This window comes from bacterium, from assembly GCA_020444325.1.
GTDB lineage: Bacteria > Bacteroidota > Ignavibacteria > SZUA-365 > SZUA-365 > BM516.
Genome location: JAHLLD010000017.1, coordinates 1 through 57671 on the forward strand (window position 1 = coordinate 1; position 57671 = coordinate 57671).

47 protein-coding genes (1 of these 47 running past the window's edge) are annotated in these 57671 nt (G+C 56.6%); 18 read left to right on the forward strand and 29 right to left on the reverse strand.

What is annotated here, in order from left to right; translation table 11 throughout:
• Positions 1-61 precede the first annotated feature (61 nt).
• The 8 genes from KQI65_16965 to KQI65_17000 all read right to left on the reverse strand — a co-directional run bounded on the left by KQI65_16965 (position 62) and on the right by KQI65_17000 (position 11309).
• Entirely contained in the window at positions 62-1138 is a 1077-nt protein-coding gene (locus tag KQI65_16965; protein ID MCB2206438.1) for a M20/M25/M40 family metallo-hydrolase, read from the reverse strand.
• Positions 1139-1230: 92 nt separating this feature from the next.
• Positions 1231-2139, reverse strand: a complete 909-nt coding sequence (locus tag KQI65_16970) for a hypothetical protein (GenBank protein MCB2206439.1) — start codon at positions 2137-2139, stop codon at positions 1231-1233.
• Positions 2140-2230: 91 nt separating this feature from the next.
• A complete protein-coding gene (zupT, locus tag KQI65_16975) occupies positions 2231-3043 on the reverse strand; it encodes a zinc transporter ZupT (protein ID MCB2206440.1) in 813 nt (270 codons plus the stop codon).
• Positions 3044-3045: 2 nt separating this feature from the next.
• A complete protein-coding gene (locus tag KQI65_16980; GenBank protein ID MCB2206441.1) occupies positions 3046-4005 on the reverse strand; it encodes a cation diffusion facilitator family transporter in 960 nt (319 codons plus the stop codon).
• Positions 4006-4108: 103 nt separating this feature from the next.
• Complete coding sequence (locus tag KQI65_16985; GenBank protein ID MCB2206442.1) at positions 4109-4990, reverse strand: EamA family transporter; 882 nt, start codon at positions 4988-4990, stop codon at positions 4109-4111.
• Between the two features lie 45 nt (positions 4991-5035).
• Positions 5036-7342: a TonB-dependent receptor gene (locus KQI65_16990; GenBank protein MCB2206443.1), complete on the reverse strand. Its 2307-nt coding sequence runs from the start codon at positions 7340-7342 to the stop codon at positions 5036-5038.
• Positions 7343-7614: 272 nt separating this feature from the next.
• A complete protein-coding gene (locus tag KQI65_16995; GenBank protein ID MCB2206444.1) occupies positions 7615-9384 on the reverse strand; it encodes a M28 family peptidase in 1770 nt (589 codons plus the stop codon).
• Positions 9385-9512: 128 nt separating this feature from the next.
• Positions 9513-11309 carry a M28 family peptidase gene (locus tag KQI65_17000; GenBank protein ID MCB2206445.1) on the reverse strand — a complete coding sequence of 599 codons (1797 nt, stop codon included), beginning with the start codon at positions 11307-11309 and terminating at the stop codon, positions 9513-9515.
• A 189-nt stretch (positions 11310-11498) separates the two neighbouring features.
• Between KQI65_17000 and KQI65_17005 the strand changes: the two genes are divergently transcribed.
• The 5 genes from KQI65_17005 to KQI65_17025 all read left to right on the forward strand — a co-directional run bounded on the left by KQI65_17005 (position 11499) and on the right by KQI65_17025 (position 14418).
• Positions 11499-12167, forward strand: coding sequence for a PspA/IM30 family protein (locus tag KQI65_17005; GenBank protein MCB2206446.1), 669 nt, complete (start codon positions 11499-11501; stop codon positions 12165-12167).
• A gap of 33 nt (positions 12168-12200) precedes the next feature.
• Entirely contained in the window at positions 12201-12818 is a 618-nt protein-coding gene (locus KQI65_17010; GenBank protein MCB2206447.1) for a YbjN domain-containing protein, read from the forward strand.
• A gap of 102 nt (positions 12819-12920) precedes the next feature.
• Positions 12921-13406, forward strand: a complete 486-nt coding sequence (locus KQI65_17015; protein MCB2206448.1) for a hypothetical protein — start codon at positions 12921-12923, stop codon at positions 13404-13406.
• A 135-nt stretch (positions 13407-13541) separates the two neighbouring features.
• On the forward strand, positions 13542-13796 hold the full coding sequence (locus KQI65_17020) for a hypothetical protein (protein ID MCB2206449.1): 255 nt from the start codon (positions 13542-13544) through the stop codon (positions 13794-13796).
• 247 nt (positions 13797-14043) lie between these two features.
• Entirely contained in the window at positions 14044-14418 is a 375-nt protein-coding gene (locus KQI65_17025; protein MCB2206450.1) for an STAS domain-containing protein, read from the forward strand.
• 38 nt (positions 14419-14456) lie between these two features.
• Here KQI65_17025 and KQI65_17030 read toward each other — a convergent pair whose 3' ends face one another.
• From KQI65_17030 to aspS, 6 genes are all read right to left on the reverse strand, one after another.
• On the reverse strand, positions 14457-16397 hold the full coding sequence (locus KQI65_17030; GenBank protein ID MCB2206451.1) for a DUF2723 domain-containing protein: 1941 nt from the start codon (positions 16395-16397) through the stop codon (positions 14457-14459).
• Positions 16394-17323 (reverse strand): ABC transporter ATP-binding protein, encoded by a 930-nt coding sequence (locus tag KQI65_17035; GenBank protein MCB2206452.1) that lies wholly within the window; start codon positions 17321-17323, stop codon positions 16394-16396. Before KQI65_17035 ends, KQI65_17030 begins: the two co-directional genes overlap by 4 nt.
• 4 nt (positions 17324-17327) lie before the next feature.
• Positions 17328-17894, reverse strand: a complete 567-nt coding sequence (locus KQI65_17040; GenBank protein ID MCB2206453.1) for a PepSY-associated TM helix domain-containing protein — start codon at positions 17892-17894, stop codon at positions 17328-17330.
• Positions 17895-17986: 92 nt separating this feature from the next.
• The gene (locus tag KQI65_17045) at positions 17987-18652 is read right to left on the reverse strand and encodes a hypothetical protein (GenBank protein MCB2206454.1); all 666 of its coding nucleotides are present in this window, start codon (positions 18650-18652) and stop codon (positions 17987-17989) included.
• Between the two features lie 117 nt (positions 18653-18769).
• Positions 18770-20026, reverse strand: a complete 1257-nt coding sequence (hutI, locus tag KQI65_17050; protein ID MCB2206455.1) for an imidazolonepropionase — start codon at positions 20024-20026, stop codon at positions 18770-18772.
• A 4-nt stretch (positions 20027-20030) separates the two neighbouring features.
• The gene (gene aspS / locus KQI65_17055; protein MCB2206456.1) at positions 20031-21803 is read right to left on the reverse strand and encodes an aspartate--tRNA ligase; all 1773 of its coding nucleotides are present in this window, start codon (positions 21801-21803) and stop codon (positions 20031-20033) included.
• 671 nt (positions 21804-22474) lie between these two features.
• On the opposite strand from aspS, the gene nifJ reads away from it, so the two are divergent.
• Together nifJ and KQI65_17065 are read left to right on the forward strand one after the other, a co-directional pair.
• Positions 22475-26077, forward strand: coding sequence for a pyruvate:ferredoxin (flavodoxin) oxidoreductase (gene nifJ / locus KQI65_17060; GenBank protein ID MCB2206457.1), 3603 nt, complete (start codon positions 22475-22477; stop codon positions 26075-26077).
• A gap of 83 nt (positions 26078-26160) precedes the next feature.
• Positions 26161-27159, forward strand: a complete 999-nt coding sequence (locus KQI65_17065) for a dihydroorotate dehydrogenase-like protein (GenBank protein MCB2206458.1) — start codon at positions 26161-26163, stop codon at positions 27157-27159.
• A 113-nt stretch (positions 27160-27272) separates the two neighbouring features.
• On the opposite strand, the gene KQI65_17070 is transcribed toward KQI65_17065, so the two are convergent.
• Positions 27273-27779, reverse strand: a complete 507-nt coding sequence (locus KQI65_17070; GenBank protein MCB2206459.1) for an SET domain-containing protein-lysine N-methyltransferase — start codon at positions 27777-27779, stop codon at positions 27273-27275.
• Positions 27780-28013: 234 nt separating this feature from the next.
• On the opposite strand from KQI65_17070, the gene KQI65_17075 reads away from it, so the two are divergent.
• Entirely contained in the window at positions 28014-32288 is a 4275-nt protein-coding gene (locus KQI65_17075) for a T9SS type A sorting domain-containing protein (GenBank protein MCB2206460.1), read from the forward strand.
• A gap of 270 nt (positions 32289-32558) precedes the next feature.
• Here the strand turns inward: KQI65_17075 and KQI65_17080 are convergent, their stop codons facing one another.
• Together KQI65_17080 and mtgA are read right to left on the reverse strand one after the other, a co-directional pair.
• Positions 32559-33128, reverse strand: coding sequence for a manganese efflux pump MntP family protein (locus KQI65_17080; GenBank protein MCB2206461.1), 570 nt, complete (start codon positions 33126-33128; stop codon positions 32559-32561).
• A 195-nt stretch (positions 33129-33323) separates the two neighbouring features.
• A complete protein-coding gene (mtgA, locus tag KQI65_17085; GenBank protein MCB2206462.1) occupies positions 33324-34022 on the reverse strand; it encodes a monofunctional biosynthetic peptidoglycan transglycosylase in 699 nt (232 codons plus the stop codon).
• A 338-nt stretch (positions 34023-34360) separates the two neighbouring features.
• Between mtgA and KQI65_17090 the strand changes: the two genes are divergently transcribed.
• The 4 genes from KQI65_17090 to KQI65_17105 all read left to right on the forward strand — a co-directional run bounded on the left by KQI65_17090 (position 34361) and on the right by KQI65_17105 (position 38620).
• A complete protein-coding gene (locus KQI65_17090) occupies positions 34361-35476 on the forward strand; it encodes a hypothetical protein (protein ID MCB2206463.1) in 1116 nt (371 codons plus the stop codon).
• 291 nt (positions 35477-35767) lie between these two features.
• Positions 35768-37012, forward strand: a complete 1245-nt coding sequence (icd, locus tag KQI65_17095) for an NADP-dependent isocitrate dehydrogenase (protein ID MCB2206464.1) — start codon at positions 35768-35770, stop codon at positions 37010-37012.
• Between the two features lie 65 nt (positions 37013-37077).
• Positions 37078-37446, forward strand: coding sequence for a cytochrome c (locus KQI65_17100; protein ID MCB2206465.1), 369 nt, complete (start codon positions 37078-37080; stop codon positions 37444-37446).
• 58 nt (positions 37447-37504) lie between these two features.
• Positions 37505-38620, forward strand: a complete 1116-nt coding sequence (locus KQI65_17105) for a homogentisate 1,2-dioxygenase (GenBank protein MCB2206466.1) — start codon at positions 37505-37507, stop codon at positions 38618-38620.
• Between the two features lie 36 nt (positions 38621-38656).
• On the opposite strand, the gene KQI65_17110 is transcribed toward KQI65_17105, so the two are convergent.
• The 10 genes from KQI65_17110 to KQI65_17155 form a co-directional block, all read right to left on the reverse strand.
• Entirely contained in the window at positions 38657-39727 is a 1071-nt protein-coding gene (locus KQI65_17110) for a hypothetical protein (protein ID MCB2206467.1), read from the reverse strand.
• 26 nt (positions 39728-39753) lie between these two features.
• Positions 39754-40866 (reverse strand): DNA polymerase III subunit delta', encoded by a 1113-nt coding sequence (gene holB / locus KQI65_17115; protein MCB2206468.1) that lies wholly within the window; start codon positions 40864-40866, stop codon positions 39754-39756.
• An 18-nt stretch (positions 40867-40884) separates the two neighbouring features.
• Positions 40885-42954 carry a BamA/TamA family outer membrane protein gene (locus KQI65_17120; protein ID MCB2206469.1) on the reverse strand — a complete coding sequence of 690 codons (2070 nt, stop codon included), beginning with the start codon at positions 42952-42954 and terminating at the stop codon, positions 40885-40887.
• 77 nt (positions 42955-43031) lie between these two features.
• The gene (locus KQI65_17125) at positions 43032-43259 is read right to left on the reverse strand and encodes a DUF2795 domain-containing protein (protein MCB2206470.1); all 228 of its coding nucleotides are present in this window, start codon (positions 43257-43259) and stop codon (positions 43032-43034) included.
• 124 nt (positions 43260-43383) lie between these two features.
• Positions 43384-43608: a hypothetical protein gene (locus KQI65_17130; GenBank protein MCB2206471.1), complete on the reverse strand. Its 225-nt coding sequence runs from the start codon at positions 43606-43608 to the stop codon at positions 43384-43386.
• 1 nt (position 43609) lies between these two features.
• On the reverse strand, positions 43610-44815 hold the full coding sequence (locus KQI65_17135) for a hypothetical protein (GenBank protein ID MCB2206472.1): 1206 nt from the start codon (positions 44813-44815) through the stop codon (positions 43610-43612).
• Positions 44812-46635 (reverse strand): ABC transporter ATP-binding protein/permease, encoded by a 1824-nt coding sequence (locus tag KQI65_17140; protein MCB2206473.1) that lies wholly within the window; start codon positions 46633-46635, stop codon positions 44812-44814. The genes KQI65_17135 and KQI65_17140 overlap by 4 nt, the downstream gene beginning before the upstream one ends.
• A complete protein-coding gene (locus tag KQI65_17145; GenBank protein MCB2206474.1) occupies positions 46632-47468 on the reverse strand; it encodes a glycosyltransferase in 837 nt (278 codons plus the stop codon). Before KQI65_17145 ends, KQI65_17140 begins: the two co-directional genes overlap by 4 nt.
• 2 nt (positions 47469-47470) lie before the next feature.
• Positions 47471-48499 (reverse strand): glycosyltransferase family 9 protein, encoded by a 1029-nt coding sequence (locus KQI65_17150; GenBank protein ID MCB2206475.1) that lies wholly within the window; start codon positions 48497-48499, stop codon positions 47471-47473.
• Positions 48500-48602: 103 nt separating this feature from the next.
• Positions 48603-50564, reverse strand: coding sequence for a T9SS type A sorting domain-containing protein (locus tag KQI65_17155; GenBank protein ID MCB2206476.1), 1962 nt, complete (start codon positions 50562-50564; stop codon positions 48603-48605).
• Positions 50565-50759: 195 nt separating this feature from the next.
• Here KQI65_17155 and KQI65_17160 point away from each other — a divergent pair, with 195 nt between their 5' ends.
• The 5 genes from KQI65_17160 (at position 50760) to KQI65_17180 (ending at position 55923) form a co-directional block, all read left to right on the forward strand.
• A complete protein-coding gene (locus KQI65_17160; GenBank protein ID MCB2206477.1) occupies positions 50760-51677 on the forward strand; it encodes a fibronectin type III domain-containing protein in 918 nt (305 codons plus the stop codon).
• A gap of 162 nt (positions 51678-51839) precedes the next feature.
• Positions 51840-52739 (forward strand): fibronectin type III domain-containing protein, encoded by a 900-nt coding sequence (locus tag KQI65_17165; protein MCB2206478.1) that lies wholly within the window; start codon positions 51840-51842, stop codon positions 52737-52739.
• A gap of 25 nt (positions 52740-52764) precedes the next feature.
• Positions 52765-53544, forward strand: coding sequence for an alpha/beta hydrolase (locus KQI65_17170; protein MCB2206479.1), 780 nt, complete (start codon positions 52765-52767; stop codon positions 53542-53544).
• Between the two features lie 20 nt (positions 53545-53564).
• Positions 53565-55094 carry a DASS family sodium-coupled anion symporter gene (locus KQI65_17175; protein MCB2206480.1) on the forward strand — a complete coding sequence of 510 codons (1530 nt, stop codon included), beginning with the start codon at positions 53565-53567 and terminating at the stop codon, positions 55092-55094.
• Positions 55095-55242: 148 nt separating this feature from the next.
• Entirely contained in the window at positions 55243-55923 is a 681-nt protein-coding gene (locus tag KQI65_17180) for a hypothetical protein (GenBank protein ID MCB2206481.1), read from the forward strand.
• 23 nt (positions 55924-55946) lie between these two features.
• Here the strand turns inward: KQI65_17180 and KQI65_17185 are convergent, their stop codons facing one another.
• Together KQI65_17185 and KQI65_17190 are read right to left on the reverse strand one after the other, a co-directional pair.
• A complete protein-coding gene (locus tag KQI65_17185) occupies positions 55947-56531 on the reverse strand; it encodes a DUF3365 domain-containing protein (protein MCB2206482.1) in 585 nt (194 codons plus the stop codon).
• 4 nt (positions 56532-56535) lie between these two features.
• Positions 56536-57048, reverse strand: coding sequence for a putative molybdenum carrier protein (locus tag KQI65_17190; protein ID MCB2206483.1), 513 nt, complete (start codon positions 57046-57048; stop codon positions 56536-56538).
• 120 nt (positions 57049-57168) lie between these two features.
• Here KQI65_17190 and KQI65_17195 point away from each other — a divergent pair, with 120 nt between their 5' ends.
• On the forward strand, positions 57169-57671 hold the 5' end (the start) of the coding sequence (locus KQI65_17195; protein ID MCB2206484.1) for a NapC/NirT family cytochrome c. It continues 988 nt past the right edge of the window; the window shows 503 of its 1491 coding nt (coding positions 1-503); it begins with the start codon at positions 57169-57171; its stop codon lies beyond the right edge, outside the window.

The following is a 57671-nucleotide window of genomic DNA, read 5'->3' on the forward strand; positions in this document are numbered from 1 at the left end:
TCGTCCGTTTTGTCCGTGTTCCCACTGATCAGTGTCGTCCGTTTTGTCCGTGTTCGCCTTGCTACTGTGCGGAAAGCCTGAGCAGTTCTACGGTCATTTGCAGGGCTTTTTCCATGTCTGCAACGTAGATGTGTTCTTCAGTACTGTGTTCGAGCTGTGCGCCGATGCCGACCACGGCCATTTCTATGCCCTGATTGTTGTAGATCGACGCATCGGTGAAGCCCGTGATGAAGGTTGTCGTCGCGTCGACGCCAGCGGTTTTGAGAGCCTTCTTTGCCATCTCAACAGTCCAGGAATCCTCTGGAATGTCGACGGCTTTGCAGAGGTTGTTCACCTCAATACTTACCTGGGCACCGACGGCCTGCACTTCCCGCTCGATAATCTCGACCATCTCTTTTGCGAGCGCATCGGCTTTCTCGTGCGTGAGCGAACGGCATTCGGCGAGGAAACTGGCTTTATCAGGAACACCATTGCGAATCATTCCGCCTTCAATCACCCCGACGTTGGCTGTCGTCTCTTCGTCGAGTCGGCCGAGACGCAGCGCACTGATGGCCTTCGCTGCGGCAACGATGGCTGAGATACCCTTTTCCGGTTCCATGCCTGCGTGGGCAGCGCGTCCGGTAATGGCGACATCAATGGCGAAGTAAGAGGGACCACCGATGACAATGGTATCAAGAGTGTCGTTGTCGAGCAGGAAGCCTTTTTTCGCAGTGAGTTTGCTGTAGTCGAGGTTCTTCACCCCGAGCAGACCGACTTCCTCCTGCCGACTGATCGCGACTTCCACCGGGGGCCGCACCTCGGCGATGCGCAGGGCTTCGAGCATTTCCGCGATGCCCGCCTTGTCGTCAGCCGCAAGAATGGTGTCGCCTTTGGAACGGATGACACCATCGGAAAGCACGGGCTCGATTCCCACTCCGGGTTTCACCGTATCGGCGTGGCAGGAGAGAAGAATCGGATCCTTACCTTCGCAGCCCTTCGCCGGGAAACGGGCGATGAGATTTCCGTACGCATCCGTTTCCGCCTCGCCGCCCAGGGATTCGAATTCCTTCTTCAGGTATGTGATCATTTCGGCTTCGTTACCGGACTCGCTTGGGATGCGAACCATATCCATGAATTGCTGAATCATGCGCTCCGACATGAATGACCTCTGTTCTAGTATTCCACAATATTGTCGTGAATCGCAGCGATACAGCTCGATTCAAGTATCTCCCCTCCCTGTTTCCATAGCAATTAGTCGAACGTAACGTTGACAGTGTTTTCGGTTTCGACCCTGACACCCGGGATGGTGGAAAGCAGGTCTCGCGCATCCGCGGGATTCATGCTGTTCGATTTCTGCAATTCCTCAAAGGCACCCTCCTGCGCGATGACTTTATCGAGATCAACATCCATCAACGTGATGATATTGCCATCGACGAAATGTGCATTGGTTTCCTGGATGCTGCCTTCGAACTCGATTCCAATATAAATGCGCATCCCACGGAAGAACTGCTTCATATCAATATTTTCCATCATGTCCTGTCCGCCGTCCTCGCCTTCGCCACCATCCGCATCTTCGCCGTCTGCGACTTCTACATCGATTGTTTCCTTTTCCTCTTTCTCAGGAATAATGATTTCGAGCTCGGCAGGAGAGCCGGGCGCAAGATGGAACTGAAGGAAATCGTCCTTTCCCTGCTCCTCGCTCATCTCCATCTCGGCGATTTCATCTTCATCGGATGCGGGCATGGAGCTTTCGGGGTCTTCGCTCACACGGAGTTCATTGATGTCGGGGAAAGAATACGTGGCGGTATATCCGATGGACCCGCCTTCGTCGATGTCCTCATAGGCCAGCAGCTCAACACCCGGACCCATGTTTTCCATCTTCTCCCGCACCTCCTCCTCACTGAACATGGGCTCGGGAGGCTCGGGCGATTCGGCCGGTTCCATGTCCTCGCCATCGTCCGCACCCTGATCCTCGAACGCGTTTTTCATCGATTCTCCCATCCCCTGAAGCATACCGGCAACGGCCTTGTTCATTTTGACGGTTTCCTTCATCGTGCCGCTGCCGTCCTTTTTCAGCTGGATGAGGGTGTGTGTTTCAATACATCCCGTGGTGAAAAGAATGGTAACAATAAATGCGAGTATCGGAATAGTGCGTTTCATGCGTGCTCCTTGTATGACTGTGCGTTTGAATGAAGGCAACATACGGAATTCCTTCCATCTCCGGTAGGGAGTCTGGAAGCGTGAAAAACGCCTAGATAAACAGGAGGAGTGACAGCGCCATGACGACCATGCCTGCTATCAGGCCGTAGATGGATAGATGGTGCTCGCCGTATTCGCGTGCGCCGGGCAGCAGTTCATCGAGAGAGATGAACACCATGATGCCTGCGACGGACGCAAATACCACGCCGAACAGCACATCACTGAAGAAGCTGCGAAGCAGAAAGTAACCCAGCAGCGCACCCACGGGCTCAGAAAGACCGGACAGAAAACTCAGGCCAAATGCCTTCTTCCTGTTATTCGTCGCGTAGAAAATGGGGATGGAAACTGCGATCCCTTCCGGGATATTGTGTATGGCGATAGCGACGGCGATCGCCACGCCAAGCGCGGGGTCCTGTATGGCCGAGAGGAATGTTGCGAGTCCCTCCGGGAAATTGTGAATGGCAATGGCCAGGGCGGAGAACATTCCCGTGCGATACAGCCGGCTGTAGTCCGTCGGCTTTTCATCCTTCGACATCTCCTCCACCATGTGCATTTCATGGGGGTTTTCAGCCGAGGGCACGAGCTTATCGATGATGCCGATGAGTGCGATCCCGCCGAAGAAGCCGCCGACGGTCGCCCAGTTGCCATCGACCACACCCATTGAGGAAACGAGTGCATCCTTGGCCTTCACAAAAATTTCCACCATGGAGACATAAATCATCACGCCGGCGGAAAAGCCCATGGAGATGGAAAGGAATTTTGTATTGGTCCGCCTGGCGAAAAATGCCAGCGCACTACCGATGCCCGTGGAGAGTCCGGCAAATACTGTCAGGCCAAAGGCGAAGAGCAGAGGGGAATCCTGCATGATTATTCCAGGCTGTTGTCGGTAGTGTCCCTTTCCCGCGAGGCTGTGCCGGGGGCGGAATGCCATTCGTCGCCCATCACGCACTGCTCATCTTCAAACTCTATTTCAATGGTGAGATGTTCGATATCGTTGCGCAGGATGATGCGCTTTACTTCCATCTTGATCTGCAGCGATTCATCGAGGGATATGCCCGCATCGACCACCACGTGCGCAGAGAGGACATGTCGCTCGCCATCCAGCGACCAGACGTGCATGTGGTGTACGGACTGCACATGCGGGACGCTGAGAATCGCCTTCTCCATCGTCGTGGTATCGATTTCATCAGGCACCGCCTGCAGGAACAGCTTGATGGTCTTGTTGAAATTCACAAAGACGTTGTAGTACAGGATGTACGATGCGATCATCAGTGAGAGGATGGGATCGAGAATGGGAACGTCCCAGTACTGCATCACGATGCTGACGATGAGGACGGCAATCCAACCGAGAACGTCTTCGAGCAGATGCCATGCGACCACACGGGCGTTCATCGACTTCCCCTTGCTGCGCAAACGCAGCATCGCGATGCCATTGAGCAGCACACCGCCGATGGCAAACCACATCATGCCCTGCGCGTTCGGGTTTTCCGGATTGGCGAGTCTGGGCAGGGCCTCAACGATGATGAACACGGAACCCGCTATCAGAACAACCGCATTGAGCAATGCGCCGAGCAGAGAAAATCGGCGATACCCGTAGCTGTAGCGGAGAGTGCGTCCTTTCCCGGAATAGCGTTCCAGAAACCAGCTCAGACCGAGAATGAGACTGTCGCCGAGATCATGCAGCGCATCCGAAAGAATTGCAAGGGAGTTCGTCCACAATCCCCCGAAGATTTCGGCGACTGCGAAAAACAGGTTGAGGAAGAAGGCAAAACCTATTGCCCCGCTGCTCCCATGATCATGATGGCCGTGGTCGTGGCCGTGTCCCATCGGACCGAGTTCCTGTTTGTGAACGAATACTGTCTGTCCTGTTCAACATACGAATTCAGCCGCCACACCCAAAAACGCTGGGGCGTCCGCCACTGAAACGCGGTCACCACCAGTGCACGATGAGCGCAGCGCCCGCCAGCAGCAGCAGGATGGCAACCGCCTTGCGCCCCAGATCGGTTTCACGGAACAGTTTGCCTCCGGTCATTGCGGCCAGAAACACCGAGAGCCGCTTGACGGCAAGGACGAGAGCGACCGGTGCCAGGCTCACTGCCGCGATCTGTGAGAAGCGGTAACCCAGCGTACAGAGTGCGACGAGAAGAATCAACAGCAAATCCTTTTGTGTATCATCACCGCGCCATGGCAGCGCGGAGCGCCGCATGATCAGCGCGATGAGGCTCAGATGCAGTGCGAGAAAGAGATTCTGGAACAGCAGCATCGGAAGTATCGGCATCTGCAGATCGGTGAGCAGATAACGGTCGAGCACCGATGTCGTCGTAAACAGCAGCAAGGCAGCCACGATGGGGAAATATTGACGCGAGGAAAAGAAAACGCGGAAAGGATGCAGCGGTGAACTCCCCGCGCGCATTTCCAGCAGGTAGGTACCACCGAGCAGAAGCAACATCCCTGCGATCTGCGCAACATCCAGCGCCTCTCCCAGTGCCAAGAATGCCGTGAGCGCAACGAGTCCCGGCGTCAGCACCATCAGCGGCAGTGCCTCGCTGAGTTCGTGCGTCTTGATCGCCTGCATGACACTCAGAAATGCGAGGGCGCCGAGCAGGGTTTTGCCAAAAAGAAGGAGTACCGCTGTCCCCTGCACGGCATCGAAACTGATAAAGGGAAGCACCGGCAGCGTGAGCAGCAGTGTCAGCTGTGAGAGGCGTACGGAAAAATCGAGCGCTCCGCGGGAGAAGAGAATTTTCTTCTGCGTGATCGCGGCACCCGCGGAGAGTGCGGCGGAAAGGAATGCGAGACTGAACCAGAGCACCTGTTTTCCTCGAAGGTGATATCTCGTGGGATGAAAAAGACGCTGTTACCAGTGCAGGCGCAGCCGCAATATGAAATTCCGGCCGGGTTCGCTGACGATGATTCCACGCAGTGTGGAGAGATGTCTGCGCCAACTCTGATCAAGTAGATTGTCGACTCCGGCGAGGAGCTGCAATCGCAGCCCGCCGAGGCTAATCGGCAGACTGCGCAGCCGCAGATGAAGCAATACATAGCCGGGTGTTGCCAGCTCGCCTGGAGCGACGTCACGCTGATCGGCTGCGAAACTCGTGAAGACATCGGCTTCGACTGCATCGGCAATATTGCCACGCAGTCCGAGCCGTCCGCCGAACGGCGCCATCTGCGGGAGATCCTCATCAAGGCCTGTATCACGTCCCCGCAGATATTCAATCGATGCGTAGGCGGTAGCGCGGCCGAACAGCCGGTACTCCCCTGCCAGTTCAAAGCCGTAAATCACAGCTTCACCGACATTTTCCTTTCTGTACAGTGTATCGCTCAGCTTGGCATCCACGACAAGATCACGCATGCTGCGCAGATAGCCATTGACGCGCAGGGCTGCGTCCGGCAGTTCCAGGCGGAGTCCGAGATCAACCATGCTGCCTTTTTCCGCCGCCAGGTCAGGGTCGCCCACATACGTGGCCGCGCCGAGCTCGATATACTGATAGCGTTCTTCGAGAGATGGTGCGCGAAATGCGTGGGAGAGATTGAGTGTCAGTGCAGTCGCATCCGTCGCCTGCCACAGCAGCCCGGCATGCGCACTCCATGACAGCTCATCCGACGTTGCAGCCGGCCAGCGCAGCGATCGTGAGGGAGGATCAGCCGTTCGTACTCCATCCCGGATAATATACTGCAGATCGTATGCTTCGTCGTTTTCGACATGGATGGCGTCGAGACGTCCCCCGGCTGAGAGCCGCAGCCGTTCACTGACCAGCGGCACATCGTCCTGCACAAACAGTCCGACTGATCGGAAACGCGCTACCGGCAGAGGCAGATCGGCGATCGTTGTGTTGTTTGCCGCGATCTCCCGCAGCCGAATTCCCTCATACCTTCGCTGCCAGGCATCAACGCCGCTTCGCACAGTGTGTGATCCCATTTGCAAATGTGCCGTGGCCTGTGTACTCCACATGTCGTGTTCGGCTGAGGGACGAAGGGTGACCGCCGGATTTGGGATAATCTCCACGTTTCGGTCGATGCGCTGCCGGGCGACGGCCAGGGACAGCCGCTGCATGACACTGCCAAGGGGATCAATAACGTACTCCGCGGAGAACATTTCGCGCTCCTCATCGGGGTAACGGGCAGATGCAAACTCCGGGAAAGACGCGCCACCGGGAATACCGACATCCTCCGCTCGCATGCGCTGCCAGCGAACCCGGAACTGCTGCGCTTCGGTGATGCGCATTCCTCCCGCGACAGCGATGCTGTTGTCGTGAAAACGTGAATCCCGGAGTACGCCATCCGGTGTCTGCGTATCCTCCGCTGCGCGCAGCCTGCCATGCGCATGGAGATACCACCGTTCGGCCATCGCATCGACCGACAGTGCAGCATCCGCAGCGTTATTGACCGTGGCGATTCCGCTTTCCACGGTTCCCGCGAACTGCAGAACGGGCGAGAATCCGCCGCTCCTGGTCTGTATCTGCACCACTCCCCCCGTCGCTCCGCTGCCGTACATGCTGGAGGAGCCGCCACGCAGTACTTCAATGCGGCGGACATCGGAGACATCGACGAGCGACATCCCCGCTGCGTGCGCGGTAGCTGTTTCGATGCGCACACCATCGATGAGCGTAACCACGTTCGCACGCTGCAGTCCGCGAATGGCGATGTCCGTTCCCCACACACCGTCCCGCACAAGCTGAAGGCCCGCTTCGGCATCCAGCGCATCCGGAACGCTTACCGGCTGCCGTTCGAACAGCGTCCGCGCCGCGATCACGGAAACAGGCTGGGGGATATTCCTCAGCAGGTCATGCATACGTGTAGCCGTTACCGTCACGGCACCGAGCTCCACGCTGCGCGGCTGCAACCGGACTTCCACCTGCGCGCGGCTGCCGGAAGAAAGGGTGACCTGCCTCTGCAAGGGAGCATATCCGACATGTGAAATACGAAGGATGACGCGACCCGGTTGGAGTCCGGTCAGAAGAAAGCTTCCGTCCGGATTGGTGATTGTTCCGCTCGTACAGCCTTCGACACGTACATGCGTGCCTTCAAGGGGATTTCCCTGTGCGTCGAGGACATGGCCTTCGAGCCCGGCGGCAGACTGCGCCGAAAGTGGAACTGTGGCTGAGTACTGGGAAAAAAGGAGAATCAGGATGGGGAGAATTCGTGAGGAAATGCGGTGCATGAGAGAACCTTTGCGACAACTGTGTGACAACCTTCATGACCGCATCCATCGCAGCGTCCTCCTGGGTGCAGGATCCTGCGCAATACAATGCCACGTGGGGACGGCACTGCAGCCGCAGCCATGGTGTTGACATCCTCTGTATCTCTCACCGGCGTCCTCACACCGGCGTACATCACAAAAATACAATGACTTTTACTTCCCGCCAACGGCTTTCTCCCGAAATGGGAATCCGGCCGCCACGGGGTGTGTATGACGAACGTTACCCTGGTGGATTACAGCTCGACGATAAGCACCACTTTCTTTCCGTCACGCATGACATCCACGCTGATGCGCTGGCCGGACTTGAATTCCGACAGGCGATCCATGTACTGGTAGATGTCTTTCACCGGTTTGCCTTCCATGGCGACGATGACGTCACCCTTTTTCATACCTGCGCGCGAGGCGGGACGACCGTCGATTACAGCATCGGCGCGGAGTCCCTCGGTCCCGCTTCCCGAAACGTCGGGCATGATGCCGAGCGTGACTTTGAAGCGCTTGGATGCAGGGGGACGACTTTTCGGTCCCGCTTCCGCATAGACCAGTGCATCACTGCGGGTGGCAACAGCAGTGATGATATCTGTCACGAGATCGGCGACGAGTTTCTCGCCCGGGAAATTGCAGAGTTCCGTATCATCCGATGGCAGATGGTAGTCTTCATGAATACCTGTGAAAAAGAAGAGAACCGGAATATTCTCCGTGTAAAAGGATGCGTGGTCAGAGGGACCATAGCCCTCAGGCGACATCGTGGCGGTAAATCCGTCTTTCTCTACCACGCTTTTCACCATGTCTTCGAGTCCCGTTGCCGTCCCCGTTCCACCGATACTCAGCGTTTTCTCCCCTTCCTTCATGTGTCCCACCATGTCAAGATTGCACATGAGCACGGTCTTCCCGAGATCAACCGGGGGATTGGCGACGAAGTATTTCGACCCGAGCAGCCCCATTTCCTCGGCGGTGAAGCATACCACGAGCACGGGACGCGGAAGCGGATGCGCGGCGATGCGCTCAGAGATCTCGATCACCGCGGCTGTACCGGATGCATTATCGTCCGCCCCATTGTGCACAGCGACAGTATCGGGAGCGCGCGAGCCGGAACCGGGGCCTCCCATTCCGAGATGATCATAGTGCGCTCCCACAATAACGTACTCACCGGCGAGTTCCGCATCGCTCCCGTCGATCACACCGACGACGTTAACGCCGTCCACACTGTGTCGCTTCAGCTGCGCATTCCCGGCAACCATACCGGTGGTTTCGCATGAAACCGGTGCTCGTTCCGTATTCAGTTTCGCTTCCAGCTCCGCCACGCTCATCCCACTGAGCAGCTGATCCGCCAACGCACGCGAAATGCTGAGTACGGGAATATCCATCGAAGCTTCCTGCTTCTGGTAGTTCAGCTCGACGAGCGCATCCTCTTTCTGGAAAGCCGGACCGGAGGCGAACAGTACGCCGGCGGCGCCGTGATCCATGGCAACAAGAGCCTTTTTCCGCAATGAGGAAAAGGGGTCGAAGTCGCCGCTGTCTTCGTCGGGACTGCCACGCAGTATCAGCACCCAGTGCCCGTCGACTTCACGTCCGTGATAGTCATGCCATGCACTCGAGTCCAGCTCATAATCAAAGCCGTATCCCACACACACGACACCGGCACGCAGCGACTTCTCTGCTGAAAACGACAGAGGGATGAAATCCTTCTGCAGCACCGCTTTCGTCTCACCTATCTGCAGCGACGATTGTGTCCCAGCGGAAATATCGATGATGATGGGGAAATGCTGGAAGCCATCGTCGGCCAGCAGGCGAACACCGGCATCGCGAAACTGACTGCGGATGTATTCAGCAGCCTTGAGCGCGCCCGGGTCCGAGGGATGGCGTCCTTTGAGCGCATCGGAAGCGAGGTAGCTGACATGCGCATGCAGTTCGTCCGCAGTGATCTCCTGCGATACCTGGGCGACAAGAATGCCAGGGAAAACGATGCAGGCGGCGAAAAAGGCGAGAAAACGTGTAGGAGACATACCGAATCCGGAATCGAAATAAAAAAACCTTTAGACTGCACAACAGTGCAGCCTAAAGGTACACAAGAAATCCGATATGGAGCACGGATAATCCCGAATTCGGGCCTTCGTCAAATCCCGCGCGGCAGTTACTTGCTGACCAGATCCACGTCAAGCGTCAGTTCCTCGTCACCGCGCTTGACGATGACGGGCACGGTTTCGCCGGGACTATGACGGCTCATCGCTGTCATGTAGTCATAAATATTGCCCACTTCCGTTTCACCGAATTTGATCATGATGTCGCCACCTTTCAGGCCGGCTTTTTCAGCCGGACTCCCCGGGCTGGTCCCGGTAATTCTGAAGCCGCCCTCGGTGTGCGCGTAATCAGGGATGGTCCCGACATAGACGTTGAAACGTGCGACGCGCTTCTCCTTGGGCGTCTCTACGCGGGTGAAGGGAATGCTGTCGAGCACATCCGCCCGCTCCACCAATTCACGCACATAGTTGACCACTTCCGTTTCACCCACGTAGTTGACACGGTCCGCGTCGTCGGTGGGACGATGGTAATCCGTATGCAGTCCCGTAAAAAAGAACAGGACGGGGATGTTCTTTGCGTAGAAGGACGAGTGATCGCTTGACCCCTGCCCATCCTGGATAAGTGCCAGATCAAAATTCTCGTCATCGTTTTCCTCTTCTACCATTTCTTTCCACACCGGCGAGGTCCCGATGCCCTGGACGTTCAGACGCCGGGTATCCTTTTCCAGTCGTCCCACCATGTCGAGATTGAACATGGCCTGGATATGCTCGAGAGGGATTGTCGGGGCGTCCGCGAAATGTGCGGAACCGAGCAGTCCCATCTCTTCACCGCTGAAGGTCATGAACAGCAAGCTGTGCTCGGTCGGATGCGCCTTGAAATATTCCGCCAGTTCGAGCACTCCGGCAGTTCCCGATGCGTTGTCATCCGCACCATTGTGAATCTGCGGTTCCGTGCCACGGTAAAGGCTCCCCTCCTGTCCCCATCCGAGATGATCGTAATGCGCGCCGACGACGAACACCTTGTCTTTCAGCGCATCATCGGTGCCGGGCAAAAAGGCGAGTACGTTGCGCGTCTTTTTCCGCACGAGAGAGACATTGAAGCTTCCGCGAATTTCGCAGTCCGCGTCCGCCATGGCCCTGCTACCGCCCGCGTATATGTCCTCAAGGCTTCCGCTCATGCCCGCGGCAGCAAAAAGCTGCTTTGCCGCGGAGGGACTGATGCGCGCAACGGGTATTCCGGAGGATGTCGCTGCGCCATCGTAATGCAGTTGACGGAGCTTCGCCTCGTTGTCGTGAATGATCAGCAGCGCGGCGGCGTTGCGTTCACGCGCCAGCAGCTCCTTGCTGCGCGCGGAGGCGAACATCGGCACACTGCTGTGCGGATCCGCATCGTCCGGATATCCCGCGCGCACGATCACGACCTTGCCCTCGACATCCAGCCCTTCATAATCGTTCGTCTTCTCATTCGGCGTGACGATACCATACCCGGCGAACACCGGTGGTCCCTCGAACGCGGTTGAACTGGAGAATGCATACGGCATGAACTGCATGGTATCGACAGGCTGCAGCGTACCCCCACCCGGCGACACACCCAGGGTGTTGTTCGATGAGGCTGCACCGGTGATGACCTCGAACGTCTGAAAATACGTCCCGTTCTCCCCGCCCGGTTCGAGTCCGTACCTGCGAAACTCCCGCGCGATGTATTCGGCGGCGAGGTCGATCGATGGCGTCCCGGTTCCACGTCCCTCGAGTTCATCCGAAGCCAGCCATTCGATGTGCCTGCGCAGCTCCGCACCTGTAATATCCGGATCCGATGCGATGGACACCGGCGGCAGTTCCTGCGCACCGCTCTGCGCGAACGCGGGGATGGTGAAAGCGAGCAGCAGCAGGAGAGAGAGAGAAGTTTTCATATCAGCATTATCCTTGATGACAGAATGGATGCAATATAAACACCAATTTGCACAATCATGTTTCCGGGATCCTTTTGCCAGCGCTTCTGAGGGAATACCTGCAAGCGATGCACGGTGAAAAAGACGCGGGATTATCATATATTCATTTCATCCAGGCAATCACGTATTCCAGAGTCCAGGAGGTTACGCATGGCAAGTATCTTTTCCCGCATTACGGATATTTTCAAAGCCAATATCAACGACATTCTCGATCGGGCAGAAGATCCGGAGAAAATGATCAAGCAGATGGTCATCGAGATGGAAGAGGCTGTCAACAAGGCCACCACCGCGGTTGGTGCTGCAATAGCCAATGAGAAGCAGCTGGATCGCCAGCATGCTGAAAAGAAAAAACTGGCAGCGAAGTGGCAGGATCGCGCCGTCAAGGCGGTGAATGCCGGACGCGACGATCTGGCCCGGCAGGCCCTCGAGAAAAAGAACATGTTCGATAAAGCCGCGACCGATCTCGAGGCCCCGCTGGCTGAGGCCAAAAACACCTCAACCACCATGCGCAGTCAACTCGACCAGCTGAAGGCCAAGCTCGACGAAGCGCGGGTGCGCGAGGGAACGCTCATCGCGCGGCATCAGGCGGCAAAGGCGAAAAAGCAGATCTCTTCAGGACTTGCGGGCATAGGTGACGGCGCCTTCGCGAACTTTGATAAGTACGAGCAGAAAGTGCTCAAAGCGGAAAGTGAAGCTGAAGCCATGGCGGAACTCGCAGGCGACACAACCTCAGTCGAGGAGGAATTCGCGAAACTCGAAGCCGGCGATTCGGTCGAAGAAGAACTTGCGCTGCTCAAGGCGGCTGCAGAGAAAAAGTAATTCCGGAAACAGATAGCGCAAGGAGCAACGAGTATGGCAAATATCGTCACGTCAACCCGTGTGAAGGTAAAGAGGTACCTCAAGGAGATTTACGGGCGGAATTACAAAAACATGGTCGAAGAAGTGGAGCAGTCGTTCATCATCCGCCGTGGCTCCGCAGCAGTGCATGTATCCGTTAAACCCCTGAGCAAAAACGACTGCATCGTCAATGCGCTCTCGTACGTCGTGCAGGGTGCGAAGATCGGACCGAAGGTTCTTGGTCTGCTCATGCGCCGCAATGCCACCTATCCCATCGGGGCATATGGATTGCTTTTCGACGACACTATCGTCTTCAGCCACAGCATCGCGGGCGCCAACCTCGATCCGAACGAACTCCGTACCACGATTGCGACCGTGGCCTTCGTCGCCGATGAAACGGATGATGAGATACGGGCGATGTCTGGCGGACTCCGGGCCGTCGACGCCATCGGCATCATGGACACCGACAGTCCCTCACCCGGCAAGCGCAAACGTAACGCCTCGACGAAAAAAGCAAGCGTCGGAAAGAAAGCACCGGCGAAGAAAAAAGCGACGCCCACAAAGAAGAGCAGCACAAAAGCCGTGCCGCGGAAAAAGGCTGCGCCACCTAAAAGAGCGTCAAAGAAGAAATAACGCGTTTTCTACTGAGTACAGGGGCCAGTGCGGCCCCTGTTTCATTTCGTCACCAAGGAGCCAGTCATGCTGCGATCGGTGATGCACCGGGGGAAGCCATGCATGCACGGAAGCCTCACGCTTCTCAGTGTTGTCATGATGCTCACTCCCCTTTCACCGCTTCCGGCACAGCATCAAACGCGACACGCTGTATCCCTGGAGTACTCCGGCCTGATGCTGTATGGCAGTCCCGAGGTGGGCTATGAAATCATTGTCTCAGAACGCACCAGTTTCCGTTTTGGATTCGGTGCGCCTTACGTCACGACGATACTGGCAGATATCGAAGGGTATGGTGGCTCCGCCATGGTGAATTTCATGAGCCGTGGGATATACAAGTTTGAATGGTCCGCCGGGATATCAGTAATGCGCACGAATTTCGGCCTCACGTTCAGCGACGAGCGCTACGATCTGGGATTGCATGTGTTCCCTGCGGTCAGCGTGGGCTTCCGAACCCTGCCCCGGCGAAGCGGATGGTTCTGGCGCGCAGGTGCTGCCTGGATGTATGGCTTCGGGTTGCCACTGCATGTCGGTATCGGATACGTCTTCTGATTGAAGCGCTCTTCCTGCTGCGCGGCGATCTCACGGCCCTGGCATTTTGACAAATTGCGTGAAAACTCCCATATTGACATGTATTAACGGATTTCGTAAACCGGCAACAGATCCATTATATAGAAGGAGCATCGCATGCCCGCAGCGATTCAGCAGTGGCCCGACGACAGCCTGGAACGACAAGCCTACAACGCAGTGGAGAATGTCCCGGTCGTGGAAGCGAATGACCGCAACCGCCTCGGGTATCATGTTTTTCTGTATCTGAAAGGCGAACTTCCCAGTGTGGAGGAGGCAATCCACGTCGCCCAGCCTCGCATGCTTATCGATAAGGCGGAAGCATTGCGACGCATCACGAATGCTCTGCAGGCCGGAGAAAGTGACGGCAACTGATGAGTGTGCAAAACGAACGCACGCATGAAGAAAAATTGCGGAACGAACAGCGGAGTTGTCCCCAGTGCGGTTTTGTCATCACGAATCCGATGACGGACCGCTGTCCGCGCTGTTTCAGCCATGTTGCACGGGCTGAAGCAAATTGCGGCAGCTGCACGTGGCAGGGAAACTGTGAATTCGCACATCTTGTTCATTCTACAGCAAAAGAAAAAACGTAAATACAATCTATCACTATACGAGGCACGCAATGCAGATTAAAGAACAGATCGAAGGGGATGTCGTGGTTCTCTCCATGCGGGGCAACCTCATGGGCGAACCCGAAACTTCGGAGTTCCGCGACAAGATCAAAGATCTCGTGCGCGACGGCTTCCTGAAAATCGTCCTCGACGTCTCAAAGATTAAATGGCTCAACAGCTCCGGTCTCGGTGCATTGATTTCGGCGCTTGCCAGCGTTAACAACAGCGGCGGCGACATGCGCATCGCCAATGTCACGGAGAAGATCAAAAGTCTGTTCATGATCACCCAGCTGATCAAAGTGTTCAAAACCTTTGAATCCACCGAACGGGCCGTCGCCAGCTTTATTGTGGATCCGATCAGCGGGAAAAAGAGCGAGGAGGCGTAACCCGTCATCGCAATCCTCTCTCACCCCAACGTTGTTTGTTATTGTGGCGCCGTCGCGGAAGCGGCGGCGTTTCTTTTTTTCCAGCCCAGAATGGCGCTGCTGCCGGGGAGAACTTCCAGTGCCTGATCAAACCTCGCGTCCGCTTCCGCATACATCCCGTGCTGCGACAGGTAAATCCCGCGATTGCTGATCATGTTGGCATAGAGTTCCTTGATCGCAGGGACCAGCCGTTCATCGCTCACGAAGTTCCGGAAGCGCAGATCAGGCCAGAACAGCTCGTTCGGCGGCGGAACATCCTCGGGCCGGTACAGGCGGAATGCGAGTCCTTCGGGAACACGCTCATACCCCTCACCAAACTGCTTTTCCATTTCGATCGTCAGATACACGGGGCGCTCGGGGTAGCTGCGATCAATCATGGCGTTGATCAGTCCATTATACGCAGCTTCGATCATGGTTGGATTATAGGGCCGCCCCTCTTCGAATTTTGCGAGCTCAACTTCGAAACGTTCCAGCTCGTCCTTCACCAGCGCCGCAAGTGCGGGATGATTGTTGCGCAGCTGCTCGAGATACCAGGAACGGCGAAACAATTCCTTGTCCAGCACAATCACGTCGGGACGCAGGTTTTCCACCAGCTGGTAGTAGTAACTGGCCGACACCCAGTAATCCCATTGATAGGAGATTATCAGCGCATTTTTCTGCAGGGAAGCGAATACCCCGTGGGTATAATCCTCAACCAGGGTATTCCCGGCCTGTGAGACCCTGGATGCGTTGAGCAGCAGTGGAAACACCAGCAGGGCCCCGACGATGGCAGTGCCTGCGGTCGCGGACATTCCTTTCGCGACCATCGACGGGAGTTCGGCAATGGTGAAGGATGCCCAGATGGCGAGAACAAAGAACGCCAGCAGAAAATAGCTGTCGATATCGTGGATGTCATAGCCTGATGCCCAGACGAGACAGGTGAGAAAGAGCAGTAGAAGATACGCGGCCAGCGGGGCACCGCGTTTCCAGCTCAGGAACGCGCCGATCACGGCAGCTGCAAAGCCGGCATAGACCATGTCACGCGTGAATGCCGTGAACGCGTAGGCAAACTGCTTCTGCCAGGCCGCTGCGCTCGAGAACATCCACACGCTGTACTGCGCCCCGGAAACATGCCGGTACAACGCATTGAGTGTCACAGGATCTCCCCAGTTCAGCCACGGATCGGACGCTGCACGCAGCGGCAGATACAGGTATGGCAGGAGTCCCGCGGCAAACACCGGCACGGCAACTGCGACATCGCGCCAGAACCCTTCCCGCTTTCCATGCTGCCATACGAGAAGGACAGCGAATGCGGGGAGGAGAAAAATCGTGCTCATATGATTGCCGAATGACAATCCCAGCAGAAGCGCGAGAACGAGCAGGCGCCTGCGAAAAGTGTCACTTTCGCTCTCAGGCACAAAGAACAATACCGCACTGCGCCAGAGCAGCAGTGACAGCATGAACACATGAAGTGGATACACTTCGATGCTCAGCGCCGTACGCCAGTACGTGCCCGAGAGACCAAGCAGCAGGGCGCCGGCGAACGCGGCAGCGAGCGGCAGCATGCCGCCCGGGGTTACGGACGTTGACCGGACAGAAGAGGCCGACTTCTTCGCGTTTTTCTGTTTCTTTGCCACCCCCCTCTTTCTTTTCACCGGTACGGTCAGCAACACATACAACCATTGTACTGTCACACCCGCCGCCGCTGCACTCAGGATCGCGGCGAAGAGGTTCATGCGATAAATGCCGTCACCCAGCGGAAGGTTCGCCCAGAGACCTGCGAGCAGCGTGAAGAGAGGATAGCCGGTAGGATGCGCGATTCCCCAGGTGTGCGCAACGGCCGATAGCTCGCCTGCATCAATGAAATCCATGGAGGGTGCCAGGGTGAGCACGTAAACGATCAGACAGAGCAGAAATACGGCGAGCGATGCGAACCACCGCAGGCGGCGGGTTTCCGTCATGACTTCTTCTCTCCTTCAGGCATTTCGGTGATGTTGAGAAAATAGTCTTCCAGGGAACGCCGCGGCGCAAACGATGCGACAGCGATGCCCGCATTCACGAGCGCCGCGTTGGTGCGCGCCAGGTCGCCGTCGGCGAGCACACAGGAAATTTCATCGTCCTGCGTACGAAGTTCACGCACCCACTCCATACCTTCGAGCAGCGCATGCGCCTGATCGAGCGGCTGCGCGGAGATGCGTACGCTGATGCTGTCCTCACCGAGCAGATCCTGCACACTCCCCTGCACGACGAGCCTGCCCTGATGCAGGATGCACATCCTCGTGGCCACCTGCTCGATTTCATGCAGAAGATGAGAAGAAAGAAAAATCGTCATCCCGTGCTCGCGGTTCAGCCTGAGTATGAGCTCCCGCACTTCCTTCATTCCCTGCGGATCGAGTCCGTTTGTCGGTTCATCGAGGATAAGCAGTTCCGGGGTCGGCAGCAGCGCCTGTGCGATGCCGAGCCGCTGCTTCATGCCATGCGAGTAGGCTTTCACCCGATCCCCGGCCCTGTCGGCGAGGCCGACGATTTTGAGCACCTCCCGGATACGCGTGTGGTCCACATCCCCGTACAGTGCTGAAACAATTTCAAGATTTTTGCGGGCACTCAGATAGAGGTAAAAGTCCGGACGCTCAACGAGTCCCCCCACCTTCGCCAGCACGCTGCGGTCTTCCCTGACATCTTTCCCGAAGAGTTCGAGTCGACCGTGGGTAGGAGCGATCAGCGACAGCACCATGCGGATCGTGGTGCTTTTCCCCGCGCCATTGGGACCGAGGAAGCCGTAAATATCTCCGCGCTGTACGGCGATATCGAGTCCCTCAACGGCGACGCGTTTGCCGTAATTTTTTCCGAGTCCCTGGGTACGAAGAACGATGTCTGTTTCCGGCATAAGATCAGAGATAAAGAATGAGGAAAATCATGGGGACGAGAATGCCGGCTGCGGTCAGCCATGCACCGCGGCCGGAAATACCTTTTTTCCCCTTGAGGATGAAGAGTCCGGAGATGGCGAGCACAACGAGCGCCCCGGCGAAAATGTCGGAAAACCAGGTCCAGAGCTGCCGAGGAGTATTGTAATGCAGATAGTTCACTTCAAAGAACACCGCGCGACGGCGCGCATGTTCAAGAACGCCCACACCGCTGGACATATCCACAGTCAGCGATCCACCATCAAGGAAAATCTTTACAGTGGCGTCATCGGGAAAATAGTGTTTTTTGTAATTGTCCGCCTCATCGAACGCGGACAGGAGTTCGAGCGCGGCGTCACGGTCAAACGACGCACGCTGGATGCCGCTTTCGACCTGCACCTCCTGCCTTGTGATTTCGTAATTCGGATCCCACTCCTTGATATGATTGAGGGCGATGCCGGATAGTGCGTATATCACGGTCATGGCCGCGAAAAAATAGCCGAGGTCGCGATGAATCGCCTGATTCCAGAGACGTATACGATGAGAAAGCTTCATGCTGGGCATACTGTGATGTGAGTGGGAACAGGGATAACAGCTATAGAAAAGGCCAAGCTCTCACTTGGCCTTTTCCTGCTTCTGCTGCGTAATCAGTGGGCGTGTTCTTCGCCCTCCTCTGCGGGCATGTCCTTTGCCACGGGCACGTCGCTGCCATCTTTCATCGAGTAGGTGACGCAGTCGAGGTGCCAGCGGGAGATGTACGGTTTGCCGCTCTCTGCAAGCTCGGCGCGGAGATTGCGCACGGCGTCCATGCCCTGCGGTTCGACATGACCGTCATTGCCCTGGCCTTCGCCGTTCTTCATTTCTTTTTCCGCTTTGTTCATGCCCTTCTCATGCTCGGCAAGATCCTGACCGGCATGATCATGGGTCTCTTCCTCGCTCTGTGCGGCGAGCAGTTCCTGCTCGTACTCGGCGATGTAGGCGCTGTCAATGCGTGTTTCGCGAAGGATACCCTTCACAACGATATCGCTGCCTTCGAGCTCACGTGCGAACGCGGGCATATCTTCCGGCGCTTCAACGCGGATTTTCTCATTCGTTTCCGCATCCGTCACGTGCACACGGCGTCCGCCATGCTTGCAGACATGCGTAACCAGACCTTCAATCGTGACTTCGCCATCGATGTTGTCCTGCGCGCTGGCGAGCATTTTGGTCACCGTAACGGCGCTCCCTGCGGCATCCTTGTTTTCATCCGAGTTCTGCTGTCCACATGCGGTGAGCAGTACAGCGGCAAGGGTGATAACAAAAAACTGTTTCATTCGTGTCTCCTGTTGCTATATGAGGTGCGTGTGTGCATCTGGTTCGCGTGCGCCTGGACGCGAAAGGATTCAAGTAATAAAAATACGCAAAGACCCTGAATTTTCCATCGCAGATCGTTACGCGCTGGCGTAGCGTTTTTCGAGAACGACACGGCCATTTTTCACGACGGTGTTCAGGTGATTGACCCCATAGTGATAAAGAATGCGCTGGTAATTGGGCGTATCGAACATGAGCAGATCGGCCTGTTTACCAACTTCAATGCTCCCGTGTGTTTCCGCACGATCCAGTGCGGCAGCGGCATTGATGGTCGAGGCGGTGATGATTTCCTCCATGGTCATACCCATCTGCAGCGCCGCCAGGCTCATCATCAGCTGCATGTTTTCACTCATGCAGGAACCGGGATTCGCATCCGTGGCGATGGCGACGGGCAAGCCGGCGTCAATCAGTCTGCGCGCATCGGGGAACTCCTCTCCAAGAAAGAGCGAAACGCCGGGCAGCAGCGTCGCGATGGTCCCGGCTTCCTTCATGCGAGTGATACCTTCGTCGCTGATATGATCGAGATGGTCGGCGGAAGACGCGTGCATCTCGGCAGCCAGTTCGGATCCGGCCCCGGCGGTAATCTGGTCGGCGTGGACCCGGACGTTCAATCCGAGTTCTCTGCCCCGTGTGAAGATTTCGCGGGCTTCATCTATCGTGAATGCGCCCTTTTCGATAAATACGTCACAGTACTCGGCGAGCTTTCGTGAAGCGACCTCGGGGAGCATGTCGTCGAGAACGAGCCGTACATAGTCTTCGCGGCGATCTTTGTAGTCGAAAGGAATGGTGTGCGCACCGAGGAAGGTCGGCACGATCTCCACGACGTGGAGTTCCTTGAGTTCGTTGATGACCTCGAGCATCTTGATTTCATTCTCGAAATCCAGTCCATACCCGCTCTTGATCTCCACCGTGGTCGCGCCGAATCCCAGGCAGCTGTCGAGGCGATGCAGCGCATACTCCGTCAGCTCTACCTTGGTGGCGGCGCGTGTCGCTTTGACCGTGGTATTGATTCCGCCCCCGTCGGCAGCGATTTCCGCGTATGTCGCGCCGGCAATGCGCCGTGCGAATTCCTCTTCCCGCGCACCGGCGAAGACAAGATGGGTGTGCGAATCCACGAGTCCGGGAAGAATGGTTTTTCCCAGCGCACTGATGCTGCGCTCGGCGTCTCCGATGTCGATGGCATCTGACGGACCCACGTAGGCAATTTTCCCATCCTTGATCCCGATGGCCGCATCGCGTATGAGTCCTATCTCGCGCATGTCTTTTCCGCACCGGGCGCTTCCGTTCGAAGCTGCGGTCACGACCTGCGTTGCGTTGTAGAAAATCAGATCCATCATACGCTTACTTCCTCAGGCTGATGTGCAATTCCTTCAGCTGCGCTTCCGAAGCGGGGGACGGCGAACCGTCCATCAGCGACAGTGCGCTGTTCGTTTTCGGGAAGGCGATGACGTCACGAATCGAGCCGATGCCGGCGAGGATGGTGACGATGCGGTCGAGTCCCATGGCCATTCCACCATGCGGTGGTGCACCGTACTTGAACGCGTTGATGAGGAAACCGAATTTTTCCGAAATCTCTTCGTCCGAGAGTCCGAGCACCGAGAAGATCTTCGCCTGCAGGGTGCTGTCGTGAATACGAATGCTGCCGCTGCCGACTTCATTCCCGTTCCATACGAGATCATAACAATCTGCCCGCGCCGCGCCGGGATCACTGTCGAGCAACGGGATGTCATCCGGCTTGGGCGAGGTGAACGGGTGATGCTCCGCGTAATAGCGCTGTGTCTCGTCATCCCACTGAAAGAGCGGGAAATCCACGACCCAGAGCAGCTTGTGCACGCCGGACTGTATCAGTCCGAGTTCGCGCGCCAGTTCGACGCGCAGCGTGCCGAGCGCCTCCAGCGCGAGACGTTTGTTCGCATCGGCCACGATCAGCAGCAAGTCGCCGTCTTCAGCACCGAGCGCTTCCCGGATACCGCTGAGCTGCGACTCGTCGAGGAATTTTGCAATGGGACTCGTGAGCGACCCCTCGGCCGCCTTCATCCAGACGAGTCCGCCCATACCCAGCGCTTTCGCGCGATCGGTCACCTCGTCGAGTTTCTTGCGGCTGAACGCCTCCGCCTGTCCTTTGACATTGATACCCGATACGATACCGCCGGCGCCGAGCGCTCCGCTGAAGACCTTGAACTCCGCACCCTGCAGCACGTCATTGAGCGTCACGAGCTCCATATCGAAACGCAGATCGGGCTTGTCTGATCCATAGCGCTCAAGAGCCTCGTAATAATCCAACACCGGGATGGGCAGCGGAAGGTCGACACCAACGGTGTCTTTCAGGACACGCTGCACGAAGCCCTCGATAAGACGGTAGACGTCTTCGGGACGAATGAAGGACATCTCCAGATCTATCTGCGTGAATTCAGGCTGGCGGTCGGCGCGAAGATCTTCATCCCTGAAACACTTGACGATCTGCACGTAACGATCGAAGCCCGCGACCATCAGCAGCTGCTTGTAGGTCTGCGGTGACTGCGGGAGCGCGTAGAATTTTCCTTCATGCACGCGGCTCGGCACCAGGTAGTCGCGCGCACCTTCCGGTGTGCTTTTCATCAGCACGGGGGTTTCAATCTCGATGAAATCCTGGTCGTCGAAATAGCGGTGTACAATCTGATAGAGCTTGTGCCGCAGCAACAGATGTTTCTGCAGTACGCCACGGCGCAAATCGAGATAGCGGTATCGCAGGCGGAGATCCTCATGTGCCTCGACCTCGTCCTCGATCTCGAAAGGCGTAATCTCCGCCGCGTTCAGAATTTCAAAGGAATCGACGATCACCTCGATTTCGCCGGTGGGCATCTCGGCGTTTGCCATGCCATCGGGACGCGCCTGCACCGTGCCGGTAATCGACAGCACGTACTCGGAACGCAATTCATGCGCACGTTCATGAACTTCCTTGTTATGCTGCGGAGCGAATACCACCTGGGAAAGTCCGTAGCGGTCACGCAGATCGATGAAAATCATTCCACCGAGATCCCGTCTGCCGTCCACCCAGCCATTGAGTGTGACCGTTTCGCCGATGTTCTCCGCGCGCAGCGCGCCGCAGGTGTGCGTTCGTTGTGTAAACTGCATGATGCCCTGTCCGTTGGTGTTCGTTCGATGCTAAACTCTAAATATACCGCAATAGGAACGCGAATAAAACGGGTGAGACGGATAAGGACAGAACACGGACAAAACGGATAACACCAATCAATGAGAACACGGATCCCACGGATTTCAGCGGATTTTCACGGAGGTTATGGCGAGCGCTTTTTCCTGACCTCCGTGGAAATCCGTGAAAATCGGTGTGATCTGCGTTCCCATTGATTGGTGTTATCCGTTTTGTCCGTGTTCCTGTTTTTTTCTGTCGGTGAAATCTCGTAATTTTGTTTCTGGACAGAGCTATCTTTATATCCGATTAGAAACCGCAGCACCTACGTCCCATGGACACTTGCTTTCAAGGCAACCTGACATCAGAGATTTCTTCCGGCCCTGTCCTGCTCGCCATCCGCTTTCGCCGGCGGGAAGAGCAAACTGCTGCATTTCCCTTCACCGCTGCCGGCAATCTGCCGGCACCAGGAAGCTCCCGCCGGGAGCGGAAAGGATGTTTGCCTTCTGTACGCACCGAATCATTGTGCAACTCCCTTACGAACAATGACTTGGACCGTTCATCGCTATGCGGGGAGCACGGCATGGACACGCGACGGGAACACCGTCGTCCGCACAGCTAATGTCACAACCGATCTGATAAACAGAGGTACAGTATGAGTAACCGGAAAAAAGTGACGATTGACGGCAACGAAGCCGCCGCGTTCGTCGCGCACAAGACCAACGAAGTATGTGCTATCTACCCGATTACGCCCAGTTCGAACATGGGTGAATGGGCGGATGCCTGGTCTTCACAGAACAGGCCGAATATCTGGGGCACCGTACCGGTGGTCTCCGAATTGCAGAGCGAAGGCGGCGCATCCGGCGCCGTGCATGGTGCACTGCAGGCGGGATCACTGACGACGACGTTCACCGCGTCGCAGGGACTGCTCCTGATGATCCCCAATATGTATAAAATCGCCGGCGAGCTGACCTCGACGGTGTTTCACGTCTCCGCCCGCTCGGTTGCCGCGCAGGCGCTGTCGATTTTCGGCGACCACAGCGACGTCATGGCCGTACGCCAGACCGGTTTCGCCCTGCTCTCCTCGAACTCCGTGCAGGAAGTGATGGATTTCGCCCTGATCGCGCAGGCCGCGACGCTGAAATCGCGTGTTCCTTTCGTGCATTTCTTCGACGGTTTCCGCATCTCGCATGAAGTGATGAAAATCGAAGAGCTGACGAATGAGGATATGTTCGCCATGCTGCCCGACGATCTGATCGTAGAGCATCGCGCACGCGCCCTCTCTCCCGAACGTCCCGTGATCCGAGGTACCGCGCAGAATCCTGACGTCTTCTTCCAGGCCCGCGAGACCGTGAATCCTTACTACAATGTCTGCGCCGACATCGTGCAGGAGACCATGGATCGCTTCGGTGAAGTGGTTGGCCGCAAGTACAATCTCTTCGATTACGTCGGTGCTCCCGACGCAGAACGCGTCGTGATCATGATGGGATCCGGTGCCGGTGCGGCAGAGGAAACCGTCGAGTACCTGACCGCACAGGGTGAGAAAGTTGGTCTGCTCAAAGTCCGTCTCTTCCGTCCCTTCTCCGTCAAGCACTTCATCAATTCCCTGCCTGCGACGGTGAAGTCCATTGCCGTGCTCGACCGCACGAAGGAACCCGGCGCAGCCGGCGAGCCGCTGTATCAGGACGTCCACACCGCACTCGCAGAGGCGATGACGGAAGGCACACTGCCGATGGACCGTTACCCGAAGGTCGCCGGTGGACGTTATGGACTTTCCTCCAAGGAATTCACTCCGGCGATGGTCAAGAGCGTCTTCGACAACCTGATGCAGGACAAGCCGAAGAACCACTTCACCGTTGGTATCAAGGAAGACGTGACCAACTCGAGTCTCGATTTCGATCCGAAGTTCAACATCGAACCCGACGATGTGTTCCGCGGGATGTTTTACGGACTCGGTGCTGACGGCACGGTCGGTGCGAACAAGAACTCGATCAAAATCATCGGTGAGGGCACGGACAACTTTGCACAGGGCTACTTCGTGTACGATTCGAAGAAGTCCGGTTCGATGACGACGTCGCATCTGCGCTTCGGGCCGCGTCCCATCAACAGCACCTATCTGATCAGCTCGGCAAAATTCGTCGCCTGCCATCAGTTTGTCTTCCTCGAGAAATTCGACATGCTTTCGCACATCGTCGAGGGCGGAACGTTCCTGCTCAACTCGCCGTACGGACCGAACGAGGTGTGGGACAAGATGCCGCGCAAGGTGCAGCAGCAGATCATTGACAAGAAGCTGAGCTTCCACGTCATCGACGGCTACAAGGTCGCCGAGGCGACGGGAATGGGCGCCCGCGTGAACACCATCATGCAGACCTGCTTCTTTGCGATCTCCGGCATCCTTCCGAAGGATGAGGCCATCGCAAAAATCAAGGAAGCCATCAAGAAGACTTACGGCAGCAAGGGCGACAAGATCGTCCAGATGAACTTCAACGCGGTGGATCAGACGCTCGAGAACCTGCATGAAGTCAAGGTCCCGGCCGAGGCCAGCAGCAGCATCGAGATGCCGCCTGTGGTTTCCGACAAGGCACCGGAATTCGTACGCGACGTCACGTCGATGATGATTGCCGGACACGGCGATGACATCCCGACCAGCGCCCTGCCGGTGGATGGCACGTTCCCGACCGCGACAACGATGTGGGAGAAGCGCAACATCGCACTCGAAATCCCGGAATGGGATATCGACACCTGCATCCAGTGCAACAAATGCGCCATGGTCTGTCCCCACGCGACCATCCGTATCAAAGTCTTCGATGAGAAGGAACTCGAGAACGCCCCCGAGAACTTCAAGTACACCGATGCCAAGGGCAAGGAGTACAAGGGACTCAAGTACAGCATCCAGGTTGCACCGGAAGATTGCACGGGCTGCGCGCTCTGCGTCGAGGTGTGTCCCGCCAAGAACAAGTCGGAAGTGCGCCTGAAAGCCATCAACATGGTTCCGCAACCGCCGATCCGCGAGCAGGAACGCGAGAACTGGGACTTCTTCCTGAACATCCCGGAATTCGACCGCACCACCTGCCGCGTCGATACCATCAAGGGTTCACAGCTGCTGCAGCCGCTGTTTGAATTCTCGGGTGCCTGCTCGGGCTGCGGCGAGACTCCGTATGTCAAGCTCACCAGCCAGCTTTTCGGCGACCGCATGATCGTCGCCAACGCCACGGGCTGTTCTTCGATTTATGGCGGCAACCTTCCAACCACCCCGTGGGCCGTCAATGCCGACGGTCAGGGTCCCGCCTGGTCGAACTCCCTGTTTGAAGACAACGCCGAATTCGGCTTCGGCTTCCGCCTCACCATCGACAAGCAGAATCAGTTCGCACGCGAACTGCTGATGCGCATGGCAGGCGATGTCGGTGAAGATCTTGCGCGCGGACTCCTCGACGCTGACCAGTCCACCGAGGCAGGCATTCTCGAACAGCGCAAGCGCGTCACCGCACTGAAAGACAAGCTGGCCGGACTCAGCACGCCGGAAGCCAAGCGCCTTCTCTCCGTGGCCGACTTCCTGATCAAGCGCAGTGTGTGGATCATGGGCGGTGACGGCTGGGCGTATGACATTGGTTATGGCGGACTCGATCACGTGCTCGCCTCCGGTAAGAATGTCAACGTGCTGGTCATGGATACCGAAGTGTACTCAAACACCGGTGGACAGATGTCGAAGGCCACACCGATCGGTGCCGTTGCAAAATTCGCCGCCGGCGGCAAGCCCATTGCGAAAAAGGACCTCGGACTGATGGCCATGAGCTACGGTACGGTGTATGTCGCACAGGTCGCCATGGGCGCCAATGATGCCCAGACCCTTCGCGCCTTCCTCGAAGCCGAAGCCTACGACGGTCCTTCCCTCATCATCGCCTACAGCCACTGCATCGCGCACGGTATTGACATGTCCAAGGGCATGGAGCATCAGAAAACCCTTGTCGAATCGGGTCTCTGGCCGCTGTACCGCTACAATCCGGATCTCGTCGCCGAAGGCAAAAATCCCTTCAAGCTCGACTCCAAGCCGCCGAAAATTTCGGTCAAGGACTTCATCACGACCGAAACGCGTTTCAATATGCTCTTCAAGAGCAAGCCTGACGAGGCAGCCCGCCTGCTCGGCATGGCGCAGGAGCATGTCAACAATCGGCAGAAATACTACCAGCAGCTCGAGACGCTGTATGAGAATATCAGCGTCCCTGCACAGGAAGCAGCCGAAGACACGGCAGCGGAATAACATTCGAGACGGCGTGCGGAGTGAAAAATCACTTCGCACGCCACTATCACGGAAGATCATTACAGAAACCTGAGGATAGAAGCATGGATCTTACCACCACCTACATGGGACTGCAGCTGAAAAACCCGCTGGTCCCTTCGGCTTCGCCGCTGTCGCGCGACCTCGACAATATCAAACGTCTGGAAGACGCCGGCGCATCGGCCATCGTGATGTACTCACTTTTCGAAGAACAGATCGAGCACGAGCAGCTCGAGCTTGACCACTTCCTCGCCCAGGGCGCGGAAAGTTACCAGGAAGCAATCAGCTACTTCCCGGAAGCAGAAGACTATAACCTCGGTCCCGACGAGTACCTCGAGCATATTCGCTCGGCAAAAGCCGCGACGAATATCCCCATCATCGGCAGCCTCAACGGCGTATCCGCCGGTGGCTGGCTTGAGTACGCGAAGAAAATTCAGGACGCAGGTGCTGATGGACTCGAACTGAACGTCTACTATATCCCAACCGATACACGTTTCAGCGCCGAAGAAATTGAAAACATCTACGTCGAAGACCTCACCCGCATCAAGGCGGCTGTGAATATTCCCGTCGCCATGAAACTCAGTCCCTACTTCACGACCATGGCGAGCATGGCGAAAAAACTGGATGGAGCCGGAGCTGACGCACTCGTCATGTTCAATCGCTTCTACCAGCCCGACTTCGATCTCGAAGAGCTGGAAGTCGTTCCGACGGTCAATCTCAGCAACTCGACCGAGAACCGCCTCCCGCTACGGTGGATCGCCATCCTCCACGGACATATCCGTGCAAGCATGGCTGCCACCACCGGCATCCACACTGCGCAGGATGCGCTGAAAATGCTCATGGCAGGCGCCGACGTCACCATGCTCTGCTCCGCCCTGCTCGAAAAGGGTCCTGAGCATCTCGGTACCGTCCTCAACGACCTCCAGCAGTGGATGGAAGAAAAGGAATACGACTCCGTCACCCAGATGAAAGGCAGCATGAGCCAGCGCTCCGTCGCCGAACCCGCCGCTTTTGAACGCGCAAACTACATGAAAGCGCTCAATAGCTGGAAAGTCACCATCTGAGACGAAATGACTCAGCAGTCAGAATACTGACTAATGAGTTCTGGAAATGACTGATCGGTCACCCCGCTTCCCGGCGGGGTGACTTTTATTCTGGAGGGGCTGCGCGTTCCTTTTTATCCCTTTTTCCTGCTCTGTTTCTTCTTCCCGGCCTTTCCGCTGCTTTTCTTCTTGCCTTTTTTCCCGCGTTTCTTTTCCGGTGGTGGCTCGAGCATCGTCCCACGGCAGTTCGGTGCACCGCAACGGCAGGCAAATTTCGCCTTCACCTCTTTGGTCTGTTTCCCGTCGTAGTCGAGGTGATAGTCGTAATTCAACTCCTCCCCTTCTTTGATGGAACGGAGCGCGATGATGAATGCGCGTCCGTCGATAATCTCCGATTCACAGTTCGGATCGCAGCTGTGGTTGATATACTGCGCATCGCTTCCACCCACGGCGGCGTCGAGCACGACATCGTCTTCTATGGAGAACAGCAGGACATGCGGCTTATCCCCACTGTCGTTGTAGCGTCTGGTCGCTTCGTCATCCGAAATGCGTTCACCGAGATACTCGGCCACGCGTGTACCCTTGCGTATTTTTTTTGCGGCAAAGGCGCCGTAGCCGTGAACGGGAGATTTGCGTACGATGAAAAACGATTTGGGTTTCTTTCCCATGGCTCCTGGACCTGCATGATCTGACAAGCTGGCGTCCCTTCGGGACAGCAGGCCGTCCCGTGGGACAGCACTTCCCCATATTACTTCATCGCACAATAATTCTCACGCTCTTCTCACATTTTTTCTCCCACGAAAGCGCCTTTTTTTCTTATTTTATCGCATTAGTGTGGCAAATCGTCTGAAAAGAACACAACGCAGAGGAACATGATGAGATCTCTACAGCACGTCATGTTGACGGTGGTATTGCTTGCGGCTCTCTCGCTGCCGCTTTCAGCGCAGGTGTCGCTCACGACACTGAGTACTGCCTCAACGCAGGATTTCAACACGCTGATCAACAGCGGAAGCGGAACGTGGACCGACAACAGCACAATTACAGGCTGGTATCACGCCCGTACCGGTTCCGGAAACACCATCGTCGCCAATGACGGCGGCAGCAACGCAGGCAATCTCTACAGTTATGGCACCGGAACTTCAACCGACCGCGCACTCGGATCCGTCGGATCCGGAAACAGCGCTGCCGGTGATTTCTGGTGGGGGGTGCGCCTGGTCAACAACACGGGCAGCACGATTACCTCGCTGGACATTTCCTACTACGGTGAGCAGTGGCGATACAGCGGTACCGCCGCGGTGCAGACGGTCGAATTCAGTTATCAGACAGGCAGCAGCCTGACGAGCCTTACCAGCGGCAGTTGGACGGCAGTTACTGCTCTGGATTTCAATTCCCCGATTTCCAGCGGCAGCACCGGATCGCTCGACGGCAATGCATCCGCGAACAGAACCCTTGTCAGCACCGTGCTTTCCGTCACCCTGAATCCGGGTGATGAAATCATGCTCCGCTGGTTCGACGACAATCACAGCGGTTCGGATCATGGACTCGCGGTCGACGATTTCAGCGTGACCCCGTACGGTTCGGCATCCGCCCCGACGACAGTGGAATTCAGTACCGCAAGCAGCGCCTTCAGCGAAGGCGCAGGCACCGTCAACGTCACGGTGAGTATCACCAACCCTGATGCGTCCAATGCGACAACGGTGGATGTAGCGATGACCGGAAACGGCACGGCGACGAATGGGAATGACTGCATACCTGCCTACGCGACGCAGACGCTGACATTCCCCGCAGGAAGCAGTGCCGATCAGTCCATCAGCCTCACGCTCAATGACGACGTCATTTTCGAAGGCGATGAAACATTCGAATTCGAATTGAAGAACGTCAGTGGCGGCAACAATGCTGCTGCCGGTGCACAGTCGATGCATACACTGACCATCCAGGAAAACGATCCTCCGCCCTCGCCTGACGTACTCGTCAACGAGTATTACAATGCCTATCAGAATATCGCAACGGATGAAGCCGTCGAGCTGTATGTCGCTGCCGACGGCGTCGACATGCGCGGCTGGTCCATTTCCGACGCGACCAGTGGTGGCAGCTTCCCGTACGCAACCATCACATTTTCAAACGATGCGCTCTGGAGCAACCTGCCTGCCGGTACCATTATCGTGCTCGGCGGCATCTACAGTGTTCCCATTGAGGACACGGATGTTTCTGACGGACTCATCCAGGTGCAGGTGCCTGCATCCGGAAACAGCAACCAGTATTTCACCGGTCATACCGGTGGAACGTTTGCATTCGCCGGCTCCTCCGATGCATGCGCAATCATGGATGCTTCAAGTACTTTCGTTCATGGACTCGCACACGGCAGCAACAATCAGAACACGCTGCCGCCGGGACTCCATGGCTGGCTGAACTCCTCGCTTTCCAGCGGTACGAGCTGCTACTTCGCACGCAGCGGCGCTCCGATGGTGATGAGTGATTTCCTCGAGAACACCTACGTCGATGAAGGCGCGGCATCTCTCGCCGCGGCGAACGACGCCGATGGAAACCGCGACTTCCTCCGCTTCCTGCGCAGCCGCGACATCACATTGAATTACAATCTCGCCGGGACGTTCTACTGGAATATCACGGTGCAGAATGGCGCGACCGCCGCGCAGACGGGCGCCGTGTCCATCAGCAACATGCTGACCATTGAGAATGGGACATGGAACACGAGCGGAATGGCGCTCGCACTGCATTCCGCCGCAAATGCCGAGAACGGCAACGGCAGCGGAAATCTCACCGTCGGCGACGATGTGGCTGGCGACGCCGTGCTGCGTCTCGGTCCCACCTTCAGCGTGACGGGCAGCTTCGACGCCAATCACGACGATGCGACGGTGGTGTATGAATCCGATGCCGTTACGGTATATCCCGCGACGTACTTCAATCTCACCATGCGATCCGGGCAGCAGAAAACCATTGATGGCGCTGTTACGGTGGTCGGCACGCTGACCATTGACGCCGGTGCCGAACTGCTGGTCAACGACCCGCAGGTTATCACGCTCGGGGCAAGCGGACTGTACGCAAACAACGGCAGCTTCCTCGGAAAAATCCGGAGCACCCGGATCTTTACCGGTGGAACCGAAGCCTTCGGTGGCATCGGTATCACACTGTTTGCACAGATCATAAATGCGCCGCAATCGCTCGTCCCGGGCACCGTCACGGTAACCATGACCAGCGGTGAATACATCTGGGTCGACAACACGCCTTCGATTCTGCGCTACTACGAGATCGAAGACAGCAATCCGAATCTTTTCCCGGCAACCATGACCGTCGATTACGCACCGCAGGACTTGAATGGACAGACCGAATCGAATCTCGGGCTGTACAAGTCGACAAATAGCGGCAGCAGCTGGACGTCACGCACGGCAACGCTGAACACCTCGGCGAATACGCTTGAGCTCGACCTCGATGACATCGACGGACTGTGGACCATGCACGCGAGTCCCCCGCAGGCTGTCATTATGACCGATCCCACATCCCTGTATTTCGAGACCGTGGAAAACGGTCCCTTGCCCGTCTCCCAACTGGTAGACGTATGGAATGACAGCGGCAGCGGTTCGATTCTCGATTGGGATGCCATCGCCGCAACGATGGAAACGCCGTCCTGGCTCTCCCTCACCCCTTCACCGGCTGAGGGACACAATTCCGGCAACTTCCTCGCAAACATCACGCGTTCCGATCTCGCACCCGGGTTCTACTCCGGTACGATCACCGTGACTGATCCGCATGCCGCGAATGACCCCGTAGTCATTCCCGTGACGTATCGCGTGTTCGAGGAGCGGAAGCTGAGCATTGGTGTCGACACCTTGCGCATCAAGGTCTCGTACAAGCGTGTCAGCGTGGCCGCGAATATTCCCGTCGTCAACGGCGGTGAAAGTTTTGGTCCCGGTGAGATCGCGTGGACGGCGTCGAGCAGCACATCATGGATGACGCTGTCGAACACCTCCGGGCTCGAGGGCGACAAGCTCGGGATTGCCATCAGCGCCCTGACGATGATGCCCGGCACCTATTACGGTGAAATCACGATTGAAGGCGTGAACAACGTCACCAACGTGCCCATCGTCAATTCGCCGCTTACCGTGCCGGTCGTGCTCGAGAACGAACCGCGCGACCAGGTCGTGCACACTGTCAGCAGTCTGCCGATGGGAAGCGGAATGTCCTTCTACAACGCTGAAGGACATATCATCGCACGCATCGACGTCAACAGCGGTACGGTGCAGAATCTCAGCCTGCGTCTCGTCCCCTACGCCCTGCCGCGCAACATTCAACGCCTGCGTTACGCCTACCGTCATTACATCCTCGACGCCGAGGGCAGCTACTCGGCTGACATGACACTGTATTACACGCTGAGTGAGCTCGGGCAGACCGGTATCGACCAGCCCGAACTGCTCCGCATCTGGCGTCAGATTCCCGCGCAGTACAGCTGGGTTCCCTACGCCGGATACTCCACACCTCTGATGCAAAGTGTGACAGCGTTCGGATTGACGGATCTCGATGGTATCTGGGCGATGGCCTACCCGTACTTCCCCGAAGAGTGGGAAGTTGAAGTCAACGCCGCCTGGAAAAACGACCACGAAGCGCGCATTTCCTTCAACACGACAATGGAAGGCAGCGGCATCGGTTTCATACTCGAGCGCAGCGAAACCGGCAGTGGAGAATGGCGCACCGCCGCCGTGCTTCCGCCCTCCACCTCGGGGCGCTATGCATTCGAGGAAGAGCTGCCGCAGGGACATTACACCTACCGTGTGATCACCTTCGACAGCGAGGGTACCGCACTTCAGTCGCCTGACACCGAACTGCTGCCCATGAGCATTCTCGGCACCGGGCAACTCGATGCCGGCAGCTTCGCACTCGGCGTCGCTTCCCCGCATCCGGCACCGCTCACACGCGGAAGTGCACAGCTGCAGTTCTCCCTTCCGCAGGCAGGCGAACTCATGCTGGCATTGTACGACGCCGCTGGCCGCGAAGTCGCGACCATCGCCTCCGGGCAGTTCTCAGCAGGTGCGCATACGGTTGACATTCCTCTCCAGGGACTCTCCGCCGGAACGTACTTCTACCGTCTCGCAACACGGAACGGTACGCTGACCCGCGCCCTGGTCGTCACCCGCTGATAGCGCGTCCGCTCCGCGGCCGCGATTGAACGATCGAACGATGGAAGAATGGAAATATGGCCCCTGCGGTCATATTTCCATTTTTTCATTATTCCATCTTTCGGCTTTGCATGGTTCGCCTCATCAGGGATTGCTTCCACGAACACCACAAACATCCGGGAACACTTCACGGCAAGCAATCCCCGCTCCTACCGGGTTTGCAATCTGCAATCTGTCATCTGTAATCTGGATTCCGCCGTCAGGCGGAGGATGCATCAGGCGGAGGATGCGTCAGGCGGAGGATGTGAGGTGTTCGACGAGGATGCGGACGCCGATGAGGATGAGGATGATGCCGCCGATGAACTCCATGTGCGTACCGAAGCGTGCGGCGACGCGTTCACCGAGACGGATACCGATGAGGGACATGATTCCCGCGACAATCCCTATCACAATGGAGGGAAAAATAATCTCGACGCTGACGAGGGAGAGACTGAGTCCTACCGCCAGCGCATCGATGCTCGTAGCAACGGAGAGTGAAACAAGCGACCATCCACGGGTCACATCGCGCAGGATTTCCTTGTCCTCTCCCACCCCGAATGAATTCCACAGCATATGTCCCCCGACCACAGCGAGCAGCGTAAACGCAATCCAGTGATCGTATGCGGCAATGGCATCCGCGAAGCCGGAACCGGCGAGCCAGCCGAGAATCGGCATCAGTGCCTGGAAGAGTCCGAAATGAAAACTGAGGCGAAACGTCTGCCGCGCATCCGGCCGAAGCAGGTATGCCCCGGCAGACACCGATACTGCGAACGCATCGATACCCAGCGCGAATGCAATGAACAACAGTGTCAGTGTATCCAAATATCACCCTTCCCAACGGGCAATAATCCGTCTGAAATCTGCAATCTGCCATCTGTCATCTGAAATCTACCATCTGTCATCTGTGTTCAGGGATTGCTTTCTGCATAACGGCAGACATCCGGGTACACCTCATGGGAAGCAAACCCTGCTCCAATTCCATTTGCAATCTGTCATCTGAAATCTGCAATCTGCAATCTATTTGGGTATTGCAACACCGCCCATGCGGGACATGATCCAGTTCGCGCGGCGATTTATGTAGGCGGTGGGATGCGCGGGTGACCAGCGGCGGGGATTGGGAAGGACGGCAGCCATCAGAGCAGCCTCCCGGCGGGTGAGTTCGGCAGCGGATTTGTGGAAATATCGTCGTGCCGCGGCTTCCATGCCGTAAACCCCGTCTCCCGTTTCCACGACATTGGCATACATTTCGAGAATACGATGTTTCGTCCACAAATGCTCAATCGCCAGCGTAAACCATGCTTCCATGCCTTTTCGCAGATAATTTCGTCCCTGCCAGAGAAAAACATTCCGGGCGGTCTGCATTGTGATCGTACTGGCCCCCCGCACCTTTTTCCCGCGATGTGCACGATTGTAACGCATGGCGGCATCAAGCGCACGCCAGTCGATGCCGTCGTGCCGCATGAAGCGCGCGTCTTCCGCCGCCACCATGGCGCGAAAGACTTGCGGTGAGATACTCTCATACGGTACCCAGATGCGATCTACCCCCACGACGCGTCCCTCCCCGATGGCCTCATACACGCGCAAAAACATCAGCGGCGTCCATTCCGCCGGCAGCACCCGCAGCGCTGCAATAGCCATGACCAGTAGAAAAACAGTCACCGCCACCGTCCGGAACCCGGCCCGTATTGCTGTCCATATTTTTCGGATTGTTATCATTTTACTTGCAATCTGTTATCAGGGATTGCTTCCGCAATGATCACAAGCATCCCGGGACACCTCACAGGAAGCAATCCCCGCTCCAATTCGATTTGCAATCTGCAATCTGCAATCTGCCATCTGCCATCTGCAATCTGCAATTTGAAATCTGCAATCTCACAACAATATAAGGGATTTCCCGAATGTGGTGGGGCGCCGGAGCAGGACAACCGTATCGGATTTGCTTTTTTTCATTCAGCTTGTAACTTTGTGTATCCTCTGATTGTCATTTTCCATGGCCCACCACCCATGGAGGCCAGTCCACTGGTACTGATCATCCACATTCAACAGGTTTTTCCATGAAATCACTCGTTTTTACCGTGCTTTTTGCCACACTGCTGCTGACCGCATGCAGTGACGATGCGCAGGTCAACGCACCTGTGGGCACACCGGATGCCCCGATGTCGTTCGCCGGTAATCTTGGCAACCTCGACCTCTCCATGGAGCAATCCGCGCTGATTGACGAAATGTATTTCATGGATGAGGACCTGAGTCTTCTCCTGGATGCACCGCGTCTGTTGACATTTGACAGCATGATCGACGGTCGTCTCGACCGCAAGGCTTCTGTCGATATTGCTGCCATCATTTACTATCAGCTGATCGTCAAAGCCAATCCCGACATGAGCGAGGAACTGCTGGCGCAACTTCGCGAAATGATCGCGGCGAGCAACAAGCTGCGCGAACGCATTCTCAACAGCGACAAAAGCCGCGAAGAGAAAATGCGTCTGCTGAAGGCGGAACACGAAAAGCTCATGGCCGCCATGATGCGTCTGATCGGTGAGGAAGCTGTCGCGAACGTGCAGCGGTTGCAGGAACAGCTCAAGCAGGAGCGTGAAGAACGCCGTGATGAGTGGCAGTCGCTCCGCATCGACCGTCTCGTTGATCGCATGACCAGCGTCCTCGGGCTCAGCGAGGAAGAAGCTGCCAGCGTCAAGGAAATTCTGATGCTGCAGTACAAGGAAATCGCCCGCCTGCGTGAGCAGTACAAAGACAATCCCGAAGGCTTCCGTGAAGCACTTGCTGCCCTGCATGCCCGTATCGACGCCAGGATGAGCGAACTGCTCGGCAATCGCTGGGAGCGCTGGAAAGAACTGCAGCGGCGCCAGATCACACCCGGAGACCGTCAGCCGAATATCGACATGCATCTCAAGCAGCTGACGGAATTGCTCAATCTGACCGAACGTCAGCAGGCCGCAGTCAAGGAAATTCTCATCGAACAGCAGCGCCTGATCAAACAGCTGATGGAAAAGTACGAAGGTGACCGCGCAGGACTCGCCCAGGCGCTTCGCCAGCTGCAGGAGCGCATCAACGCGAAAATCGCCTCCCTTCTCAACGATCGCCAGCTTGAAATCTGGAAAAAACATCTCGCCGGGATGAATGATCGCAACGGAACAGGAACGGGACGCCGCGGCTGATTCAAACCAATTTCATCCACGGTCGTCCCCATGAGGACGGCCGTGTCTGCCCTCCTCCGATCACGGAGGAGGGTATTTTTTTTAGTCCCTCTTTCAATCCATCCTGATTATTTCACGATACCGGCGGAGAGGGACCTGCTGGAGTTTCCCAATTCCCCTGTATTTTGTATGTTTAAGGACATTCTGAATCCCAATGCACCTTTGTGGCATCCTGTATTACATGCGCAGCATGGATTTTTCCAGGCACGCCAGATCAATTGAATCCTTCCCATTTATCAGTGGAGTACCGACATGGCCTATCAGCTGCTGACACCCCCGACTGAGGGCAGCAAGATCACCGTTGAGAACGGCAAGCTCAATGTTCCCGATCATCCCATCATTCCCTTTATCGAAGGCGATGGCATTGGACCCGATATCTGGGCCGCGGCCGTGCGCGTGTTCGACGCAGCTGTCGAAAAGGCTTATGGCGACGCAAGGAAAATCAACTGGTTTGAAATTTTCGCCGGCGAAAAGGCTGTCGCGAAGTACGGTGAAAACGTCTGGCTTCCCGAAGACACGCTCGAAGCCGTCAAAGAATACATCGTCGGCATCAAGGGTCCCCTCACCACCCCGGTTGGCGGCGGCATCCGTTCATTGAACGTGGCCCTGCGTCAAATCCTCGACCTTTACGTCTGCCTGCGTCCCGTGCAGTATTTCAACGGTGTTCCCTCCCCGGTCAAACGACCCGAGCAGATTGACATGGTCATCTTCCGTGAGAATTCGGAAGACATTTACGCCGGTGTGGAGTGGAAAGCCGGGACGCCGGAAGCTGAAAAAATCGTCTCCTGGCTGCAGTCGGAGATGGGTGTCGATAAGATTCGTTTCCCCGGAAGCTCCAGCATCGGCATCAAGCCGGTTTCCAGAGAAGGCACCGAACGCCTCGTTCGCGCGGCCATCAATTATGCCATCGAACAGAAGCGCGATTCGGTCACCATCGTGCACAAAGGCAATATCATGAAGTTCACCGAGGGTGGATTCCGCGACTGGGGCTATGATCTTGCAAAGAACGAGTTCGGCGCCGAGCTGCTTGACGGCGGTCCCTGGATGAAGCTTCCGAACGGAATCATCATCAAGGATGTTATTGCAGATGCCTTCCTGCAGCAGATTCTGACGCGTCCCGCAGAGTACGACGTGATCGCCACGATGAACCTCAACGGCGACTTTATCTCCGATGCGCTCGCAGCACAGGTCGGCGGCATTGGCATCGCGCCGGGTGCGAACATCAATTATCAGAACGGTTTCGCCATTTTTGAAGCCACGCATGGAACCGCACCGAAGTATACCGGGCAGGATAAGGTCAACCCGGGTTCGGTGATCCTGAGCGGCGAAATGATGTTCCGCTATCTCGGCTGGAATGAGGCGGCAGACCTCATCATCGCAGCGATGGAAAAGACCATTGCGAAGAAAACCGTGACGTATGACTTTGCCCGGCTGATGGACGGAGCCACGGAAGTGAAATGCTCTGCCTTCGGTACGGCCCTCATTGAGAACATGTAATCCGCTTGCGCCGTCCCGGCATTCTCCGGGACGGCAGCCTTTCCCGGAACGCAAAGGAGACAGTGATGAAGACCTCCTTCTGGACCGCTGCCGCACTGGCAATCATTCTCCTTGTCGCAGCCGTGCCTGGCAGTGACTCCGACCTCATGCAACAGAAATCTGCCCATGCGGAACGTATTTTCCGCTACCTCGCACTTGGGGATCTCGCCAAGGTGGAGGTTGAAGCTTCCGTACTTGGCAAACTCGCACGCGAAGTGGGTTTCCACGAACAGAGCGAGACCTTCCAGGCGTATGAAGAGGATTTCCTCAAAACCGTCGACGCACTGAAGAAGGAAGCGGGCAAGGGCAACATGGCAGGCAGCTATTATGAATTTTCCCGCATGGCGGGGATGTGTTTTTCCTGTCACGAACATGTACGTGACATCAAAGACTGACACCTCCCTCCCGGGACCCTTTTCCACCATACCCTAACGACAGGAGAGGCAGGAACTCATGTATCTGTATCATCAAGGTAAACATACACGGCAGGCGCACGTTGGTCTGCCCGAAGGCACCTACGAAGAAGAACACGGCAGAGACGGCTTTTTCGGCCCCGTCTCACACCTCTATCACCGTCGGCCTCCTACCGACTGGATTCGCTTTGAAGGCGCCCTTCGTCCGCATGCATACGACTTCAACCAGGCTGCACCCGCAGATCAGACCGCGGCAGACGGCGAACGGCTGCGGTTGTTTTACAATAGCGATGTCGTGGTCAGCATTTCCCGGCGCAGCACCATAATGCCCTTCTACTACCGCAACGGTGACGGTGACGAGATTTATTTCGTTCACGAGGGCGAAGGCAGCATCGAAACCGACTATGGTACGCTGGAATACGAGAAGGGCGATTATATCATCATCCCGCGTGTGACCACGTATCGTATTCATCCACGGAGTGAAAACAATTTCTTTCTCATTATCGAGGCGCTTCCGCAGGTCAGCACGCCCACGCGCGAACAGAAAGGACTGATCGGCGTGCATGCCCTTTTCGATATGTCGGCGATTACGCTTCCGGTGCTCCCGGAAGTGTACGATGCGCGTGACGGACATGAGCATGAAATCCGCATACAGCGCGATGGAGAAATGTCCAGCGTGGTCTATCCCTTCAATCCCCTCGATGCCGCAGGATGGAAAGGCGACTGTTATCCCTGGAAAATCAACGTGCGTGACATTCGTCCCGTGATGAGCCACCGTGTCCATCTCCCGCCCCCGGCACACACGACCTTTGTGATGAACAATGCCGTGGTGTGCACCTTCCTGCCGCGTCCCCTCGAAGAAGACGACGACGCTCTGAAGGTGCCGTTCTACCACCGCAACGCGGATTATGACGAAGTGCTATTCTACCACGCAGGTGATTTCTTCAGCCGGGACAACATCAAGCCGGGTATGGTGACGCTGCATCCGACCGGCTTCCCTCACGGACCCCATCCCAAAGCCCTGGCGAATATGCATAAGCTGAAACGCACGGACGAAATTGCTGTCATGCTTGATACGGTGAATACGCTGCATGTCAGCGCGGATGCGGAAAGTGTGGAATGGAAAGAGTACTGGCAGAGCTGGATGAAAAAATAAGCTCGAACCGCCGTTCCCCCTCTTAAAAAAATCCCCCTATCTGGGGGATTTTTTTGCGCCGTCATTCGACGGCTGCTGTATGATGGCGTTCACCTCGTCGAGTGTTAGCCTGTCCCAGGCGTTTTCCCTGGGATAGTGCACATAAATGGCGTCCTGGAAAATATCGACCTTCTCGATCTTACCTTCGCCTTTACTGGTTTTGAGCCGGTAATCGAGGGGCGGGAAACGCTTGAGAAGCTCTTCGTACAACTGGGCCTCGTAACTGAGGCAGCACTTCAATCGCCCGCACTGTCCGGCCAGCTTGAACGGATTGATGGTCAGGTTCTGCAGCCGGGCCATGTCTGTCGAGATCGGCTCGAACATCCCCAGCCATGAGCTGCAGCAGAGCTCTCTGCCGCAGACACCAAAGCCTCCCATACGCTTTGCCTCGTCACGCGGACCGATCTGGCGGAGCTCAATGCGGGTTCGATATTCAGCGGCGAGTTCACGCACGAGCTGACGAAAATCCACGCGTCCATCGGCAGTGAAATAAAACGTAATACGATTGCGATCGAACTGATACTCGACATCCACGAGCTTCATCGGCAGATTCAGCTTGGCGATGCGATCGAGACAGATCTGAAATGCCGTCTGTTCCTGTTCGCGGTGATAGAACATCACCTTCATGTCGGCGTCCGTCGCCTCGCGCACGATCTTCTTCGGTGTTTCCTTGCAGGGGCGCATACGAAGCCGGCTTTTCATGTAGGCCGTATCACCGATCGCTCCGACGATGCCGACATCGACGCCCTTTTCCGCTTCCACCACGACGTACGTCCCCTCTTCAATGCCGAGCCCGGCCGCGTTCATGTAGTAACCGCGGCGTTCACCCTTGAAAACCACTTCGACATATGGCGATGTATCTATTTTCTCGCCTTCCGCGGTCGTCCCGTGACAGTCAGACCCATCATGTCCGATAGTCTGTTCGTCCTTATCCGCATCCACGGCGCCTTCCTCACTGGAATACACCAGAACGGAATCGTCGAGCTTATGCAGTTCGAGAGGAACGTCCTTACGTTCAGTTTTCTCTTCTTTATTCTGTTCTGTATGGGGAGTTTCCTGTGAGGCCATCTAATCTCTACCTAGTTTCCTTTCGGTCAGGAGGGCGGGATGATGCAGCTGCGCAGGCGATGGGAGAGCACGATCATCACAGTTGCAAGATGCACATTTTTCCGAAGCAGGGCAATGACATGTTCTATCTCGTCGACGGCACGGGAGCAATCCGCGTCAGGATAGTGGGCAGCGAATTTCTCGAGCGGGTCCCGCAAATCCGTATTGATGATGTTCTGCGCCCCGGCCTGCAACGCTTCTACATCACGAAACCAGCTGCCGACGGAAATGAGAAAACGTGAAAGCGTCTGTCTGTCTTCCCGTCCGAGAATACCCTGTATCCTGTCAAACAGCTTGATCGGATTGTTCAGTACGACATCACGTACATACTGCAGAACTTCCTCACGGGAAATCAGTCCCCCCTCACGCGCCATCTCGAGTGCAGCAGCATAATTCCCGCCCGAGAGATGCGCCGCGGCATCCACCTGCTCGCGCTGCACATCCTGTTCGCGCTGGAGGGCTTCGCGGATCAGTTCTTCCGGCAGCGTGTCGAAGCGGATGGACTGACAGCGCGATACGATGGTCGGCAGCAGTGCGTCTTTTCGCGACGTGCAGAGAATGAGCAGGAGGTCACCGCCCGGTTCTTCCAGCGTCTTGAGCAGTGCGTTCGCAGCACTGCTGTTCATCAGATCCGCTTCGCAGATCACAACGACGGTGCGCCCACCTTTCCCGGCGCGGAATGCCGCCTCACGGCGAATGTCGCGCACACTGCTGACCTTGATGACGCTCGCTTTGCTCATCCGTATGCGATGATACAGGTTCTCCGCTTTCTCGGCGATCTGCTGATGCATTTCCTCAAGCTCGTCCGATGAGAGCTTGTCGACGGCGCTCGATTCGTCGTCTTTCGACGGCAGCGCAAAGATCAGCTTGAGATTGGGATGATGCAGCTCAGCCATGCCACGGCAGGACGCACAGGTCCCGCAGGGTTCCCAGCCCCCTTGCTCGCAATTCAGCGCACGGGCAAAGGTGATGGCCGCGGCTTCCTTGCCGACGCCTTCCGGTCCGTAAAACAGCAGGGCATGTGGAATGCGCTCGCTCTCCAGCATGCGCTGAAGGAGTTGCTTGACACGTTGCTGACCTATGATGCGATCCCAGGACATGAACTCTCCGCTGTGAAATCAGAATGCGTGGCCGATACCGAATTGAAACACCCCTTTCCGTACCACGTCACCCCAGAGACGTTTTTCGTAGAACCATTGATACCCCGGCAGCGAAGGATCGTAGACTTTCATACCGAAATCCACGCGAATGGGACCGATAAACATGTTGTAGCGTATTCCGAAACCCACTGCAAGGGCAATTTCGCGCACAGCGATCTGGTTGAACTCCTCCCACAGATTGCCTGCGTCTCCGAAGGTCACCAGCCAGAATCCATCCAGCCAGTTCCCGGCGTCCGGCCAGAGATGCCAGCGGAACTCACTGCTCAGCTCGAGCAGGGCATTACTCCCGATATTGATCAGTTCGGGATTCGAAGCGAGCTGCCGCGAGGTCCATCCGCGCACACTCGATGCGCCTCCGGCATAATAGCGGCGGTTCGGTGGTACCGGGAGATCTTCCTCCTTGCTTCTTCCGTATCGGAAAATGCCGCCGAGACGGAATTTGAAACCGTAAATCGTCGTCTCATTCGCCGACATGTCCGCGAAGTAGCGGAACAGTCCCTCGAGCTTTACGTACTCGGTGGAGCGTATTCCCTTCGCGGCATCGTTCTGCGGGAGGGGACTGATACCGAGGTCTTCGAGATACCCGGCTTCCTCGAATAGGCCTTTCAGCGAATAGCCGCCTGTGGGATTGAACAGATCGTCGGTAACGTCGTATTGGAGTGAGAGTCCACGAATACTGTTACGGAAATTGATGGTTTCCGTCGTATCGATATTGATCAGGCCCCTGCCCAGCAGCGCCTTCGCGTCGCCGGTGAATTCCGAGATTTCATACGTCCATGTCACATCACCGATCAGCGATGGACTGAAGTAGCGCTTGGCACCGACAGCGAACTGAATGATGCTGCCGCGCGCGAGATTTTGTTCTGCGACCAGGCTGTATGAAGATGTAAAAATTGCAGAATTCTTGTTTGAAAACAGGTACGGCTGTTCAAATGTCAGCTGCGAGGTGCTCAGGTAGGTTTTCGTAAAGTCCCGTCCAAAGTCTCCAATCCTGCCGAGGTAGTTGACACGTGTGGTCAGCGACTGTGCCCCGCCAAACACATTGCGCATGAGAAAGGACACTTCAGCACCCGTCGTCAGACCACGCAGCTGATTGTTCAGGATCACGGCGGGGGCCAGTTCGAATCGCTTGCGTGGAGCCAACTCCAGCTGGATGCGAACAAGTGAATCCTGTCGGTTCTCGATCGGGGGCAAATCAGGCGTGAGCGAGACGTAGGAAAAAACTCCCAGGCGATTGAGGCTCACCTGTCCTTCATACAGCGCGGCCTTGGAATACACATCGCCCGTCCTGAAATCCAGGCGGTCATAAATGATCTGCCGCGCGAGGTTGAGTTCATTCACTCCGATAATTTTTTCCGAGATGCCATCGAAGTAGAGGCGGCGACCGTGATGGAAGCCCAGCTTAATCACGACGTTGTTGTTTGAAAGTTTCCGCTCGACGAGAATGCTGTCTGAAAACGCACGTGGATACCCCGTATTCCCGAGAATGGAGAGAACGCGGCCGCGTTCCGATGCGACATCAGCCGCGTTGTATCGGCGTCCCGGAACAAGCAGGCGGTCCGAAAGGACCTCATCCTGCACCCCGGCAGGAAGGCTGTCGAGGTTGCGATAGGCAATCGAATCGATCATCGAAGGCGCGCCCTCATCAATGATGAATTTCACGAATATGCCGTCATCATCCTCGAGTCGTGTATAGCTGCCTTCAACCTTCGCGTTGAAAAACCCGTGGTTCCGGTAAAACGTGAGGAGGGTTTTCTGATCGTCCTGAAATGCCGGGTAGTCAAAAAACTGCGGTTCCTTCGCCAGCGGGAAGCGTGCGCCGATATTGTTGTACAGGCAGCTGAAAAATCCCCACGGTGTTTCCTGTGTCTGCAGGTTGATCAGCAGTTCACTGTCATCGAAGCTCTCATTTCCTTCGATGAGTACTTCATCGACGAGGATGGAATCGTAGCGTGTGGGATCTGGCTGTGCGAAGGAGGATGCGGGGAGCAGCAGGAAGGCAGGAAGGAACAGACACAATGAGCGCAACAGCCCAGCGAAATGCCGGGCTGCAATACTATTCGGGTTACTCCAGAGTGTGCTCGCTGTGGGTGGCTGCAAAACAATTAATAGTCGTTTTCCTCGTCACCGTAAAAATAGTCTTCATCCACCGGATAGTCAGGCCAGATGTCTTCGATGGACTCATAAGTTTCATCAGGATCTTCGAGTTCCTGAAGGTTCTCGATCACCTGCAATGGGGCACCAATGCGCGTTGCGTAATCAATCAATTCATCTCGTGTTGCGGGGAAAGGTGCATCGTCGAGCCAGGAAGCGAGTTCCATGGTCCATATCATTGTGTAATTCTCCTGGTGCTAGAGTAAAAAAAATATTGACTCATGAGATTCGTCGGTGCAACGATTACATGAGACACCGCGCCAATTATAGCGAATGGGCCAAGCTTTGTCAAGGGCGATTTTCTCACGGAGTGCCTGCGCTTTCGCGATCGCCACGGTGAAAGAGGCATCGGGTGTTTTTGTTATGCAGGCGGCCCGCCTTGCGGCACCAGACGCCGATATCGCGTCGGCACGCACCGACCGCACTCGGGTCACTGAAATCCGCATGGGGACAGCTGAAGTCACAGAACTGCGGATACGTCTCACCACCGCAATTTTGCTCAGAGCCGATGTGTTTTCGAGTTGCCATGTCACCTCTCAGTTGCACTCAGCAACGGTTTCGCCGCATAGAGGACGGCAATCAGGGCCAACAAGGTACGAAACAGAATCGAAAGCAGCGAATCAAGCGTGCCTCCGCCGATCGCGAAGCCGAGCAGCCCGATTATCGCAGCGGTATTGAGATCGTGCTGCAAACTGCCCTGTGGCCAGGCTTTCCAGTTTCGCCAACCCATCCAGGTCGCTGTTCCGAATACAGCGAGGAAGGGCACGAGGGCCATCAATCCGCTGTCCATATACACCTGGAGGTAGTCGTTGTGCCAGCTGCCCACTCCTTTATCTATCAACTGATCAAAGAGCGGAAAGATTTCATGAAAAGTGCGAAGACCGAATCCCGTCACGGGATGCTCACCGATCAGCATGAAGGCACCGCGCCAGATGACGTCCCTTCCCGACAGATTCGAACCGGCGTTGAGCAGCTGGAGGAAACGGTGCTGCAGCGGTTCAACGGTAATGAGAAGCAGCAGCGCCAGCGCGGTAAGAACCAGCACGATACGCCGCTCCCTGCGCAGTCCGATCACGAGCGTGGCCACCGCCGCTACCACCCAGTGCAGACGGTTGAACGTGAACAGCAGTCCCACAAGAAGGATGGCACAGATGACAAGCCATATCACGCGTGACGGGAAAATATCTTTCCGCCTCCCCAGCGAGAAACTCATGGCATAGATGATTGCCAGAAAACCACCCAGCGTATAATAGCCCGCAGTCGTCGAGGTAAGCCGCGCGTCCATACCGAGTCCCATGCGGATAAATCCCGCCACGGTAGCCAGCAGTCCGGCAAGGACGAGCAGATAAAGAATCACACGCAGTTGGTCCTCTCGCCGGGCATCCAGCGCACAGAGGAGGACGAAGAAGAAAACGTAGAAGAAAATTTCCGTCCTCAACGCATCGACGCTGATCGAGGGGTCGATGCTGAAAGGGATGGCTGCAATCCGGGCAAGGACGAACAGCGCGTAAGGATACAGCAGCGGCGAACGTCGCGCGGTACAGCTCCCCCCGCGCAGCTGATGATATCCCCAGAAAAGCCCGGCGAGCAGCACGGCCGCCTGTGCGATGGCGATGGAAAACATCAGCGTGCCGATGGCTGCGAGCGATGTGATCCATATCGCCCGTTCACGCCAACTGCCACGAAACGCATGACGCAGATCCTGTGCGGCGCTGCGCCGCCATGCTTCGATCATAATTGGAACTGCATCTGATAGAGACGCGCGTACAAACCGTCCTCATTGCGCAGCAATTCCTCATGCTTCCCTGTTTCCACCACGCGGCCGGCGTCGAGCACATAGATGCGATCCGCCTTCTGTATGGTGGACAGGCGATGCGCGATAACGATGGATGTGCGTCCGCGCATCAGGTTTTCGATAGCCTTCTGCACAAGCACTTCCGACTCGGTGTCGAGAGAGGATGTCGCTTCGTCAAGAATGAGAATGGGGGGATTTTTGTATATGGCCCGTGCGATGGACAACCGCTGCCGCTGACCACCCGAGAGCTTGACCCCGCGGTCACCGATCGTGGTATCGTATCCGTCCGGGGTCTCAAGGATGAAGTCATGTGCATTGGCCGCGCGCGCAGATTCGATCACGCGATCCATATCGATTTCATCCTCCCCGTAGGCGATGTTCTCACGAATGGTGGTATTGAACAGGAAGGTTTCCTGCGTAACGATACCCATCAGCTTCCGCAGTGAATGCACACGGATATCCCGCACATCCTTCCCGTCAAGTTCTATCGAGCCACCGGTGACATCGTAGAAACGCGGGACGAGATCGACCATCGTACTTTTCCCGGTCCCACTCGGTCCAACAATGGCGACGACTTCCCCGGCGCGAATTTCCGCATCAATACCATTCAGAATCTGGTCACCTGTATCATACCGGAAACGCACGTCGCGGAAGTTGATACTGTCATGAAAACCGTTGACATCCTGCGCGTTCTCGCTGTCGACAATGCGCGGGTCGATATCGAGCACACCGAACACCCGCTTCGCTCCCGCCACGCCCTGTGCGACATGGTTGATGGTCTGTCCGAAATACTTGAGAGGCTGCATCATCTGCAGCATGGCGAAAATGTAGGCAACGAAAATGCCGCTGCTCATGTCGCTGCGTCCCGTCAAAATGGCATCACCCATGAACCAGAGAATCACCACGACGACAAGCACGGAGAGAATTTCCGTAATGGGTGTGGCCAGCTCCCTGCGCCGCTTGATGTTCACGAAGGTCTGGAAATACTGATCGTTCTCTTTGCGGAAACGGGCGACCTCAAAACGCTCGGTACGAAACGCCTTGATGATGCGCATGCTCGAGAGTGCTTCGTCGAGTACGGTGGTGATGCGCGCGATGGACTCCTGCAGGCGGTCGCTCTCGCGATGTACCCAGTTGCCGATTTTCGCAAGGACGAAGCCCGTGACTGGGAGCAGCACGAAAACAATGAGCGTGAGCTGCCAGTCGATGATGAACAGGGTAAGGGTGTACACAAAGATCTGTGGTGGATCGCGGAACATGCTGTTGACCACCGCAATGGCGCTGTCGTTCACAAGCTGCACGTCACTGATGATGCGCGACATGAGCATTCCCTTCTTTTCCTCGGAGAAATAGCTGAGGGAAAGACGGTTCATGTGCTCGAACAGGAACTGCCGCAAATCACGGATAATGCCCTGCTCTGCCGGCGCCATGAACCAGGTCTGCGCATAGGAAAAGAGATTTTTGAAAACAAAGGCACCAACAATCATGAGGCACAGCGCCTTGAGCGCGGTGAGCGCATCGGTGGACGCCATGAGATTATTCATCTGCGTCAGCGCCCACGGCTTTATGGTCTCGAGCGAGAACGCAGGGACAGGCTCCGTGACAGGGTAGGTGTCTTCGAACAGAATGTTGATGAACGGAATGATCAGCACCACGGTCGCCATGTTGAAGACGACGGAGAAGAACATGGAAACGGAAGCAATCCCGAGGTTCTTCTTGTAGGGAAGGATGTGGCGAAGTATGCGAAGAATGATTTTCAAGGATGTTGTCCGTCGGATGAAGGATCTTCATGCCGCAGTCCACGGCTGCAGCGTATGGAATTCCCCGCCTGAACCTGAGCGAAACGATCGAGGCAGCGCTGCGGGACGCGCGTCGCGGGATGATACATGTGATACTGTATTGCCAGGTGCCGCAGTGATTTGCAGGTGTACCCTGCGCGGTCAAGCCGCAGCTGAACATCACTGTCCTCCCCGCAACCTGGTCCGTCATATACCTCGTCAAACCCGTTGACGCGTTCAAGCGCCTGGCGGTGTACGGAGAAATTGCTGCCGAGCATGCCGCGCGGTGCAGCATGCAATATGTTCCTGAGGCGGGGACTTTCAAAACGCAGTCCGTCTTCCACACGCTGCGCCCGTCCGGTGATGCCATCCCACCACTCCGACAGTCCGATACGCTGATACATCCCTTCTCGCACCCGCTCCAGCGTCAGCCGGGCGGTCCATCGTGCGCTCATTTCCGCGCGTCTGCCGCAGCAGTAACGTCCCTCTTCACTGTATCGGACGTGGTCTTCGACAAAGCGGCGATGCGGCAGGCAGTCGCCATCGGTAAATATCATATACGGGGTGCGCGCCGCACGCACGGCGTTGTTGAGCATGACATTTTTCCTCCACCCGTCATCCTCATGCCAGAGATGCTGAAGCTCCAGCGCGTGCTGTGCCCTTGCCTCTGCTACAACGCGTTCGATTTCGGGACCAGAGCCGTCGTCGGCGACGATGATCTCGAACTCCCGCATGCTCTGCTGCGCATAAGCCTCCAGCAGGAACTGCAGCGATTCCGGCTTGTTGTACACGGCGATAACGACGGATGCCTGCATGATTACGCTCCCACCGCACTGTGCTCAGCTTCCAGGGCACGCAGCGTTGCCGCGGTGCGCTGCACCGTGATGCCGTACATGCAGACAGGATCCGCGCATTCAAGCTTTCGGCAGCATCGCGTTTCAACGTCGTCGATTTGCAGCACGCGCGCTTTCTTGCTCCATGGACCCTGGCTTCGGGGGTCGGAAGGACCATAGAAGGCAACGACGGGTTTCTGCAATGCGGTTGCGATATGCGTGGGACCGCTGTCGTTGCCGACGATGGATGCGCATCGCTGCATGAGGGCCGCGGCGTTGCGCAGCGTGCCTTTCGGTGCGGCAACAGCGCGTCCCTTGCTCTCACGCGCGATAGCCTCTGCATCCCGGCGCTCCGCATCGCTCCCCCAGAACACGAGGAAACGGCGGTCCTTCAATTCCATGTGCTGCGTGAGTTCGATCCAGTGGTCCAGCGGCCATTTTTTCGATGGGTAGCCGCCTGTCGGAATCAATCCGATCACGCGCGAATCACCTCGCAGAGCGCTCTCTTCCCACCACTCTCCTGCCCGCGCAGCTTCGTCATCGGACACCCTCCAGACAAGATCTGTGGTCACTTCGGGTATCCCCATGTAGCGAAGCACGAAGAGATTGAACTCCACTTCATGTCCCGCATTGGCTTCACGCGCAGAAAGCCGGTGGTTATAAAGTTTTTCCCGCACGCGAAAATCAAAACCGATGCGTGTGCGTGCTCCGCTGACAACAGATTGAATAGCCGTGGCGGGAGAACAGATAAGATCAATGGAGAGATCGTAGTGTCTGCGGCGCAGACGGCGCAAAAATCCCAGCTGCCAGCGAATGCGCTCGTCTTCAAACAGCAGGAGCTCATCCACATCGGGATTGTTCTCGAGTACGAGAGCGCTGGCAGTGCGTACTACGTAGGCGATATGCGCATCCGGGTATGCGCGACGCAGGTTTGCGAGCAGCGGCGTCGTCCACAACACGTCGCCGATGCCGCTCATGCGAATCACCAGTATGGATTTCGCGGGAAATTTCATGTGGTCATGGTCCTGTGCGCGTCTGTGGTTCTGTGCGCGTCTGTGGTCCTGTGCGCGTCTGTGGTTCTGTGCGCGTCTGTGGTTCTGTGCGTCTCCAATGGGATCACCGCAGCACACGCAACTGCCGTGTCAGCTGACCTTTCGGCGTCTGCAGATAGAGTGTATATGCGCCCGGGGAAAGATCGTCCAGTGGCAGGGATTGCGTCTGTCCCGACCGAAGCGTGATGCTGTGCTGCACACGTCCCAGCAAATCGACGACGGTAAGCGTTGCCCGATCGGCACCCCCGAGTTCCAGCTGCAGCGGGGCGCCGGTGACAAGCGGATTGGGCCATGCATCGAGTTGCAGAATGCGTGGCGATGCCGGGAAATCAATTCCGACAGTGGATTCGGTGAGCATTATGGTCGCGGGCAGACTGATGGTATCGCCGGTGCTGATCCTCATGTGCAGTGTTACGTAATGACTGCCCGGAACATGTTCACGCGTATCCCACACACCCAGCGTATCGCGGAAGCGCTCACGTATGGAGGGCTGGGAGACGTAGGTCAGTTCGTCCGGTGTATCGACGCGTGCCGCATCGAACCAGAAGGACACAAAATGGATAGGCAGAGCGTCGCCAGGCAGAAAACGTACGCTGCCACGAAGCGGTACGTCTGCATCAACCTCGGCCTGCGAGGGATCGTCAATGCCCATCACCAAGGCAGCGGCTTCGGGATCGACAATGGGAAGATCCGAGAAATTTGAATGGAAGAGCGCGATCACACCGTTGTCCGCGGCGCGGGGAATACTGCCCTGCACAGAGGAAAAGAGCAGTGTCAGCTGACTCTGATCTCTTGCGATGACCGGCGCCGTAACCGAAGACTGTATCAGTGTCATCCTCGCCTGGTCCTGCGTCCCGAGATAGCCGCCGGTCCCGTCGCAGATCGTGGTCTGCAATGCGACATCGGAATTCCCCATGGCGAGCACCTCGCCAATGATGCTGTTGCGGATGGAAAGCTGGTAGGAATCGAGCGCATAGAGATTCCAGATCTGCACCGAGCAACCTTCAAACTGCACATTGCGGTCCTGCACGGGATAATGATAGCTGCTGGAGATGCCATGGTTGACGAGTCCGTTCACCACCCCTGAACCGCTGCCGCGAAACAATGCGCCCACGGCAAGCAGATCGGAGTCGCGCAGCGTAGCCTCGCAGCCGGGTTCGAGCATCAATCCCCAGAGCAGGTTTGTGCAGCCATTGTAGGAAAGGCTGAAGTCGAATCCGGAATGACTCCCGGCATCTCCGGGGAAACTCCAGCTGTCGAGCACCTGGGTTCCGGGGAACTGCGCATCGAGTGTGCAGCCTTCAGGCAGCGTGACCCAGGTCAGGAGTCCGTCGCATCCGTTGAACACACCGGTGGTCGAATCGAAGAACAAAAGTTCCCCAACGCGTTCACTGCCTGTTGCATCCACGCGTGCGTGACCGCTCACGGTCGTCGTCATGATGCCGCCCCCGAAACTGCTGCCGTCAATACGCAGGGCAGCAGTATCGATGAGAGCGCAGCTGATGTTATACCCGCCGGTCTGCACCGTGGCGTCATTGAACCAGACGCTCGCAGTGTTCGTGACCACGAAACCGAACTGGTATACGTACTCCTGCTGGAATTCAAGGAGTCCGCTCTGCACTTCAAAGCCTCCATTCCCCACGACCTGCACGTTGCCGCGCACGCGGAGCCGTGCCTCTTTGACACGTAATTTCCCGTTGTTGACGATGATGACATTGCCATCGACATCGAGGTCGGAGGTAATTTCCCGCACCTCGTTCGGATTGGGGAAACCCACGACCAGGTCTTCTGCCTGAATATCCACCGGGAGGCCCTGAATATCCACCGGGAGGCCCTGCGGGAGGCCCTGTGGGAGGCCCTGTATGCGAGCAAAGGCCGGAGCATCAAAAACGAATCTGCCCGTCGACGGATACTGCCGATGTGGAGTGTCCGGTGTATTCTGTATCATCTCTCGCAGTTGCGGCACCTGGGCTGCAAGCGGCGAGCCAAGCAGCAACAGCACTGCGAAAAGGAATGCAACTCTCATGGAAAATTCCGTATATTTAAAAATAATCTGCATTGCAACGGGACAGAGGAAAGTACGGTTTTCAACCGTGTGCTTCAATCTGATTCACCGCCGGACACGGGAACAATCGTCCGTGGCGATCTGTTGAAGCAGATACGAGCCTGATAACGAAATACGATCACACAAATCCACATCAATTATCACAGAGGATAATCAATGAAGCATTTCAATGTTCTCAAGATGTTCGCGCTCGCGATCCTGGTTGCCGTGGCATTCACCGCCTGCGACGAGAACAGCGATAACCCGGTCGACACCGACCCTGCAGTCGCCGCACCGACCAATCTGATGGCCGCCTCCGATGATGGTGCCGTGTTCCTGAGCTGGACACCGTCCATCGACGAATCCGCTACCAATTTCGGAAGCTACAGCATCACCATCCTGAACACCTCGACCAACCAGACCGGTACGCCGATCACGGCTGGTGCGGGAATCAGCAGCGTTCGTATCGACGGACTCACCAATGGCGTGATCTATACCTTCACCATCCGTTCCCTCACCGATCAGGGTAAGGAGAGCACCGGTTTCGCACAGATTGACTGGTCCCCTGCTGTCCGCAATGCCGTCGACAACGGTGGGAACCTCATCCGCGTGTATGCCACCACCTCCGCCACCGAGCCCAGCGCCATCGATCTTTACAATGACAACGGTATGACTGAAGTCATTTCGCAGGCGGGACAGGAATTCCAGGATCGTGGTGACCTGTACGTCTATGCCGCAAGCGACACCGACGTCCTGAAGCTCATGAGTCCTGCCGAAGCCAACAACCAGGGCATGGAGACGCAGTTCTCCTCGCAGGCATCAGTAGCGACCGATGATCTCGACGACCAGCTCGCAACTGAAGCCCCTGCAGCCAGCAGCTACACGCTCAGTGAGATTATGCCGGACAACGGCCAGGTGAGCGCGGGACAGGTCTACTGGGGCCGCCTCGTTCGTGGCAGCGACTATTTCTACTTCCGTCTGCTGGTCAAAAAGGGCAGCAACGGACGCCTCGTGCAGGGCACCGGCAACGACCGCTACTTCGAGATGGTCGTTTCCTTCCAGAATGCACCGAACAACAAGTTCGCCAAGCACTGATCTTCCCGTCAGGGATGAAAAAAGGCCGTTCCGCTTCGGAACGGCCTTTTTTCTTACTGTCCATTTGCCATGAAATTCTCTATCTTTCCGCATTAATCACTGTAGCCGCCCCTCTTCCCACGCGGAATGAGTGGGCATTCACCAGCAACGGAGAATATGACGATGGAAAAGCGTTTCCGCATTCTGATGATTGTCGCACTGCTTGTCGTTTTCAGTGCATGTGATGAAGAATCGACGAATGAACCGGTCGACCCTGATGTTGCGGCCCCGACAAATGTCCGCGCCTCCTCATCCGATGAAGCCGTGATCCTGCACTGGGATCCTTCCTCGAGCGAGGGACAGGAGAATTTCGGCGGGTACAAGATTAACGTCAAGAATGAAGACGACAACACATCAACAGTCGTCAATGCACCCCGTGGTGATGGTCATACGGTCACCGGACTGCTCAACGGCACGCGCTATGTGTTTACCATCTGGGCCGTCACAACGCAGGACAAGGAGAGTCCGACCTCCGTCGCCATCGAATGGGCACCGGCCATCCGCCGCTATGTGAATCAGACCGGCGATCCAATTCGCGTATATGCCACGACGTCGAGCACGTTCAACAGTGCTGTTGACCTTTTCAACGCCAGCGGTATCGCGGAAGTCATTCCCCAGGCGGGACAGGAGTTCCGTGATCGCGGAGATCTCTATGTCGATGCGCCGAATACGACATCCAACTTCCTCCGCATCGTCAGTCCCGACGCCGCGAACAATGAGGGACTCGAGACGCAGTTTTCCACCGTTTCCTATGACGCGGACGATCTCGACGAACAGTTCGCTACCACCGCACCGAGTACGGCAACGTACAGCAAGCACGATATCAGCATCACCAGCGCCCAGGTCAGCGCGGGCAAGGTCATTTACGGCCGTCTGAGCCGCAACAACAAGTACCTGTACTTCCGTCTGCTGGTCAAACGCGGTGCCGCGGGAAGTATGGTGCAGGGTTCGGGTGCGGATCGTTACCTCGAGTTCGACGTGTCGTATCAGCATGTCGCGGATGTGCCCTTTGCAAAGAAATAGCATTCAGTAACAGGTCATTGTTTCCATGTTACCAGCATTTTACACGGATGACGGCAGCGGGCTCCCGCTGCTGTTCATCCATGCTTTCCCGCTCAATTCAAGCATGTGGCGCGCACAGCGCCGGGATCTGAGTACCTTTTACCGCGTCCTCACCTACGATCTTCCGGGTTTCGGCAGAGGTGGGGAATTTCCCGATGCATTCTCACTCGATGACGCGGCGGATATGGCTGTCGAACTTCTCGACGACCGTGGCATAGACCGCGCCGTCGCCTGCGGATGTTCCATGGGTGGGTACATTGCGCTTTCCCTCCTCCGGCGGCATCCGGACCGGCTTGCAGGATTGATACTTGCCAACACTCGCGCCACTGCTGATACGCCAGCAGCGAAACTGAATCGATCCACGCAGGCTGCGGCCATTCGTGAAGGCGGTATGCAGGATCTGCGCGATGAGATGCTCGGGAAACTGCTCGGAGAAACCACCGTTTCCTCCGCACCGGACGTTGTGCGCTGCGTTGAGGAAATCCTTCAGCACGCCACCCCCGAAGGCAGTGCTGGCATGCTGGAAGCCATGGCGGCTCGGCCCGACTCATTCAATGCGCTTTCCGAGACTGTCCTGCCCGTCTGTGTCATCTCAGGCGGAGAGGACACACTCATCCCTCCGGTCGAATCCGAAGGGATGAAGGAAGTGCTGAGGAACGGGGAATTACAGCTGCTCCCGCATGCGGGACATCTCAGCTGCCTCGAAAGGCCGGTGCGCTTCAATGCCGCGGTGCGGGATTTCATTCAGCGATATGTCCTGATGTAACGAACGTTACGTGATTTGCCATGCCCCAGGCGCAGAGTCTTCAGTCCCCTGCAGTGCTGCGCGGAACCGGACTCCTCCTCGGCGCTGCACTGTTCGCCGTCATCCTGCTGCTTCCCATGCCGGAGGCGCTCGGAATCCACGGACAGCAGGTGCTCGCCACTGCCACACTCATGGCAGTCTGGTGGATGACTGAAGCCCTGCCCATTCCCGTCACCGCGCTGCTCCCACTCCTTCTTTTTCCCGCCTTCGGCATGATGTCCGTCACTGATGCCGCGGCTCCGTACGCACATCCTCTTGTCTTTCTTTTTCTTGGCGGATTCGTGCTCGCCCTCGCCGTCGAACGCAGCGGGTTGCACCGCCGCATCGCGCTCCGCGTCATCCTGATCGTGGGATCTGGTCCCGCACGTCTCGTCCTCGGCTTCATGCTCGCCACGGCTTTTCTCTCGATGTGGATTTCCAATACCGCGACCGTCATGCTCATGCTCCCCATCGCCCTCGCTGTGATCGAGCAGGTCCGCCCCGACGATGCAGACACCTCTTTCCCCCGCTTCGCCGTCGCCATCCTTCTCGGCGTCGCTTACGCGGCGAGCATCGGCGGCGTGGGTACGCTTATCGGAACGCCACCGAACATCGTTTTGGCGGGCGTGCTTTCTCAGCTGTATCCCCAGGCTCCTCCCATCGGCTTCGTGCAGTGGATGCTCTTCGGCATCCCCATCGTCCTGATTTTCCTGCCACTCACCTGGCTGCTTCTGATACGTGTACTCCCGACCACGAGACTGCAGCACGTACGCATCGCAGGCGAGAAACGAACAGGCATCAGAGCTGCTCTGCTCGAGATGGGAACAATGAAACGCAGTGAGCGCCTGGTTCTCGCAGTATTCCTGCTGACAGCTGCGGGCTGGATATTCCGCGTTCCTCTGCAGATCGGCAGCTTGCGCATTCCCGGACTCACCGACGTGCTGCCCGACATCACCGACACTTCCATTGCGATGGCAGCAGCCGTGCTGCTCTTCCTCCTTCCCGGGGAGAAACGTCGTCCGCTGTTCACCTGGCATGAAATCCAGCGCGGCATTCCCTGGGGCATCCTCCTGCTTTTCGGTGGCGGCTTCGCCCTCGCGCAGGGCATGCAGCAGGGCGGTGTCACCGGGTACTTCGGCAGCGCGCTGACACAACTGCAGGACATACCGATATGGGGAATGATACTGCTCACCTGCCTGCTGTTGACGTTTCTGACAGAGCTGACCTCGAATACCGCGACAGCCAGTATTCTGATCCCGGTCATGGCCGCCGCCGCCGTGAGCCTGGGCGAGCACCCCATGCTGCTCATGCTGCCCGCCGCGCTCAATGCTTCCTTCGCCTTCATGCTCCCTGTGGCCACCCCTCCCAATGCCATCGTGTTTTCCTCGCCATGGATCGGTATCAGGACGATGGCGAAGACTGGTATCGTTCTCAACCTGATCGGTGTCGCACTCGTCACCGTCATGATGTATCTGCTCGGGACAGCCGTGTTCTCCATCAGCTTCGACAGTCTGCCGGCCTGGGTGCGTTGATTGCAGTCAGGTTCCCCTCAGCGGGAATTGCAGTGGAATGTTCCATGGCGAGGAGGGACCTGTTTTTGAACTCCCGTGGTCTTGGATATTGTTGCAGCAAGGCTCAAATTGAGTCCAGAACCGCATTGTCTCATCAAAGCGATCAGCAATGAACGCGCGACAGAACGTCACCAGCCTTTTACTCCTGACCCTTCTCTTCCTTTTCGGCAGCATCACGAACGTGTTTGCGCAGGAGGACGGCTTCCGTCTGAAGCGCACCAAGAAAGAAAACGTCCCCATCAACGTGCAGGTGCTTGCCGGGTACAACTCCATGAATAATCCCGCGGATGTGCTGCAGGACATGTACGACGGCACCAACCTGACATCGGCAGGCGGCTTCGCCACAGGTTTACAGGGGATGGTAGAACTCGACACGCTCGGCTTGCGGGTCTGGCTCGGAGCGGAAGTCACGTATTACCGTGTCTACAAGCGCTGGCTGGCGGAGGACCCGGAGGTGTACTATCCAGGTGAGGATACGGATGTCGATGCGGTTGAGACGTTATGGGGTCTCGGAGCGAACGCCATTCTCGCTGTTGGTCCCTTCAGTCGTTTCACCCTGATTTTCGGTCCCGGTGTACAGTACCTGTATGGACGCATAGACAAGGAATTGACTATCGAGGGAAATATTTTCGAAGCGCAGATCGTCCCCACCATGCTGGGTTCGGTGAACTTCCAGCTGCTTCGCTACGAGCATGGCAGTATCGATGCAAATTTCCGGGGACTGTGGGGATTCGGGGAGTACGGAAGCTTCCAGTTCCAATCATTGATCGGTTTCACCTTCAACTTCTGACCGGATACTTGTCTTTGAGCGACTTACTGCAGCGGCACGGTGACACTGATGGCGCCGCGCAGGTCGCCTGCGGAGTAGCCTGTTGCCTGATCATCAGGATAACGGTCGGCCAGGGCCTGGCGTACGTTCGCATCCAGCTCTTCGGCTGCAGCGTGACAGGCAAGGCAGGGTTTCTTGATCGTGAGGGGTTTCATGAAACGCAGTACCTGGATACCATTTTCCGTGACAGTTTCACTATGTGTGGTCTTGAAGTCCAACGTCCCCTTTTCCTGCATCGATGCGAAGTGCGCCAGGATGTTCTGTTCGTAGTCATCCGGAGCATCGAGAGGGTTGCGGGGTTTGGTTGTGACGCGCCGGAGCGTGACACCGTACCTGTCAGCAATTTCATTTGTAAGCGGTTGCGCTTTTTCTGCGCACACGAGAACTGCTCCCGAAGGACCGTTCTCCTTCATCGCCTTCTGCACTTCCCCCATTAACGTTCCAGCAAGTTCCTGAGCAGCATCACGAGCTTTCGCCTCCGCCTGCTGCTGCTTTCCTTCATCCAATGCAGTATTGCCACTGCAGCCGGCGAGCAGCATCGTGGCTGCCAGGATTGTCAGAATACGCATGATCTCAATCCTTTTGTTGTAAATCCATATCGGGATTCTCTTCCCGGCTTATCCAGAGATGGAAGAGTTCGGTAAGAAACTGACTGGCCCTCTGCTGTATCCCCGGATGCGAGCTTTCGCGGGGACCCGCGACGTTGAGCACACGTGTCCTGTTTCTTCGCAGCCATTCTGCCGTCATCGAAAGTGAGGTCGCATCATCGAGAATGACTGTCATATGCGGCTTCTGCATACCCTCGGCGACGGATTGTGTAAAGAGTGTGCCTCCGGTAAGTGGAGCACTGACCGCGAGCAGCAGCGTGGCATCGGCATCACGCACATTCCACATTGTCCTCTGCTCGTAGGCATCGGAAGGCGTTTCCTCCAGAGGATATGCGGCGGGCACCTGTCCATCTTCCGCAAGCCGTCCTCTGGGACACCAGCCACCGGTCGGGAGACCCAGCTGTGCGCCAACATCGAGCGCGGCACGATCAACCCCCGTCTGTCCCCCGGAAATAATGCGGTAACTATCAGGCTGCATGATATGCAATACTACAAAAGAGCATGAACGATTGCAACGGAAACAGGATACAGGGAATTCTTGACGCGAATATCATAAAATCATATTATGAGCAAGTCCACCAAAAATAAGAGCCTATCAATGCCCAAACTTCCCTCCTCCGTTTATAATCCCATAAGTCTCACCGGCGTCGGTATCGCACTCGTCTCTTTCGGTACCATACTCGTGTTCTTCGTCATGGATGTCATGGGTTACACGAGTTCGCCGTACCTGGGGATTTTCACCTACATGATAATCCCGGGCATCCTGATCCTTGGACTGCTGCTGGTGCCGTTCGGTGTATGGATGGAAAAACGGAGACTGCGCAAGCATGGGGGGAAGACGCGCAAATACATGCTTATCGACCTCAACGAGCCCACGCATCGCGCCGCGGTGATGGTCTTTGTTGTTGGCACCATGCTGCTTATCGTCGTGTCTGCCGCCGGGACATATCAGGCGTACAATTACTCGGAATCGGTGGAATTCTGCGGCGAGGTCTGTCACGAGGTGATGCATCCGGAATACATGGCCTATCAGCATTCCCCTCACGCGCGTGTGCTCTGCGCCGAATGCCATATCGGTGAGGGCGCGGACTGGTTCGTCAA

Coding starts and splice junctions, on each gene's coding strand:
- KQI65_17125 (MCB2206470.1), bottom strand. CDS start 43,259: ATGATATGGACCATGGAACTCGCTTCCTGGCTCGACGATGCACCTTTC.
- KQI65_17025 (MCB2206450.1), top strand. CDS start 14,044: ATGCAGATTAAAGAACAGATCGAAGGGGATGTCGTGGTTCTCTCCATG.
- KQI65_16965 (MCB2206438.1), bottom strand. CDS start 1,138: ATGTCGGAGCGCATGATTCAGCAATTCATGGATATGGTTCGCATCCCA.
- KQI65_16980 (MCB2206441.1), bottom strand. CDS start 4,005: ATGGGACACGGCCACGACCACGGCCATCATGATCATGGGAGCAGCGGG.
- mtgA (MCB2206462.1), bottom strand. CDS start 34,022: ATGATAACAATCCGAAAAATATGGACAGCAATACGGGCCGGGTTCCGG.
- KQI65_17030 (MCB2206451.1), bottom strand. CDS start 16,397: ATGACGGAAACCCGCCGCCTGCGGTGGTTCGCATCGCTCGCCGTATTT.
- KQI65_17010 (MCB2206447.1), top strand. CDS start 12,201: ATGGCAAATATCGTCACGTCAACCCGTGTGAAGGTAAAGAGGTACCTC.
- hutI (MCB2206455.1), bottom strand. CDS start 20,026: ATGATGGATCTGATTTTCTACAACGCAACGCAGGTCGTGACCGCAGCT.
- KQI65_17090 (MCB2206463.1), top strand. CDS start 34,361: ATGAAATCACTCGTTTTTACCGTGCTTTTTGCCACACTGCTGCTGACC.
- KQI65_17035 (MCB2206452.1), bottom strand. CDS start 17,323: ATGCCGGAAACAGACATCGTTCTTCGTACCCAGGGACTCGGAAAAAAT.
- KQI65_17040 (MCB2206453.1), bottom strand. CDS start 17,894: ATGAAGCTTTCTCATCGTATACGTCTCTGGAATCAGGCGATTCATCGC.
- KQI65_17130 (MCB2206471.1), bottom strand. CDS start 43,608: ATGGCAACTCGAAAACACATCGGCTCTGAGCAAAATTGCGGTGGTGAG.
- KQI65_17100 (MCB2206465.1), top strand. CDS start 37,078: ATGAAGACCTCCTTCTGGACCGCTGCCGCACTGGCAATCATTCTCCTT.
- KQI65_17110 (MCB2206467.1), bottom strand. CDS start 39,727: ATGGCCTCACAGGAAACTCCCCATACAGAACAGAATAAAGAAGAGAAA.
- KQI65_17180 (MCB2206481.1), top strand. CDS start 55,243: ATGAACGCGCGACAGAACGTCACCAGCCTTTTACTCCTGACCCTTCTC.
- KQI65_16995 (MCB2206444.1), bottom strand. CDS start 9,384: ATGTCTCCTACACGTTTTCTCGCCTTTTTCGCCGCCTGCATCGTTTTC.
- KQI65_16970 (MCB2206439.1), bottom strand. CDS start 2,139: ATGAAACGCACTATTCCGATACTCGCATTTATTGTTACCATTCTTTTC.
- KQI65_17045 (MCB2206454.1), bottom strand. CDS start 18,652: ATGAAACAGTTTTTTGTTATCACCCTTGCCGCTGTACTGCTCACCGCA.
- KQI65_17000 (MCB2206445.1), bottom strand. CDS start 11,309: ATGAAAACTTCTCTCTCTCTCCTGCTGCTGCTCGCTTTCACCATCCCC.
- aspS (MCB2206456.1), bottom strand. CDS start 21,803: ATGCAGTTTACACAACGAACGCACACCTGCGGCGCGCTGCGCGCGGAG.
- KQI65_17185 (MCB2206482.1), bottom strand. CDS start 56,531: ATGCGTATTCTGACAATCCTGGCAGCCACGATGCTGCTCGCCGGCTGC.
- KQI65_17065 (MCB2206458.1), top strand. CDS start 26,161: ATGGATCTTACCACCACCTACATGGGACTGCAGCTGAAAAACCCGCTG.
- nifJ (MCB2206457.1), top strand. CDS start 22,475: ATGAGTAACCGGAAAAAAGTGACGATTGACGGCAACGAAGCCGCCGCG.
- holB (MCB2206468.1), bottom strand. CDS start 40,866: ATGTCCTGGGATCGCATCATAGGTCAGCAACGTGTCAAGCAACTCCTT.
- KQI65_17145 (MCB2206474.1), bottom strand. CDS start 47,468: ATGCAGGCATCCGTCGTTATCGCCGTGTACAACAAGCCGGAATCGCTG.
- zupT (MCB2206440.1), bottom strand. CDS start 3,043: ATGCAGGATTCCCCTCTGCTCTTCGCCTTTGGCCTGACAGTATTTGCC.
- KQI65_17160 (MCB2206477.1), top strand. CDS start 50,760: ATGAAGCATTTCAATGTTCTCAAGATGTTCGCGCTCGCGATCCTGGTT.
- KQI65_17150 (MCB2206475.1), bottom strand. CDS start 48,499: ATGAAATTTCCCGCGAAATCCATACTGGTGATTCGCATGAGCGGCATC.
- KQI65_17105 (MCB2206466.1), top strand. CDS start 37,505: ATGTATCTGTATCATCAAGGTAAACATACACGGCAGGCGCACGTTGGT.
- KQI65_17170 (MCB2206479.1), top strand. CDS start 52,765: ATGTTACCAGCATTTTACACGGATGACGGCAGCGGGCTCCCGCTGCTG.
- KQI65_17190 (MCB2206483.1), bottom strand. CDS start 57,048: ATGCAGCCTGATAGTTACCGCATTATTTCCGGGGGACAGACGGGGGTT.
- icd (MCB2206464.1), top strand. CDS start 35,768: ATGGCCTATCAGCTGCTGACACCCCCGACTGAGGGCAGCAAGATCACC.
- KQI65_17155 (MCB2206476.1), bottom strand. CDS start 50,564: ATGAGAGTTGCATTCCTTTTCGCAGTGCTGTTGCTGCTTGGCTCGCCG.
- KQI65_17175 (MCB2206480.1), top strand. CDS start 53,565: ATGCCCCAGGCGCAGAGTCTTCAGTCCCCTGCAGTGCTGCGCGGAACC.
- KQI65_17020 (MCB2206449.1), top strand. CDS start 13,542: ATGCCCGCAGCGATTCAGCAGTGGCCCGACGACAGCCTGGAACGACAA.
- KQI65_17005 (MCB2206446.1), top strand. CDS start 11,499: ATGGCAAGTATCTTTTCCCGCATTACGGATATTTTCAAAGCCAATATC.
- KQI65_17165 (MCB2206478.1), top strand. CDS start 51,840: ATGGAAAAGCGTTTCCGCATTCTGATGATTGTCGCACTGCTTGTCGTT.
- KQI65_16990 (MCB2206443.1), bottom strand. CDS start 7,342: ATGCACCGCATTTCCTCACGAATTCTCCCCATCCTGATTCTCCTTTTT.
- KQI65_17015 (MCB2206448.1), top strand. CDS start 12,921: ATGCACGGAAGCCTCACGCTTCTCAGTGTTGTCATGATGCTCACTCCC.
- KQI65_17135 (MCB2206472.1), bottom strand. CDS start 44,815: ATGATCGAAGCATGGCGGCGCAGCGCCGCACAGGATCTGCGTCATGCG.
- KQI65_17075 (MCB2206460.1), top strand. CDS start 28,014: ATGAGATCTCTACAGCACGTCATGTTGACGGTGGTATTGCTTGCGGCT.